Raw genomic sequence first — 56,892 nt, forward strand, 5'->3', positions numbered from 1 at the left:
GCGAGCCGTCCGGCTCCAGGATCGCGCGCACCTCCGGCGACGCGGCGATCTCGGCAAGCTCGCGATTGAGCCGCTGCACCAGCGCCGCGGGCGCGCCCGCCGGCGCCAGCACGCCAACCCAGATCTCGATGCCATAGCCCGGCACCGACGCGGCCAGTGGCGGCAAGTCCGGAAACGCGGGATTCGGCGCCGCGGAGGTCACCGCCAGCGGCCTGACCTTGCCGGACTTGATCTGCGTGGCGATCGAGCTGTAGTTCGACATCATCACGTCGATCTGCCCGGCGGCCAGGTCGATCAGCGCGTTGGCCGCGCCCTTGTACGGCACGTGCATCATCTGGACCTTGGAGGTGTCGCACAGCAGTTCGGTGGCGAGCTGGCCGAGCGACCCCACTCCGGCCGAGCCATAGCTGATGGCCCCGGGCCTGGCGCGCGCCGCGGCGACGAGATCGGCCGGCGTGCGGATCGACCGGGATGCCGCGCTGGTGGACGACACCGCCAGCAGCAGCGGACCGTCGGCCACCAGCGCAACGGGTGCGAACGCGGCCAGCGGGTCATACGGCGAACGCGCCTGCGTGGCGGCAGCGGTCAGGAAGGTCGACGACGTCAGCAGCAGCACGGAGCCGTCGCGCGGCCCCTTGGCCACGTAGTCCGCGCCCAGCACGCCCGCCACACCGGGCCGGTTCTCCACGATCACGGTGTTGCCCAGGCGTTTCGCCAGCGCCGGCGCGATGGCACGCGCGATCACGTCGTTGCTGGCGCCCGCCGAGAACGGCACCACGATGCGCATCAGCGGCGGGACCGTGGCTGCATGATCGGGCGGCGCAGCGGTGGCAGGCAGCGGGGAGGCGGCCATCGCCGCCGCGGCCGCCGCTGCGGGCAGGCGGCACGCCAGCCGGTGCCAGATGCGCTTGAAACAGGTCTTGTCCATACGTCGTTCCGGAAATCGTCGTGTTGCAGCAAGCCAGCGCGGCCACGCTGCGGAAGCGGCCGGCGCGCGGCCCGGACCACCCGGGACCACGGCACGCCGCGCGAAAGGATCAGGCCGGGATCTCCAGCGTCAGCAGCGGCGCATATTGCTGCGCGCCGAAGATATCGCCATCGCCCGCGCTGCCGCTGGGCTGCGCGCGGTACATGGTGAACTTGATGGCGAAGGCCGGTTCGTACTCGACGAAATCCGAAATGCGCGAGACCGGCACGCGAAACAGCGCGGCCATGCTTTCGCGGGTCAGCGCCCGCGATCGCTTGACCCGTTCATATTCGGCTTGCTCGCGGAAAATGATGTCGAAGGTGATCTTGTTGACCCCGGCGTTCTTGCTGCGGATGGTCTTGGCGAGCGCGTGCAGCGGCTGCGCCGGTGCCGCGGTGGGCGCGGCGGCCGGGGAGGGCGAGGGGTGGCTGGCAATGGTCATGGTGGCTTCCTTGGCAACGGGGCGCGTCAAACGCCGGCTTCGACGACATGGGTGGGGAAGAGCGCGAGCGGGTCGCGCACTGCCATCGTATGGTTCAGCGTCCAGCGATAGGCGGGGCTGGCGTGCAGCACCTCGTCCAGCGGGAACGACACCGAGCCGGCGGTGCCCTTCACATCCGGCAGCCGCGCGTAGAACATCTGGCGCAGGCCGATCATCGCGACTTCCTCCGCCATCTCGCGCGTGGGCGCGACGCCCTGCACCATCACGCAAAGCTCGTGGCCGGGGCGGTCGCGCAGCGGTTCCAGTTCGCCCATCACCCCGTCGCGTCCATATACGTTGTAGTGCAGCGAATAGCCGGTGTCGCCGAAGCGCGCGCGCACCTGTTCGCGCGCCCAGGCAATGACGCGGTCGACGTTGGCGATGGTGTACGGGTCGCGGATGCCGCACAGGCCCACGTAGCGCTCGCCCACCTTGCCCGAGCCCTCCAGCTTGACGCGCACCTGCGGCGCGGGTTCGAAGCGGGCGCCGGTGATGCGGGTGGTGCGCGGATCGAGCTGCTCGTAGCGGCACTGGCTCATGTCGAGCCTGCCGCCGGCGACGAATTCCTCGAACGGATTGGAGCGCTCGTACATGGCATGTCCGGCCACCGAGGCAATGGTGCAGCGCTGCTCGGGATGCATGGCCGTGACGCGGACGTCGTCGCGGGTGATTTCGCCCAGCACGGTTTCCTTGCCGCCGTACGGCTCCGCGCAGAACGAGGCGCACTCCAGCACCTTGCCCAGGTAGTAGGCATGGTCGGCGGCAAAGCCGTGATGCAGCGCCGGCGCCGCGAACACCGCGGCATCGGAGCTGCGCCCGCCGATGATCACGTCGACGCCCTGGCGCAGCAGTTCCAGGTACGGGTGGACGCCAGCCATGGCGACGATGCGGTCGGTGGCGTCCAGTTCGGACAAGGTCAGGTCGGCAAAGCCGTCGAGACCGCGGATGGTTTCCCCCGCGCCCATTTGCTCCCGCACCAGCGACTTCGGCACTTCGGAATAGAAATACCCGATGCGCAAGCGCGGCAGGCGGTGCCGTTGCGCGAGGTCGCGCAGGATTTGGACATAGCGGTCGACGCGGCTGTTGGTGCCGGTATCGCCGGCCGAACCGATGATCATCGGCACGCCCAGCCGCCGCGCGGCCAGCAGCATGTGCTCGAGATCGTGGCGCTGCCACGCTTCGGGGCTGGTGGAGGTATCGGAGCCCAGCGGCACCGGCCCGACATCATCGCTGCCCGAATCGGCCGCGATGTAGTGCGGTGCGGCGGCCACGCCGATCTCGAAACTGCCCGTGCGCAGCGGGGCAAAGCCGAGATGGCCATTGGGGCAAATGATCTTCAGCGACTGCATTCAACATTCTCCGGTTAGGTGTCGCTTCGTTAAAGCGAGTCACGCGACACCAATACGCAGAAGCTGTGCCAGCCGGGCGATGATGAAATTTCCCTTGAAGATCAAAGGCTTGTGGCGAGGGGGCGGGGTGGCGCGCGATCTTCACGCGCCTGCTTGGCGTGAATTCCACGCCAGCGCGCGAAGTGCGCGCCGCGTCAGCCGGCGGGTAGTCCGAGCTTGCCCATCTGGTGCCGCAACGCATGGCGGCTCAGCCCAAGCCGGCGTGCGGCTTCGGCGAGATTGCCGCCACAGGCCGTCAGGGCCTGTTCGATCAACCTGGCCTGGAACTGTGCCGTGGCGGCGTGGTAATCCAGCGGGCCGGCCGGTGCAGCAGTCATGGGCATCAGGTCGGCCGGAGCCGCCGCGGCGCGGTTCATCTCGCGCAGGATCCGCGCCGGCAGGTGGGCCGGCAGCACGCAGTGGCCCGGTTCGAGCAGGCAGATGCGCTCCAGCAGGTTCTCCAGTTCGCGCACATTGCCGGGCCAGCGGTACGCGCGGAAGATGCGCTCGACTTCCGGATCCAGCCGCTCCATGCGGCTGCCGTACTGGCGGTTGTAGCGCTGCAGCGCGTTGTGCGCGAGCAGCAGGATGTCGTCGCCGCGTTCGCGCAGGGGCGGGATATTGATCGAGATGACCTGCAGCCGGTAGTACAGGTCCTCGCGGAACTTGCCGGCATTGACCTCGCTGAGCAGGATCTTGTTGGTGGCGGCGATAAAGCGTACGTCGACGCTGATCGGCCTGATCGCACCGACGCGGCGGAAGCGCCGGGTATCCAGCAGCGTCAGCAGCTTGGACTGCATCACCAGGTCGAGCTCCCGCACCTCATCCAGGAACACCGTGCCGCCATTGCCGGCCTCGATCAACCCTTCCTTCTTGCCCACCGCGCCGGTGAAGGCACCGCGTTCGTGGCCGAACAGTTCGGACTCCAGCAACTGCCCCGGGATTGCCGCGCAATTGATGTCGATGAACTCGGCGTCCGCGCGGCTCGACTGCTGGTGCAGCAGGCGCGCCACCAGGCTCTTGCCGGTGCCGGTTTCACCATAGAGCAGGACGGTACGCGCCTGGCTTCTTGCCACGCGCGCGACCAGGTCGCGCAGGGCAGCGACCGACGGATGGTTTCCGACGAGTTCCAGGGGAGCATTCATTGCGCATGGGGTGATGACAGGGAAACGCGCCAAATCCGACGGAACGGGCACGTGCGAAGAATTTTAAACGGGCGTGTGGACCACGCCGGCGTGGCCGCCTGGTGCTGGCAAGACATGGATGCTGCCTGAGCATGCAACCCGCAAAGACACTGAATTCTGAGATTAGCGTTTTTCAGATCTTTGCACGACTTACTGAATGTGCCAAATCTTCTATGCTGTAACGGGGTGGTGTTTCGGCCTCTCGCCAATGCCCTCGGTATCGACTCCGCTTGCTCCCTTGCCTTCCTGGCAGCCCGTCATCGTGTCCAGTGAGAACAACGCGCGCAAAGAACAAGAATATGAACACGGAACAGCCCACCCGGTCGATCAGGGTGCTTGTGATGGTGTACGTGCTGGTGGGATTGGCGTACCTGGCCTGGCGCGTCGACACGATCAACCTCGCGGCACCGCTGTTTTCCTTCCCGCTCTATGCGGCGGAAGTCTACGGCTATATCAGCGGCCTGCTGTTCGTGCTGATGACGTACCGGCTGTCGGTGCGGCAAGCGCCGCCGCCCGAGCCGGGCCTCAGTGTCGATGTTTTTGTGCCGACCTATAACGAGTCGGTCGAACTGATCCGCCGCACGCTGCTGGCGGTGATGCGCATGGATTATCCGCATGTCACCTGGCTGCTCGACGACGGCCGCCGCGAATCGATGCGCGCGCTGGCGCAGGAACTGGGTTGCCGCTATCTCGCGCGCGGCGATAACGCCCACGCCAAGGCCGGCAACCTGAACCATGCGCTGCGGCACAGCACTGGCGACTTCATTGCGATCTTCGATGCCGATCACGCGCCGCGCAAGGATTTCCTGGTCAAGACCCTGGGCTATTTCCGCGACGCGCGCGTGGCGTTCGTGCAGACGCCGCAGGATTTCTTCAACATCGATTCGTTCAACCACCGCCTGGGCAAGAGGCGGGTGTGGGATGAGCAGGCGCTGTTCTTCAAGGTGATCCAGCGCGGCAAGGACGCGCTCAATGCCGCGTTCTTCTGCGGCAGCTGTGCCGTGATCCGGCGCACCGCGGTGGCGCGGATCGGCGGCTTCGCGACGGAAACGGTGACCGAGGACGTGCACACCGCGATCCGCTTGCACAAGCTCGGCTACCAGTCCGTATACCACGCCGACTCGCTGGCGTTCGGGCTGGCGCCGCATAGCATCGACACCTACCTGAAGCAGCGCATGCGCTGGGGCATGGGGGCGATGCAGGTGTTCCGGCGCGAGAACATCCTGTTCAGCCGCGGGCTCACCCTCGGGCAGCGCCTGAATTACCTGGCCTCGGCACTGTTCTTCTTCGAAGGCTGGCAGAAGCTGATCTTTTTCCTGACCCCACCCGTGGTGTTCCTGACCGGTGTGCTGCCGATCATCTCGCCGCTGGACAATTTCCTGCTGCTGTTCTGCCTGTATTACCTGCTTTCGATCCTGGTGCACCTGGAACTCGGGCGCGGCTACAACTCGCTGTTCCTGAGCGAGCAGTACGCCATGGCGCGGTTCTTTGCGTTCATGTCGACCAGTGTCGGGCTGTTCCGCAAAAATATCCCGTTTGTCGTGACCGACAAGCAGATGTCTCAGACCGGCAAGATGTGGCTATGGCTGTCGCCGCTGCTGGTGCTCTGTGCCGTGGCCGCCGCGAGCATACCGGTCGGCCTGTACCGCATCTACACGGGCGGGATCCCGCTCGGCGCGGGCCTGGTGACGCTGTTCTGGACGCTGATGTCGCTGGGCTCGGCCATCGCGGTGGGCGCATACGCATACAAGCACTCGCGCAACCGCCGCGCCGAATACCGCTTTCCGCTGCGCGTTCCGGCTACCCTGACCGTCGATGGCAAGACCTGTCTGGGACTGACCGCGGACCTGTCACCGAACGGCGCGCTCTACCTGGGCGAAGCGATGCCCGGCCTGGCGCTGGGCGACGTGGTCGAGGTGGCGGTGCATCTGCCCAACCTCGTCGTCCACGACACCGCCATCGCCACCTTCGTCAAGGCGTCGCGGCCCGGCGCCGCCTACGGCATGTCGGTCGGATTGCGTTTCAACTGGAGCGCGCAAGGCAACACCGGTGCACTGGAAACCTTCCTGTTCGGCAGCAGGCTCCAACTCGAGATGGGAGCCCTGCGCGAGACCGAGACGCCGCCTCTGACACGTCTTGCCGAGATCCTCGGGCGTCACGGGGGCAGCCCGTCCGCGGCGTACAGCTGGGCCGCCGCGCTGTTGATGCAGCCGTTGCGCGTCGGCATGCTGCCGGTGGCCATCGCCACCATCGACGGCGCGGCACCGCTGCTGTTCAGCAGCATCGAGCTGGACCTCAACGCCGGCGCAACCCTGCGCCAGACCATGGCGGCGCAGGCGGGCGCCGTCCAGGAACAGGCGGTCCGGCTCACCCCCACGGGCCGGGTGACCACGCCGACCGGTGATTTCCACCTGTACAACATTGCACCGCATAGCGCGGCTTAACCCGGGAAGATATTGATGATGGCGTACGGAGGCCATGGCGCAGCGTGCCGGCGGCTGGCAGCGATGACACTCTTCGGCGGGCTGGCGCTGCTGGCCTCGCTGCCGGCGGCGGCCGATCCCTTCGTGTTCGGCGGCGCCAGCCTGGCCGGCGGCGGCGAGCGCAGCGAATACGTCGGCATCAGCGGAAAGCTGCTGCCGGTGCCGTTGCTGGTGCAGAAGTTCGTGGTCAGCGACTACCACTACAAGTACGGTACCAACGGCACCACCGTGACGGTGAACGGACAGGCGGCCGAGGCCGCGCTCGGCGTGCAGAAGGGCTGGTCGACGGGCTGGGCCGAGTTCTCGGCAGGCGCCCGCTACCGCTATAACCGCGTGTCGCCGGAAGGGGCGGACAACCGCTCTGACGGCGGCGAGTGGGGCCTTGCGCTGACCGTGCTGGGCCAACAGGAGTTTGCCCGGAACTGGGCGGTCAACGGCATCGCCAGCTACAACTTCGGACCCAAGGCCTACTGGGCGCGCGGGCGCCTGCTCTACAAGGTCTTCGGCGACGCCTGGGCGGGCGTGGAATTCATCAAGCACGGCGACCCGTTCTACCATGCCACGCAAGGTGGCCTGGTCGTGACCGGCATTGCCATCGGCAAGGGCGTGAACCTGGGATTCTTCGGCGGCGCCAGGAAGACCGCGGGCGAGCCGCGTTCCTTCTATGGCGGACTGGAACTGAGCAAGGCGTTCTGAGCGTGGCCGGAACGACACTGCCGTTCAGGAACTCACCTTCATCATGACGAGCCCGCTGACGATCAGTGCGGCGGCCAGGATCCTGACTGCGCTGGCGGGTTCGCCCAGCACGAACAGCCCCACCAGGAACGCGCCCACGGCGCCAATGCCGGTCCAGATGGTGTATGCCGTGCCGAGCGGCAGGCTTTTCATGGACAGGGAAAGCAGGGCGAAGCTGGCAATCATGGCCACGATGGTGATGGCCGAGTAGCCGGGGCGCGAAAAGCCCTCGGACAGCTTCATGGAGTACGCCCAAAGAACCTCGAGCACTCCGGCGATGACGAGATATATCCAGGCCATGATGGCTCCTTGAATCAAGAGCCGGGCCGTCCCGGACATTCATACCCGGTGCGGGCGAGGTCGTCCTCGAAAGTGGAGCATTGTACCGGATCGCTGGGGCAGGCGTGCGCCGGGGCGATGGGCCGCATGGTATCGTCGGCATGTCATGGTCATGCCCTGGGACGTCCAAGATCGGGGGGGGGAAATAATGAGAACGAGGCCGGTGCTGTGGTTCGTCGCGATGGTGTTGCTCTTGCCGCGGTTGGCCCTGTCCAGCGAATTCGGCAGCAAGGGCGGGCCGGAGCCTGCCAACCTTCAACAGATCGCGTCACGCCTGCGCGAGGACCCGTATGACCTGGAACTGCTGATCAGCTTCGGCACCTCCAAGGGCGGATCCGCCGGCCATATCGCGCTGGCGCTGCGTGACGACGCGGCGGGCGAAGAGCGGGTCTACTCGGCCAACTTCTACGCCGATCGCGACCCCGCGCACGCGAGCGGACGCTACACCACCGATCTGATGGTCGCCATCCCCAAGCAGGAATACCTGTTCAAGACCGTATCCACGGTCGCCGAGACCGCATCGTTCGGGCTCGACTTCGGCGAGATCTACAAGCGCTCGGTCATCGGGGTGCGGGTCTATGGCGTGCCGGCGGCGGACAAGGCAGCGCTGGCCGCGTACTTCCGCCGCATCAACGACGACTATCACCAGCAACGCAGCAACACCGAATATCACCACGGGCCGATCCGCTACGACTACCTGCGCCTGAACTGCGCCAAGACCATCGGCGCCGCCTTCAAGTATGGCGCCGGCTACCGCGACCTGGCAGTGACCGGCGCCACGCTGTTTTCAGGGCAGCGCATGATCGCGGCAGCCACCGCCAATATCCCGACCGAGATGGCGATGAAGCTGGTCCGGGAATGGGGCCAGCGCAACTACGGCATGGATGTGGTGCTGTACAAGAAGTACCGCGGCTCGGCCTATGTCGATCCGCAAGAGGAAGAAAAAATCGCCTTCAAGGACCTGCCCGATCGCTTCCCGTCGGTGCTGTCGCTCGACTTCCGCCGCGAGGCCGGGGCTTACCAGGACTATGACAACCTGCTGGCGATGTACCTGCTGTTCAATCTCGGCAAGTACAGCGTGCGGGTCAACGAACAGACCTTGTTGCTGGAAATCGAGAAATCGAAGGACCCGATGCCCTATGCCGAGGCGCTGCAGGCCGCCGAGCGCGACGCCCGGGCCGACAGCGAAAAATTCCAGCGCCATATCGAATTCCGTCCGAGTGGCGAGGGAATCGGCGAGGCGCCGGACAATACGCATCTTTACCACTTTAACGAGGAGGCGGAGAGGAAGGTGGCGCGCTAGGGAGCCGCCCCTTCAGTCCAGTTCGAGCCCACCCTGCGCCAGCAACTGCCGAAACACCGCCAGCCGCGCGTCGCCCGTTTCCGCCAGCCGGTCGCACACATGGAGGTATTCGGACATATCGCTGTGTCCGCGCAACGCATCCTTGCACTCCCGCTCAGAAATCTCCAGATGGACCCCGGTCAGCAGCGCGCGGCCCTTGCCGACCTGTGCGCTGACGATGGCGGGCGGTGTGCCGGCGATGCCTGCATAGACGGCCAGCACCTCGGTGCCGGGGCCGGGGGCGTCGGCGAAGTCGAAGCGGCAGCCGCCGTGGTAATGCGTGTAAAGCGATAGCGGGACTTCGGTCAGCTTGTCCGTGGTCCGCAGTTCCACCGCGGCGGTGGTGCGCGGGGTGCCGTCATAGAGCTTGCCGCCGGTCAGTTCAGGCAGCGAGCCGACTGCCACCGCATCCACCAGCCGCAGTTCGCGCGGGCCGCAGATGGCGCCGCGGGTGCCGGCGTGGAAGGCCAGTTCGCGGCAGGCGTAGTAGGCGCCCGCGCATATCCCGAGGTAGACGCCGCCCCGTTCGACAAACTGCCGGATGCGCGCGTTCGGCGCGCCGTTCAGCAAGGCGCAATAGGGCAGGTCGGCGCCGCCCGGCATGACGAACATCACCGCGTCGTCGAACAGGGTGGCGTCGTGCCGGATCTCGCTGGCCATCACCGCGCGGATTTCATAGGCCCCCGCGGGCAGCTGATGGCCGATGGTGCGCATCAGGCATGCGGTCCAGTCCGACGCGCCGGCGTCGACATAGGTAAGGATCTGTGGCTTGGGCATGGCCGCATCCGGGTCTTGTCGTCTCCGACTCTAGCCGGTTGGTATCGAAAACGCCATGCCGTCCTCGGTGTGAAAGCAAGGCAGAGCCAACCTGCTATGCTGAAACAGCCGAAGCCGGCGCTGTCGGCGCTATCCGCATGCGGTCAATGCAATTTGCGCCGCGGCACTGGCTCCGATCCCGCAGCTACCGGGTAAAGGAAGGAGTCAGCCATGCGTATCTCGCCTGTTCTGTGCGGTTTTGTTGTGGCGGCGGTGCTGGGGCTTGCCGGTTGCGCAACGCCGGATCGTGCCAAGCCGGCCACGACTTCGTCGTTATACGACCGGCTTGGCGGCATGCCGGCGATTACCGCGGTGGTCGACGACTTCGTCGGCAACCTGGCGACCGACCCGCGCATCAAGGCAAAGTTTGCCAATGCCGATATGCCGCGCCTGAAGACGCGGCTGGTCGAGCAGATCTGCGCGGGTTCTGGCGGACCCTGTACCTATTCGGGCCGCGATATGAAAACCGCCCATGCCGGCATGGCCATCAGCAATGACGAGTTCGATGCGCTGGTCGACGACCTGGTGAAATCGCTCAACAAGTTCAAGGTGCCGGCGCGCGAGCAGAAGGAATTGCTGGCGATTCTGGGGCCGATGCGCAAGGATATCGTCTCGCGGTAACCGGTCGCGCCGGGCGGTCAGCACTCTCGGTCTCAGCCGCGCGCGGCCGCCCGCCATGCCCCCGGCGGCAGCCCGAAGCGCCGCGTGAAGCTGCGCGTGAAGGTGGTCTGGTCCGGATAGCCTGACATCAGCGCGATCTCGGCCAGCGGCAGCCGGGAGTCCGACAGCCACTGCAGCGCGCGGTCCAGCCGCAGCCTGGTCTGGTAGCGGTGCGGGGTATCGCCGAAGGCCTCGGCGAACAGCGTCTGGAAGCGCCGCACGCTCCAGCCGAAATGCGCGGCCAGTTCCGGCACGCGCAGCGGCGCGGCCAGGTTGGCGCGCAGATGGGCATCTATGGCCATCAGCGGAAAGACCTCGCGGTCGGCGGGCATGCCGAGGCTGTCGGCCAGCGTCGCGGCCAGGGTTGCCGCAAGGTGCCAGTCTGCCTGCGGCGCGCGTGCCGCGCACGCCGTGCGCCCGGCCGCCAGCGCCCGCACCCGGTTGCCAAGGGCGCCGTCCAGCGCGAACGCGCGCGGACGCGCCATCAGCCTCGCCGGCAGCGCCACCGATTGCGCGGGGAAGTCCGCCACCAGCTGCAGGTTCCCCTGATAGCCCATGTAGTCATGATGGCTGCCGGCCGGCACGATCAGGCCAGTGCGGTCGTCGACGCGGTAGAGGTGGCCGTCGAGTTCCAGCTCGGAGGCGCCGGCCAGGCCGAACAGCAGCTGGTGGTAGCCGTGCTGGTGGCCCTCCGGCTGCGGCCGGTAGCGCCGGTGCTCGACCAGCGGCGCGGCGCGCGCTTCAGCGGGCTTGCGCATGCCGCATCCTGCCACGGGTCTGGCACAGCCAGACGCCGGCACCCGCCACCGCCATGCCCAGCATCTGCACGGCGCCGAGGCGCTCGCCGAACAGCAGCCACGCCTGCAGCGCCGCCAGCGGCGGCGCCAGGAACATCAGCGCCGCGGCATTGGCGGCCTGGCCGCGCCGCACCAGGCTGACCAGCAGCCAGGTGCCGGCGCCGGACAGGCCGATCGCGGCCCAGGCCAGCCCGGCCCACAGCGCTGGGCCGCCGTGCCAGTGCAGCGGCGCGCCGGCTGCCTGGATCGTCACCATCGCGGCGGCGACCAGCATGGCGCCCAGGTTCTGCCACGCCGAGCTGGCGCGCAGGTCACAGGCGGCGATGGCGGTTTTCTGCAACAGGGTTCCCATGGTGATCGAGACAATGGCCAGCACGCCCAGCAGCATGATCCACGGCGACACCGGGCGGGCCGCGCCGTGCAGGCCGGCCTGCATCGCCGGCGCAACCACCAGCGCGACGCCGAGCGCACCCAGCGCCAGCCCTTGCCAGGTCCGCCTGGAAGGTAGCTCTTTCAGCAGGGGAATGGCAAGCAGCGCGGTCAGCAGCGGCTGCAGCGCGCCCAGCAGCGCCATGATCGCCGGCGGCAGGCCCTGGGCGACGGCGCCGTAGCCGGCGCACAGGTAGATGCCCTGCATCAGCGCGCCGGCCAGCAGGTGGCGCGGCGCTTCGCGCAGCGGCGGCCATGCCGCGCGCGCGGCCAGCGACCACGCCACGAACATCAGCCCGGCCACGGCAAAGCGGCCCAGCAGGAACAGGCTGGTGTCGGCCAGCGGCACGATCGCCTTGCCGACGATAAAGCCGGTGGACCAGATCAGGACGAAGGCCATGGCGGGCAGCCAGGCGACAGTGGACAGGGGGCGCGACATGCGGTCAGGCGTTTCCGCTGCGGGAGCGGAAAAGGCAGAAAAAAGGCAAGGCTAGCCAGGCGTGGCGCCGGTGTCTTGGCAAATCCGGCAATCTCGCACTGAAAGCACTGGTAACACTCGCGTGGCGTCGTCGCGTCAACCGGACCGGGCTTGCCACGTAACATGGTGATGGGGATCGAACCGGACGAGGTGAACCACATGGAACCAGCGCAGCATGCAAGACCACCTGGCCTCGGGCGCGTGACCGCCTGGCGCGCCGCCGCCGTGCTGGCGCTGGCCGCGTGCCTGGCAGGCTGTGCCCAGCTGCAGGCGGGACCGGGCAACGGCGACGACCGTGGCGCCACGGCCGCCGCCGACCTGCGCTGGCTCAATACCGTCACCTACGGCGCCGACCAGGCCTCGCTGGACGCGCTGCACCGGCTGGGCCGCAAGGGCTTCCTCGCGCAGCAGCTGGCGATGCCGCTGGCCGATCCACCCGAGCTGGCGGCCGCCATCGACGCCTTGCCCAACCTGCGCGACGGCGCCGCCGCGCAGGTCCAGGCCGCGCGCGAGGCGCGCCAGCGCATCGATGCCCTGCCCGACGACGCGAGCCGGCAGCAGGCGCGCCAGGCGCTCAACCTGCAGGGCCGCGAGATCGTGGCCGATGTGGCGCGGCGCCACTTGCTGCGCGCGCTGTATTCGCCGGCGCAGCTGCGCGAGCAGATGACATGGTTCTGGATGAACCATTTCAACGTCTATGCGGGCAAGGGCCAGGTCGGGCTGCTGCTGGCCGACTATGAAGAGCGCGCGATCCGGCCGCACGCGCTCGGCCGTTTCCGCGACCTGCTGATGGCCACGGTGACCGCGCCGGCGATGCTGGTCTATCTCGACAATGCCCAAAGCAGCGCCAACCGCGTCAACGAGAACTACGCGCGCGAACTGATGGAGCTGCATACGCTGGGCGTCTCTGGCGGCCCCAGCGGTTCGCGCTATACGCAGCAGGACGTGCAGGAACTGGCGCGCGTGCTGACCGGCGTGGGCGTGAACCTGCGCGGCACGCCGCCGCCAAAGCTGCCGGCGGCGCGCGCAAGCCTGTACCGCAGTGACGGCCTGTTCGAGTTCAACCCCGCGCGCCACGACTTCGGCGCCAAGCTGCTGCTGGGCCAGCGCATCGAGCCATCCGGTTTCGACGAAGTGGCGCGCGCAGTATCGATGCTGGCGCGCGAGCCGGCCACGGCGCGCTTTGTCAGTGCGAGGCTGGCTGCGTACTTCATCGCCGACCAGCCGCCGCCCGCGCTGGTCGAGCGCATGGCGCAGACCTTCACGCGCACCGACGGCGATATCGCCGCGGTGCTGCGCACCATGCTGCTGGCGCCCGAACTGGACCGGCAGGCGGACCCGTCCCCGCGCAAGTTCAAGGACCCGATGGTCTATGTGGTGTCGTCGCTGCGACTGGCCTATGAAGGCCGGCAGGTGGCCAACCTGCGCCCGGTGATGAACTGGCTGAACCAGCTGGGCGAGCCGCTGTACGGCCACGTGGCGCCCGACGGCTACCCGTCGGCGGAAAGCGCGTGGGCCAGTTCGGGGCAGTTGGTGCGGCGTTTCGAGATCGCGCGCGCGATCGGCTCGGGGCCGGCGGGATTGTTCGCGGGCGACGGCACCACGCCGCGCGGCGCGCGCTTCCCGACGATCGGCAACAAGCTCTACTACGATGCCATCGAAGCCACCCTAGGCCCCGCCACGCGCGCCGCGCTGAGCCAGGCCGAGTCGCAGGCGGAATGGAACACCTTGCTGCTGGCTTCGCCCGAATGGATGCAGCGCTGAAGGCAACGGAGAGCACCATGCAACGCCGACAATGGCTCAAGACGATGGGTGGCGCCGCGCTCGGACTGACGCTGCCAGCCATCGCCTCGCGCGTCTACGCGCTGCCCGCGCAGGCCGATGCGCGCTTCCTGCTGGTATTCCTGCGCGGCGGCTATGACGCCGCCAGCGTGCTGGTGCCGGCCGGCAGCGACTTCTATTACGCGGCGCGGCCCAATATCGCCATTCGCCGCCCGCCCGCGCCGGGTGCCGACGCGGATCCCAATGCCGCGGTGGCGCTGGCATCCGCCGTTGGTGCCGACAGCGCCGCGCGCGGCATCGGCGACTGGGCCCTGCACCCGGCGCTGGCACCGACCTTGCTGCCGTTGTGGCAGCAGGGCCAGCTGGCCTTCGTGCCGTTCGCCGGCACGCACGACCTGTCGCGCAGCCACTTCGAGACCCAGGACGGCATCGAGGCCGGCCTGCCCGGCCATGACGAAAGCCGCCAGGCCGCGGCTGCGCTGCGCGGCAGCGGCTTCCTCAACCGGCTGGCCCAGGCCATGGGTGGCCAGGCTGCGCCGGTGGCGTTCACCGACGGGCTGCCGCTGGTGCTGTCCGGCCCGCGCGACGTGCCCAATGTCTCGCTCAAGGGCAGCGGCCGCGCCCCGTTCGATGCGCGCCAGGCGCGGCTGCTGGCGCAGATGTACCGCGGCACGCGTTTCGAGTCACTGATCGACGAGGGCTTCGAGCTGCGCGAGACCGTCGCGCGCCAGGCGCAGGCGGAAGCGCCGAAGGGCGGCATGGCTGGCGCCGGCCCGGCCACCATGGCGTCGCGCCAGCAGGAGATGCAGGCTGCCAGCCGCCGCGCGCTCAGCGCGCGCGGCTTCGAGGTCGAGGCCCGGCGCATGGCAGGGCTGATGCGCGAGCGCTTCAACCTGGGCTTTATCGACGTGGGCGGCTGGGACACCCACGTCAACCAGGGTGCCGCGCAGGGCCAGCTGGCCGGGCTGCTCGACAACCTGGGCCGCGGTTTGTCGGCCTTTGCCGCGGAGATGGGTCCCGCATGGAGCAAGACCACCGTGGTGGTGCTGTCCGAGTTCGGCCGCACCTTCCGAGAGAACGGCACGCGCGGCACCGACCACGGTCACGGCACGGTCTACTGGGTGCTGGGCGGCGCCGTGCGCGGCGGGCGCATCGCCGGCGAGCAGGTTGCGGTGGAAGCGGCCACGCTCAACCAGGATCGCGACTGGCCGGTGCGCAACGAGTACCGGGCGCTGCTGGGCGCAATGTTCCGCAGGTTGTACGGGCTGGATGCGGCGCGGCTGGCGCAAGTGTTTCCGGGGGTGGCGGGGCGGGATATCGGCCTGGTGTGAACCGCGTTCCGGCCGGCCGCACGCCGGGTCCGGCGGCTAGCGTTGGCCGGCCGGGGTGATGATGGTGGGTGCGAGCGGCGTGATCGGTGCTGCGGGCGCAGGCGCAGGCGGCGCCGTTGGCGTGGAGGAGGCAGGGGGCGGGATGGTGGCAGGGGCCGGTTCATTCGCCGGGGGCGGCGCAAGCGGCGCGCTTGCAGCGATGTCCGGTGGCGGCACCGCCATCACCGTCTCTCCCCGATCCAGCGCCAGGCTGGACTCATCATGGTCGCTGTCGGCCGCCGCGGCGGACGCAGCGGCCGGCGGCGCGACCTCGGCTTCCTGTGCCGGCAATGCCGGGCGGCGCGGCGCCGGGCGCGGTGCCGGGTTCTCGCTGGCCTTGTCGCGCGTGAACAGCTGGCTGAACCAGCCGCGCAGCTGCGTGCCCAGCGACGCAAACAAGTGCGTCTCTTCATGCTCGGCAAAGCGCGCGCGGCCGTCGATGATGCGCGCGCGCAGGGCGCGCTGGTAGAAGTCGCCCACCATCGGCAGCGCGCTGTGCGCGCCCTGGCCCCAGTAGTCGCTGCGCAGCGTGATGCGGCTGTCGTTGAAGCCGACCCAGGCGCCCGCCACCAGTTCCGGATGCATCAGGATGAACCAGCCGTCGGCATTGTCCTGGGTGGTGCCGGTCTTGCCGGCGACGTCGGCGCGGATGCCGAAGCGCGAGCGGATGCCGGCGCCGGTGCCGCGGTCGATCACGTCGCGCATCACGTCGAGCAGGGTTTGCGTGGCGGCGGCGGGCAGCGCGTGCTCGGCGCGTGCGGGGCGGAACACCTGCAGCACATTGCCCTGGCGGTCTTCGATGCGCGTCACCATGGTCGGCGCGATGTAGTCGCCGGCATTGGCGATGGTGCCGTAGGCAGCCACCATTTCCTTCAGCGTCACCGGGCTGGTGCCCAGCGCCAGCGACGGCACCACGTCGAGCTCGCTGTCGCGCACGCCCATGTTGCGCGCCAGCCGTGCCACGCGCGCGGGGCCCACTTCCTGCATCAGCTGCGCGGTGATGGTGTTGCGCGAATAGACCAGGCCGTCGCGCAGCGTCATGGCGCGGCCGGTGGGCCGGCCTTCGTCGCTGGGGCGCCAGATCTCGCCGCCGGACAGCGCGATTTCCACCGGCTGGTCCACCAGCGTGTCGTCGGGCGTCTTGCCCTCGTCGAAGGCCGCGCCGTAGACGAAGGGCTTGAAGGTCGAGCCCGGCTGGCGGCGCGCCTGCTGCACGTGGTCGAACGCGTCCTGGGTGTAGTCGCGGCTGCCGACCCAGGCGCGGATCTCGCCGTTGCGCGGATCGATGGCCAGGAAGCCGGCCTGGATCCGCGTCTTGCTCTGGTGCAGCGCGCGCAGGAAGGCGCTGTCGGCCATCAGGTGGCGCAGCGCCTCGTCCGGTGCGGTGCCGGCGGCGACGGCGGCGCGGTACTCCGGGGTCTCGCGCACCAAGGCCTGCACCAGCGGCTTGTTGGCGGCCCAGCCCGCGCGCGGCGCCCAGGCGGCGTTGGCAACCGCCTGCAGCCGGTTGCCCTGCTGCACCACGGCCTGCGTGGCCATGGCCTGCAGGCGCGCGTCGATGGTGGTGTGGACCACCAGGCCGTCGGCGTAGATGTCGTAGCCGTTGCGGTCGGCCCAGCCGATCAGCCATTTGCGCAGCTGCTGCGCAAAATGGGGCGCGGGCCCGGGCGGCTCGGTCTGCCGCTCGAAGTCGATGCGCAGCGGGCGCTTCTTCAGCTGCTCGTAGCGCGCCGCGTCGAGCTTGCCGCGCTTGACCATCTGCCCCAGCACGGTATTGCGCCGGTCCAGCGCGCGCTCGGGGTTGAGCACCGGGTTGTAGTAGCTGTTGCCCTTGAGCATGCCGATCAGCGTGGCGCTCTGCAGCACGTCGAGCGAGCGGGCCGGGCGGTCGAAGTAGGTGCGCGCCGCCATCTCGATGCCGAACGCGTTGTACAGGAACGGCACCGTGTTGAGATAGGTCTCGAGGATCTCGTCCTTGGTGTAGAGCGCCTCGATCTTCAGTGCGGTGATGGCTTCCTTGAGCTTGCGCGTCAGCGTGGGGGCACGGCCGATCTCGTCGGGATAGAGGTTGCGCGCCAGCTGCTGGGTGATGGTGGACCCGCCCTGGCGGTCGCCGGAAAAGGTATGCAACGCGGCCGAGGCGATGCGGCGCCAGTCCAGGCCGTGGTGCTGGTAGAAGCGGTGGTCCTCGGTGGCGATCAGCGCCGCCACCACGTTGGGCGAGATCTGCTTGAGCGGCACCCAGTCACGGTTGGCCCACTTGAACACCGCCAGCTCCTTGCCGTCGGCGGACAGCACCTGGGCCGGCTGCTCGGACTTGGCCTTGCGGATATCGCTGATGCCCGGCGTGAACGGGATCAGCACCAGCACATAGAGCAGCAGCGCCGCCGGCAGCGCGGCCAGGCCGGCCAGCAGGCCGCGCCGGGTAGGGCGCAGCGTGCCGGGCCGGGTCAGGCCGGCGCGCGCGGTGCGCGCCGCCAGTCGGGACAGCCCTCGCCGGAGCGGGGCAGGCAGTGAAGCCGGGAACGAGGCAAGCAGCGGGGCAAGCCGGGTCTTGATCTCAGCCAGCTTCATGAGGCGAAGCGGTCAAGGCACGGGCGCGGGGCGGCACGGGACACTGGCATTACCGTCGTCGGAAAAGCCTGCATCCTACCAAAACGTTCCCGCCGGTTACAGGGAAAACCCCCATCCGCGCGCGATGTGCCACTTCCTGCTGCGAAGCATAGGTCACAAAGCTTTCATATTGCGCCGCCACAATGCCGGGGCCGCCACTCGTGCGGACGATGCGCCGTTGCCGGGTTGCCCGGCTGGGTCGCAGCGCCATGGCTCTCCATGGCGATTCACGGCCCTGGGTCCGGTGCGGTGTCGTGCCTCAAACAGAACACAGAGAAACTACAGTGAAGAAAGCTCTCCTTGCAATGACGGCAGCAGCGGCCGCGTCGGCCGCATCCGGGGTGGCGTCGGCCCAATCCGCGTCCAACGTGACGCTCTACGGCATCGTCGATGCCGGCGTCGAAGTGATCAGCAACGTGCCGGGCAGCGGCGGCGCCGAAGGCACGGCCGTGCGCCTGAACTCTGGCAACCTGTCGGGCTCGCGCTGGGGCCTGCGCGGCACCGAAGACCTGGGCGGCGGCCTGAAGGGCATCTTCGTGCTGGAAAGCGGCTTCGACGTCGACACCGGCACCTCGGGTCAGGGCAACCGCCTGTTCGGCCGCCAAGCCTACGTCGGCCTGCAGGGCGGCTGGGGCGCGGTCACGCTGGGCCGCCAGCAGAACGCGCTGTACGACCTGTTCGGCGCCTTCGACCCGATGGGCGTGGGCCCGCGCTACTCGCTCAACAGCGTCGACTCGGCCTTCAACGGCCGCGCCGACAACGCCGTCAAGTACACCGGCAAGTTCGGCGGCCTGACCGCCACCGGCTTCTACAGCTTCGGCCGCGACAACAACGAAATCCCGGGCGAGACCAAGGTCGGGCGCAACTTCGGCGGCGGCCTGACGTATGCGGCGGGCGGCCTCTCGGTCGGCGCGGCCTACGACCAGTTCCACGGCGGCACGGTGGCGCTGCAGGACCGCGCCGCCAAGCGCGCGGCGGTGGGCGCGGCCTACGCCTTCGGCGGGGCCAAGGTGTTCGCGGGCTACCGCTGGCTGCGCGACGACGGCGTCTCCAGCGCCACCGCGGCCGAGACCCGCAGCAACGTCTACTGGGCCGGCGCGCAGTACCGCTTCACGCCGGCGTTCCTGCTGACCGGCGCGGCGTACTACAACGACACCCGCAACAGCGACGCGGATCCGTGGATGTTCGTGCTGTCGGCGGACTACTCGCTGTCCAAGCGCACCGACGTGTACCTGAACGTCGGCTACTCGAAGAACAAGTCGGGCTCGGCGCTGGGCCTGAACGGCGTGGGCACCGTGGTTGCCGGCGAGAACCAGACCGGCGCGACCATCGGCCTGCGTCATCGCTTCTGAGCGTCACTGCCTGATGCCTGCCCGGCCGGCTGCCATGCCAGCACGGGCGGGTGCTTACCTCTCATATCGACACCTGCGGCTGGTCTTGCGGGGTTCGTTGGGCCGGTTGCCTTGACCGGCCCCTTTTTCCGCTTGCGCCGCTGCTCTGCTGCGCCGCCAACGCCATCGCCAGCTGCGCTCCCGCACCCGGTCCCTATCTATACCGCGCGGCCCCGATAAACTGCCCGAAGCGCTCGCACCAGATCACTACCGCGGCATACTGCGCCGGGTCCACGCCGGGCGGCAACGGCACCGTGAAATTGCCAAAGGTCTTGAGTTCGCCGACCTGCAGCGACTGGTCCTTGATCCGCAGGAAGGCCTCCTTGTTGTCGACGAACGCCGGCGCCAGGTAGATCCGGTAGTCCGGTCCCGGTGCCACGCTGCCTTCGAACGCGAGCGCATTGGCCGAGACATGGAGCCGCCCGCTGGCCCAGTGCAGCGCGTCGCTGCCGGCCAGGTCCTTGCGGAAGGTGCCGGCATAGCGCGCCTGTTGCGATACCGCCTGCACCTGCCCGGCACTGGCGCCCGGCTGTGCCGTCAGGATCGGCAGCACATAAATGCCCGCGGCAAAGCCGGCCGCCAGCATGGCGAGGTGGGTCAGCACGAGGATGGCGGGCCTGGCGGTCATGGCGGGCTCCGGAAGGGATGGGGATGCCGGTATGTCGGCGCCGGCGCCGGAACCTGACAGCGCCGTGGCAGGTTGACGGCCTTGGCACATTCGCAACGGTTTCACCAATCCAACACATGGAAGTGGTTATGATCTGGTAGTTGCCCTGTCGAGAAGCTGCCTATGACCCTCCACGTCACGATCCGCACTATCCGTACCGGCACCATGCAAACCGCCCGCTATCAGGCGCGTGTCTACCTGACCACCGATGCCGAGGCTTTGCCGTTGCTGGCAACGGATTGGAGCGAGCGCGAGGCCGAAGCCTTCCGTACCGCACAGTTCTGGGCGCAGCGCCACGCTTATGTGGTGTCTAATCCACGCGCAGGAACCTTCTACGGCGTATCGGGCCGGCGCTGAAGCCGGCCAGCGCGTCCCCGCATGCCCTATCTGACCTGCGTTCCGGACGCTGCCGGTGGCCGGGCAGGCCTGGCGGAGCCCGGCGCGGTGCCGGCCGGGCCCATGGCGTCGAGCGTCTTGGCCGCCGCCAGATGCTGCGGAATCATCAGGCCCTGGCGCGCCGTGGCCACCGAAATCTGTCCGCCCTGGGCGCTGCCGCGCGCGACCAGGTCGCGCCCGTTGCGGTAGACCAGCCGGGTCAGGTCGGCCACTTCGTTGTCGGACAGGTCCGGGCCGGTCACCAGCACGGCCGCGGTGGCGATGGTGCGCACCGGCGCGCTCAGGCCGGGGTAGGTGCCGGGCGCGATCGATGCGCGGAAATAGCCAGCCTTGCGGCCAACCAGCGCGACGATGGCCTTTTCGTCGAGCGGCAGCAGCCGCAGCGGCATTTCGGCGAGCGCATCGCGGATGCTGTCGGCGGGTACGCCGATCACCTGGATCACGGCGTCGACCTGGTTCTGGCGCAGCGCTACCAGGCCGGTACCCAGCCCCACTTCCTCGGCCTTGAAGTCCTTGTCCGTCAGGCCATGCGCGCCCAGCACGCGCAGCGCGGTATGGCGCGAGGCCGAGCCGCGCTCGCCCACCGCGATGCGCTTGCCACGCAGGTCCGACACCGAGCGCGCCGGATCGCCATCGCGCACCAGCACATGCACCGGTTCCGGATAGAGGCTGCCGATGGCGCGCAGCGAGGCCTGCGGGCCGTCATCGGCGAAGGCGTCCTTGCCCTCGTAAGCGTCCAGCGCGGCATCCCCCTGCGCCAGCGCCACCGAGACCTTGCCCGCGCGCAGCAGGCGCAGGTTCTCTTCGCCGCCGTGCGTGACCAGCGGGATGGCGCGCACGCGCGTGCCGGCAACCAGCGCCTGCGCAAAGCGCAAGTACTGGCCGTGCTCGGCGCCGGCGGCAATGGCATAGCCTTCATTGACCCGCGCCAGCCGCGCGCGGATATTGGCGTGCGCGGTGGTCAGCTCCTGCTCGATCACCGCGCGCTGCGCCGGCGACGCGTCCTTCTGCACCGAGTCGATCACCTTGCGCATCGCGTCCAGGATCGCCGCCGGGCCGCTCGGCGCATTGGTGGCGACGGCCGGGGCCTCGGCAGGGCGGTAGCCGGCCGGCAGCACGCCGACCCAGCGCTCGCCGTCGCGCCGGTACAGCGCGGTGCCGTGGGCGCGGATGATGTCGCCGGCCTTGTTGCCCCCACTGGTGATGCCGGTGATGCCGCGCGGGCCCGCACCCAGCGCCGACACCAGGCCCGCCACGCCGGGCGAATCCCAGGCGCCGAAGTCATAGTCGCGCAGCAGCTTCAGCTGGGCGTCGAAATAGACGATGCGGCGGGTCTCGCCCGCCGGGGCCTTGGTATCGGCTTGCGAGCCGCGGCGCTCAAGGCCCACCACCTGCACCGTGCCCGGCGGCAGCGCCAGTGCCAGCCGCTCTTCGACGCCGGCGCGGATGCCGTCGGCGGCCGGGCCGGCGCCGCATCCCGCCAGCCAGGCGCTGGCCAGCAGGGCAAACAGCAGGGTCAGCAGGGCGCGGCGCCGCATCTCAGCCCCCATCTCAGCCCCCGATCAGCGGCAGCGCCAGCATCATGGTCAGCACGAACGCGTTCATCAGGTCGACGAAGAACGCCCCGGCCAGCGGCGTGATCAGGAAGCTGGTCGGGGCCGGCCCGTAGCGCGCGGTGATGGCGCGCATATTGGCCATGGCGGTGGCGGTCGAGCCCATGTTGAAGCCGATGAACGCGGCCGAGGTGACGGCGGCCTCGTAGTCGCGCCCCATGAAGCGGAAGCACACCAGCACCACGTAGAGGATGATGAACACCACCTGCATGGCGATGATCAGCAGGAACGGGCCGGCGGACATCGCCACGTCGGCCAGGTCCAGCGCCATCATCGTCATCACCAGGAACAGCGACAGGCAGACATTGGTGATCAGGTCGGTGGCGCGGTCGTCAAAGCGCATGCCGGCGAAGGGCAGCAGGTTGCGGATGGCGATGCCGAGCATCATGCACCAGAGGAAGCCCGGGATGGTGATGGCGCCGGTCGGCATCTGCGCGGCGATCCAGCGCCCGCCGATTACCGCGGCCAGGATGCCGGCCAGCGACGCCAGCGCGCCCACGGTGGTGATGGGCGAGACCGCCGCCGCTTCCTCCTCGGTGTCGCCGGCCTCGCGCGAGGTCGAGCGCAGCCGGTAGCGCGAGATCAGGTATTGCGCCACCGGTCCGCCGATGATGCCGCCGACGATCAGCCCGACCGTGGCCACCGTCATCGACAGGTCCATCACCGCCTGCAGGTTGTTGACCTCGGCAAAGCGCTCGGCATAGGCGGCGCCGGTGCCGTGCCCGCCCACCAGCGTGATGGAGCCGCTCACCAGGCCGAAGATCGGGTGCAGGTCCAGCACCCGGGCCATGGCCACGCCGACCACGTTCTGCACCACGATATACGGCAGCAGGATGATGATGAAGATGACCAGCGCCTTGCCGCCGCGCCGGAGCATGCGCAGGTCGGCGCAGAGGCCGACGCCGCCGAAGAACATCAGCAGCAGCACCGGCTTCATGCCGGGATCGATCACCACGCGGAAGTTCACCGCCGCCAGCGCCGTCGACGCGACGATCGCGAACAGCAGGCCGCCGGTGACGGGATCGGGAATGTTGTAGCGCGACAGCACGCCGACGCTGCGGTTGACCAGCGTACCGATCAACAGCACCACCACGGCGGTCAGCAATGAGGCCAGCAGGTCAAGGTTCATCGGGGGCGTCCTGACGCGTAGCATGCATCACTACGGGTTGTAGTCGGACACGGGGGAGAAGGCAAGGAAAGGATGGGCCGCGCCAGGGCGATGGTGTTCTCCCTCTCCCCTCATGGGGAGAGGGCCGGGGTGAGGGGTGGCCTGGCTCGGAGCCACATCGAGCGGGGGCAGTGGTTTTTCAGGACATAACTGTCGTGGAGGCGCCGGCCCTCACCCCCGCCCCTCTCCCGCAAGCGGGAGAGGGGAGCAAACCAGCAGCAGCGCGCATAGGTCAACGCGCCCGCAACGCCTCCACGATATTCATCCGCGCCGCCCGCACCGCCGGCAGGAATCCCCCCACCAGCCCCATCGCCATCGCGAACGCCAGCGTCTGCAGCGCAATCGCCGGGGTCAGGATAAAGCGGAACGACAGGTCGGCGAAGGTCTGGAAGTTGGTGGTCGAAAACGAGGCGAACTGCATCAGCGCCGCGCACGCCAGGCCCGCGGCGCCGCCGACCAGGCCCAGCAACGCGGCTTCGGCCAGGAACGCGGCCAGCACGCTGGCGCGCTGGAAGCCCAGCGCGCGCAGCGTGCCGATCTCCGCCACGCGGTTGGCCACCGAGGCGTACATGGTGATCATGGCGCCGATCATTGCCGCGATCGAGAAGATGGTGGACAGCGTAAAGCCCAGGATATTGATAAAGCCCGACAGGGCCTTGGACTGGTCGCTGTAGAAGGCCTGCTCGCGCTTGGCCTCGTCGGCCAGGCGCGGATCGACGTCGAGATCGGCGCGCAAGCGCTCGAACAGCGCGGAATCGGCCAGCCGGACCACCATCGACGAATACGAATTGCGCCGGAACGATTGCATCAACTGGTCCACGTCGCCCCAGATCTCGGAGTCGAAGCCGCTGCCGCCGGCGTCGAAGCGGCCCACCACCGTCCAGTCGCGCTGCGCAAAGCGCAAGTGCCCGCCGATCTGCACGCCGGCAAAGCCGCCGGCGATGCTGCTGCCGACGATGATCTCGGACGAGCCCGGCCGGAACATGCGCCCGGCCACCAGCCGCACCTGCGGGCGCAGGTCCATGCCCGCCGGCGAGATGCCGCGGATCACCACGTTGGACGGCTGGCCGGTGCTGGCCTTGGTCAGCGAGATCAGCACCACGGCCTCGCGCGACGCCAGCGGCCGGCCGTCGCGGCCCATGGCCACGGCCGGGTGCATCTCGATGATGCTGGCCTGGTCGCGGTTGACAGCGCTCTGGATCTCGGTCTCCGCGCCCTTGCGGATCACCACCACGTTGTCGTGCTCGCCGGTGGTGACCAGGGTCTTCTTCAGCCCGGCGTCGAGCATCAGCATGGTGGCGAAGACAAAGACCACCAGCGCCAGGCCGGCCGCGGTCAGCGCGGTGGTCAGGCGCCGGGCCCACAGGTTGCGCGCGATATAGGTCAGCGGGATCGCCACGGCAGTCTCCCTGGCGCTAGCCGATGGCCCGCAGGCCCTCGACGATGCGCACGCGCGCTGCCTGCAGCGCCGGCACGATGCCGGCAAAGATACCCACCGCCAGCGCGCACGCCGCCTGCAACTGCATGGTCAGCGGCGATACGGTGAACACCGGGAACACGCCGCCCACCGCCTGCTTGAAGGCAGTGGCCACCGGCGGCGTGGCCAGCATGCCGAGCGCGCCGCCGGCCACGCACAGCGCCAGCGATTCGCCGAACACCAGCAGCGCCAGGAAGCCCGGGCCGAAGCCCAGCGCCTTGAGCGTCGCGTATTCCACGGTGCGCTCGCGCGCGCTCATGGCCATGGCGTTGGCCATCACCGCCATGATGATAACGATCACCACGTACGACACCACGCGGATCGCCGCGATGATCTGGTTCGACATCGCGACAAAGCCCAGCTGGAAGGCCTGCTCGGTCTCGGTCAGGGTTTCGGCCAGCGAGTTGCGGAACACGCCGTCGACCTGGCGCGAGATCGCCGCGGTGTTGTCGGGGTTGCCGACGCCCAATATATAGACGCCGACCTGGTCGGCCTGGCGCGGGGTGCGCTTGCGCACGGTCTCGTTCAGGTATTCCCAGTGGAACACCATCTGCCGCGTGATGGTGCTCTCGTCGCGCCCGTCCATGATGCCGCGCACCACGAACTCCCAGGTGCCGGGATAGATGGTGCCCTTGATGGGGATCACGTCGCCCACCTTGAAGCCGAACTGGTCGGCCAGCTGGCGCCCCACCAGCGCGCCCTTGCGGTCGCGCTGGTAGTCGGCGCGCTGCGCGTCCGGGACGATGAATTCGGGGTAGAGGTCCAGGTAGTTGTCGGAGACCGCGAACTGCGCGAAGAAGTTCTTGGGATCGCGATAAACCCCGCCAAACCAGTTGGAGCGCGCCACCATGGTCACGCCGTCGATGCCCTTGATGCGGCTTTCGTAGCTGAGCGGCAGCGGAAACACCAGCGAGATCGCATTGCGCGTGACCAGCCGCGCGCTGGAGGCGGCCGAGGCACCGGCATACCAGGCATCGATCACGGTTTGCAGCAGCCCGAACGCCAGCACCGCGATCACCAGCCCGAACACCGTCAGCGTGGTGCGCAGCTTGTGCCGCAGCGCATTGCGGGCGATCAGCTTGAGCGCGTACATGGAGAATCGAGGCTAGGCCGGCTCGCCACGGATCAGTTCCCCCTTTTCCAGGTGGACCAGCGAGCCGGCCGCGGCGGCGGCGTGCGCATCGTGCGTGACCATGATGATGGTCTTGCCGGCATCGGCGTTGAGTCGCTGCATCATCGCCAGGATCTCGGCCGCCGAGGTGCGGTCGAGATCGCCGGTGGGCTCGTCGGCAACGATCAGCGCGGGGTCGGTGATCAGCGCGCGCGCGATCGCCACGCGCTGCTGCTGGCCGCCCGACAGCTCCGACGGATAATGGCTCATGCGGTCGGCGAGGTTGACCATGTCGAGCACCAGTTCCACGCGCGCGCGCCGCTCCGCGCGCGGCAGGCGCGTCAGCATCAGCGGCAGCTCGACGTTCTCGAACGCGGTCAGCACCGGCATCAGGTTGTAGAACTGGAAGATAAAGCCGACATTGGCGGCGCGCCAGTCGGCCAGCGCCGCTTCGGGCAACTGGGTGATGTCCAGCCCCGCGACGCGCAGCGTGCCGCGGTCGGGCCGGTCGATGCCGGCAATCAGGTTCAGCAGGGTGCTCTTGCCCGAGCCGGACGGCCCCATCAGCGCGACGAAATCGCCTTCGCCGATCTCCAGCGAGATATCGGTCAGCACCGGCACCGTCTGCATGCCGCGCCGGTAGGACTTGGCGACGTGGTCGATCTGCACCAGCGGCGCGGCGCTCATGCTGGCCTCCTCATGGCCTGGCGGTGGCGACGCGGCTGCCGTCGCCGATCTGGTCGCCGGGAGACAGCACCACCACGTCGCCGGGCTTGACGCCCTGCACGGCCACCAGTTCGCCCAGCTTGGCGCCGGTCTTGACCGTCATCTCGTGCGCCTTGCCGTCCCGGACCACGTAGGCCACCTGGCGGCCGTCGCGCGTGGCGATTGCCGCCGGCTGCACCGCGACCACCGGCTGGCGGTCCTGCGCGGTGGCCGCGCGCGACAGGAAGGCAATCTTGGCGCTCATGTCGGGCAGCACGCGCGCATCGCGGTCGACAAAGCGCACCTTGACCAGCACCGTGGCCTTGGAGCGGTCCACCGTCGGCACGATGCGCGAAACCTGCCCGGCCAGGCGCAGGCCGGGCAGGGCGTCGAGCAGCAGCTCGCAGGGCTGGTCGACGCGGATCCGGGCGATATTCGATTCGGCGACATCGGCTTCGACTTCCAGCGTTTCCATGTCGGCGATGGTGACGATCGCGCCCTTGGTGTCGGCCGCGGCGGAGAAGGGCGTGATGTTGTCGCCCACGTTGGCATGCTTGACCAGCACCACGCCGTCGAACGGCGCGCGCACCACGGTCTGCTCGACCGCCACCTCGGCCGCGCGCGCATTGGCCTGCGCCGACACCACCGACGCGCGCGAGCTGTTCACCGAGGCCCGCGCCTTGTCGAAGCGCGCCACGTCGGCATCGTACTGCGTGCGCGAGATCGCGTTCGGCACGATCAGGATCCTGGAACGGCGCAGGTTCACCTCCGCGTCCTTCAGCTCGGCCTGCTGCAGCGCCAGGTTGGCCTGCGCCACCTGGACCTGCGCCTGGGCCTGCGCGAACGACGCGGCCACGTCCTTGCTTTCCAGCCGCGCGATCACCTCGTCCTTCTTCACGCGCGAGCCTTCCAGCACGCCCAGCCATTCCAGCCGGCCCTGCGCCTTCGACGCAACCGCCGCCTTGCGCTGCGGCACGACATAGCCGGTCGCGTTCAGCAGCGTGAAGTTCTGCGTGGGGTAGGCCGAGGTGACGGTGGCGGTCTGCACCGGCCGCGGGCTGGCCAGCCGCATGGCAATGCCGGCCAGCGCCAGCAGCACCAGCGCGATGGCCGCGTAGCGCAGCCATCGGCGCCGCGGGCGCAGATGCACGCCGGCCGCGGCGGCTTGCCGGTCGATCTTGAGCCTGGACAGGTCGTGGTCAGCCACTGCGCGCTTCCTTTTGCCGGAATGGGCGGGGCTGTCAGTATAGCGGTGATAAGGCGGGACTTCGTCGCGTGCGAGGCAGACAGCGACCGCTTGTTTGCGCCCGCTCCGGCGTGCGGGAGAGGGGAGCAAACCGGCAGCAGAATTGAGGTAGCCAGCTAATGCTCGCCCTCCACCGCCACCTTCAGCTTGCCCAGCGCAAACTCCCATTGCCGCCCGATCGCTTCCAGCGACCGGCGCGCGGCATCGAGCTGGCCGGGCTCGAACTGCCACAGGCGCTCCCGTCCGGCGCGGCTGTCGTGCACCAGCCCGGCCTGCGCCAGCACCTGCAGGTGCTTGGTCACCGCCTGCCGCGTCATGGCGCTGCCCGCGGTCAGCTGCGCGATCGACATCGCGCCGCCGGCGCATAGCGCCGCCACCAGCCGCAGCCGGGTTTCGTCCCCGAGCGCCGCAAAGACCGCGGCGGATTGCCGCAGTTCAGGCGCTTCAGGCAGCGCCGGCGACATGCTTGCGGATATTGTCGACCTGCGCATCCCAGCCGCCGCTGTTGATACGGAAGGCTTCCTGGCGACGTTCCGGCGGGATCCGGTCAAAGCCGGACTCGACCACAGTCAGCATGGTGCCGCCCTCCACCTCGCGCAGCGTGAATTCCACCAGCGTGGCCGGCTCGTCCGAATAATCGCGCCCGCGCTCCAGCGGCGCCGGATGCCAGCGCCACGACAGCAGCCGTTCCGGCTCCATGCGTTCGACGTGGACGTCGAATTTCAGGTACTCGTAACCCGGATAGGTGATGCTGCCCACCACGCGCTGGCCGGGCGCGAAGGTGGCGCCGTCGAAGCGGACGCCGAACCAGCTGCCGAAGGTATCGGCATCGGTCAGCGCGTGCCAGACGCGCGCGACCGGGGCTTCGATCAGGATGCTGCGTTCGATGCGGTCGGTGTCGGAAGGCATGGGCGGTCTCCTTGGAGGGATCGATATGCAACTAAGTGGTTGCATATTAGGCGACGGGATCGGTTACCGCAAGGAAGCATGAAAACTGGCCCGTGTATGGAAGGCAACGCCCGCGGCCGGGCGACCAGCACGGCTCATGCTCAACGCGCCGTGCCGGATCGCAATTTGCCGCTAGGAGAAGGACCTGTCACTGAGGTTCCGACCCCAATGGGGCAATGGGTACCGCTGCGGCATCTCTGACCGCCAAGGCCCACAACTGGACGACGAAATTTTCGAGGGTGGGGTTCCTGATATCGGTGTGTCCGCCACTGACATCCGCGGTGGTGCGAATGTTCATGATCGGCAACCGGAAGGGCACATAGCCCTCGGCAGCCGCGCCCCGGACAATATAGTGATTGCCCGCCACCAGCGAACACGCGCCGGGCGTGTCGCAGCGTTGCAAGAGCAAGCGTGCCGCGTCAGGAAATTCCTTTAGCGCCGGCACACACAACGTCGGCTTGTTCTGGTCTATCAGGGAGCCGAGGTTGCGCACGCCTGCCAGTGCAGCGAGGCCCGCTGAAGCGGACAGGGATTTCGGGATGCCGCCCGGACTCGTTGCATCACTGCATGCAGTGTCCTGCGGCTTCGCGAGTTGATGCGTCACGTACGGAATGTGATGGCCCAGGGCCGTTGTGTTCTCCGCGCTGGACTGTGGATCGGCATAACTTTCGAACAGGGTGCCAATGGCGCGGCCGACAGGGAACGTGACGCTGGTAGCCAGGTCGGCCTCCGTGGTGATGACAACCAACCGGGGCGGCAGGTCCGGCCTGTATTCTTGGTGGCGTGCCAAGTCGAACTGCGGGCGCAGCTTCATTGCCTCGAACGCCGGATTGACGATCAACACGAGATCCGCCAGGGCTGACGCCGGCGACGTCGACGTGCTTGCATCCATCCGGATCTGGTCCATCAGCGTCTGGGAGACGGTGGAATAGACCACGGCGCCGCCAAAGCTATGGCCATGAATCAACAGCTTGGAATTGCCGTACTTGCGACGCAGTTCGGACAGTCGGGAAAACAGGTCATACACGCCGCCGCTGTTACCGATCTCATGCGCGGCACTCTTACGGTCCCAGAACGTGAAGAGGTAGCTGAATGGTTTGGTCAAACCGTCGCTGGCGATCGAGTCACCGCGCCAGCCCACGTAGACGCCCAGAATATTGCCACGCCCTTCATGGCCGGGCCGGTAGGTCTGATCGACCTCGGAGGCGCGCTGGACCAGTTCCTTGAACCGCTCGACGTCGCGTGTGCCATTGGCCGCGTCGTTATGCCAGCCATGCACATAGACAAGAACCGTGCCGTGCGCGCGTGCGGTCTCTTCCGCCGCTGCTACCGCCCCGAGCATTTGTGCACGGTTCATCAGATTGCCGTAGTCGTCATACTCGACAAAAACCACGCATGCCGAGGGACTCGAACAGACTTTCTTGACTTCGACGGGCTTTGCCGGCGGCAGGCGCCCGCCGTCCGAGGGCCTGGGCCCGAGTTCCGTCTGATATGGCCGTGAGCCAACACAGCCCATGAGAATTGCGCACGTCGCGATGCATGCACAGAGTGCAGAGATTGACCAGACCCGCATGTCCCTTCCCTTCGTTCTTATTGATATAGCCCGCAATCCAATGCGAACCGGCCCGACACTTTAACGTCGAGCCGACGCCGAGCTATACCCTACGTTTTAGGGGAGTCAGGGTGCCGATGATGCGCGCCCGCTACACCCCGCGCCACACCGGCTTGCGCTTCTCCACGAAGGCCTTCAGTCCCTCCTTGCGATCTTCTGATTCGATCGCCACGGCGGCGATGGGCATCTGCTTCTCCCAGGCTTCTTCATCCGTCCAGTTGGCGGACTGGAAGATGATTTCCTTGGCCGCCGCAAGACCCGTCGGGCCGTTGGCCATCAGCTTTTGTGCCAAGGCCAGTGCTTCGTCCAGCGCCTGCCCGGGCTCGACCACGCGGTTCACCAGCCCCAGCGGTGCGAAGAAAGATGGATCCTTCAGCTCGCCCGTCAGTGCGAGCTCCATGGCGATGTGGTAGGGGATGCGCCGCGGCAGCCGGAACAGCCCGCCGCCAATCGCTGCGAGGTTGTGGCGCACTTCCGGCAGGCCCATGCGCGCGTTCTTCGCGGCGACGATCAGGTCGCACGACAGGCACAGTTCCAGCCCACCGCCAACCGCTACGCCTTCGACCGCCGCGATCAATGGCTTGCGCGCGGGCCGTTTGAACACGCCGAAGCCGCCGCGCGGCGGGCGCTCGCGCAGTTCGCCGCGCGCCGCTGCTTTCAGGTCGGCACCGGCGGAGAAGTCGCCGCCGGCGCCGGTGACGATGCCGAGGAACAGGCTGGGATCGTTGTCCAGCTGGTCCATGGCCGCGTTCATCTGCAGCGCGGTCTGGCCGTCGCAGGCGTTCTTCACCTCCGGCCGGTTGATGGTGATGACCAGCACATGGCCGTGGCGCTCGGTCAGGACGCGCGGCGTCTGGGTGTCCGTACGGATATCTGACATGGCGTCTCCTTACAGGGCGAACGAGAAACCGCCGTTGACCGGATAGGTCTGGCCGGTGATCCAGCTGCTGGCATCCGAGGCGAGGAAGGTCACCATGTTGGCGACGTCGTTGGGCCGGCCCGGACGGCGGATCACGTATCTCTCCATGATCTTCTTGGTGCGCTCGGGGTCGGCCTTCAGCCGTGCTTCGATGGCCGGGGTCACCGTGGCCGAGATCGCGACGCAGTTCGCCGTGACGTGGTGGCGCCCCATGGCGCGCGCCACGCCGCGCATGAAGCCGGCCGCGCCGGCCTTGGCGCCGGAATACACCTCCAGGTTCGCTTCGCCCATGCGGCCCGCGTCGGAGATGATGGTGATGATGCGGCCCGACTGGCGCGCGATCATGTCCGGGATCGCGGCGGCGGTGCAGTGGATCACGCCGTAGAAGTTGACGCCGATAAAGCTGTTCCATGCATCGGGGCCGGTCTCCCAGAACGGCTTGCGCGCATCGGCGCTGGGCGTGGCGCCGGCATTGCCGGCGTTGTTGACCAGCACGTCGACACGGCCATAGGCCTCGCGTGCCGTGGCGAACATCGCCTGCACGCTTTCATGGCTGGTCACGTCCGCCTGCACGGCGATGGCGCGGCCGCCGGCGGCGCGCACCTCTTCGGCCACCGCTTCGGCGCGGTCGAGGAAGTAGTCGTTGACCACCACGCCTTCGGCATCGTGGGCGGCGGCATGCAGCGCGATCTGGCGGCCCACGCCTTGCCCGGCGCCGGTCACCAGCATCACGCGTTCGCTGAGGCTGAGCAGGTTGTTCATACGTTTTTCTCCTTGTCTTTCCAGAAGGGCGCGCGCAGGTCGCGCTTGAGCAGCTTGCCGACGGTATTGCGCGGCAGTTCGTCGACGATGCGGATATTGCGTGGGCGCTTGTACGAGGCGAGCTGGCCGACGCAGTGTTCGAGCAGCGCAGGTTCGTCCACGCTCAGCCCGGGCTTGATCTCGCAGAACGCCATCACGCTCTCGCCGAACTCTTCGTCCGGGATGCCGATGACCGCGGCGTCGGCGACGGCAGGGTGGGTTTGCAGCGCCGCCTCGATTTCGGCCGGATAGATGTTCACGCCGCCGGAAATGATCATGTCCTTGGCGCGGTCGCTGATGTAGAGGAAGCCTTCGTCGTCGAGCCGCCCCACGTCGCCGGTGCGGAAGAAGCCGCGCTCGTCGCGCGTGTCGGTGCCGAGCGCGGGGGCGTTCAGGTAGTTGCGGATCGCCACCGGCGTCCAGGCCCAGATCTCGCCGGACTGGCCCGCCGGCAGCACCTGGCCGTCGGCATCGCGGATCTCGATGCGCACGTGGCGGTAGGGGCGGCCGCTCGAGCCGGGCTTGCGCCGCTGGTCGCCGGCCATCATGCGGCTGACCATGCCGGTCTCGGTCGAGCCGTAGCCTTCGTAGAGGCAGTCGCCGAGATGCGTGATGATCCATTGCTTGAGCGCATCCGACACCGGCGCGGCGCCCACCGTGATCGACTGCAGTGACGTGAGGTCGTGCTGTGCCACCGTGCCGGGCGGCAGCGCCGCCAGCCGCTTGAACATGGTCGGCACGCCGGTCCAGTGGCTCACACGGTAGCGCTGGATCGCGTCGAGCACGGCGAGCGGGTCGTAGCGCCGGATCATGACGGTGAGCGCGCCGGCCTTCTGCGCCGCCCATATCTGCGAGGGGCCCGAGCCATGGTGCACGGGCATGGTCAGCAGGAAGCAGGCCTCGGCCGAGGTGGTGCGGTGGGCGCCGACATCCGCCAGATATTCGGTGACGATCGGGTCCGACATATCCGCGCTGCCGCGCATCAGCACCCCCTTGGGCAAGCCGGTGGTGCCGGAGGTGTAGATGATCAGGCCAGGCTGGCCCGCGGAGTATCGCGCGGGGGCGGGGGCGGCGACCAGATCGGCGTAATGGTCGAAGCCCGCCGCGGCGACGTCCAGCGACACCGCGGCCTTCAGCGGCTGGCCGTCGAACGCCGGCAGCAGCGCGGCCGGGTCGGCGTCGTCGCAGACGATGGCGTTGGCGCGGCTGTTGTTGAGGACGTAGCGCACCTCGGCGGGCGTGAGCCGCCAGTTCATGCCCAGCAGCGAGCAGCCGAGCTTGCCGCATGCCGCGGCGATGGCCATCCACTCGAGCCGGATCTGGGTGCGGACCACGACGATGTCGCCGCGGCCCAGCCCGCGCGCCGACAGGGCATGCGCGAGCCGGTTGGCATGGTCGTCGAGCGCGGCCCAGCTCAGCGCGCGCTCGCCCTCGATGGCGGCGAGCGCATCGGGCCGCGCGCGCGCCCAGTGCTCGACGGTGCCGGGCTGCGGCGCCTGCGCGGTCTCTACGGAAGCTTGCATGTTGTCTCCTTGGGTCCTGGCGGGTCAGGACAGCAGGTGGCGGGCCAGCACGCGGTACTTGTGCAGTTCGGTCGGCCCTTCGTAGATGCGCGCCAGGCGCTGGTGGTTGTACCAATGCGCCAGCGGGTTATCGAGCGCGCAGCCGGCGGCGCCGTAGAGCTGGATGGCACGGTCGATGACGCGATCGACCATCTCGGTGCAGGTCATCTTGACCATGCCGGCTTCGACGCGGGTGTCCTCGCCGGCGTCGTGCCGCTCGGCGCTGCGGTAGACCAGCAGCCGGTTCTGCTGGATTTCCACCCACGAATCGACGATGGCCGACTGCGTCGCCTGCAGCGCGGCCAGCGGCTCGCCGAAGACCTTCCGCTCCTTGCTGTAGGCAATCATCATTTCGAGACAGCGCTGCGCGATGCCGAGCGCGCGCGCGGCCACATCGAAGCGCGCCGCCGACAACGCCTGCTGCGCCTGGCGGAAGCCGCCGCCCTCGCTGCTCACCAGCGCATGCGCCGGCACCCGGCAGTCGTCGAAGATCAGCTCATGCGTGACGAAGCCGCCGAGCATGGGAATCTCGCGTCGGACCATGCCGGGGTTGCCGGTCTCCACTGCGAACATCGAGATGCCGCCGGCGCGCTTTGCCTTGTCGGTGCGCGCCACCACGAAGACCACGTCGGCGTCGGCGACATTGCTGATGAACACCTTGGTGCCGTTGAGCACCCAGCCGCCGCCATCCCCGTCCTGGTCTCCGTCCCCCTGGCGGCGGGCAAAGGTCTGGATGGCGCCGGCCGGGTCGGCGCCGCCGCCGGGCTCGGTCTGGGCAAAGGCCAGCACCTTGGTGTCGTTGAGAAAGGGCTCCAGGTAGCGTTCGCGCTGTTCGCCCTGCAGGCCGTAGAGGTTGGGCAGGGCCCGGCCGCCGAAGCGCAGCGGCGTCAGGCAGCGGAAATTCTCTTCGGTGATGGCCAGCAGCGTAACCAGCGGCAAGCCGGCGCCACCCAGGTCTTGCGGCACGCCAAGCCGCCACAGTCCGGCCTCCCGGGCCGCGCGCCGCCCCGGCGCGTAATCGGCGCGCGTGAGTTTTTCGCCCCGGAGGACGCGCGCCTCCAGTGGCATCTGGAAATCGTCGACCAGCCGCCGGACCAGCTCCCGGATGGCGCGCGTCTCCTCGCTGAATGCATACATCGTGGTTCGCTCCTTGTTGGACGGCGTGCTGATATCCCAGCGCGCTAACTTATTAGATAGTGGACTAAGAAATTATGTAAACCTTGGGATAAACCCTAGCCTAGTGCCGTTGAAAGCGGTCGGGATAGGTGAATACCCGTGAATTCACGCGTTTCCTTGATTGGATACTTGCAACGAATCTAATAAGTTACGAGACTTAAAAAACGCCATCACTCTCCATCACGGATGACCGTTCCATGACCGCCCTGCTGAAACCCCAGCTCTACGCCCTGTCGCCTGACGGCGAGCCCGTGCTGCACGGCGCCCGCTGCCGTTGCGGCCATGTGTTCTTTCCCATGCAGGCCTACGGCTGCGAGGCCTGTGGCGCGACCGGGGATGCGCTGACGCCGACCCTGCTGGCGGGCCGAGGCCGGCTGGTGGCCTCGGCGCGGGTCATGCTGCATGCGCGCAAGGACCGCGAGCCGCCGTTCACGGTGGTCACCGTCAGGCTCGACGACGGCCCGGTGCTGCGCACGCTGCTCGACGGCAACCCCGATGTGCCACTGCGCGCGGACCAGCCGCTCTACGCCACGCTTGCCGAGGTCGCCGGTGCCGGTGGCGCCGCGCTCGACCTGCGCTTCACCACGCAGCGCTGATTTCCGCCTCACTGCACGATTCCGATATCCCGAGTTCCCGAACGCCATGCAACGCACCCTCAACGACATGCGCCCGGTCTACGTGATCGGCGCCGGCTGGCACCGTTACCAGCCGCTCAGTGAAGACAGCTACGCCACGCTCGGACTTGCCGCCGTGCGCGGCGCGCTGGCCGACGCCGGCATCGAATGGGCGGCGGTGGAGTCCGCCTACTTCGCCAAGGCGCTGCTGCCGATGGCGCCCGGCCGGCCGATGCTGCGCCACCTCGGCGCCACCGGCATTCCGGTCATGCACGTCGAAAACGCGTCGGCCTCGGGCTCGGCGGCGTTTCGCCAGGCGTGCATGGAAGTGGCCAGCGGCATGTGCGAGGTCGCGCTCGCCGTTGGGGTCGACAAGCCCGCGCCGGTGACGCGCGGCGAAGCGGCCATGGGCATTCCGCAACTGGCCGAGGACGCCATCGTTCCTTTTACGCACTTCGCGCTGCTGGCCGACCAGTACGCCCAGCGCCACGGCGTGGACCAGCAGGATTTCGCCCGTGTCGCCGTGAAGAACCATGGCAACGGCGCGCGCAATCCCAACGCGCATCGGCAGCAGCCCCGTACGCTGGAAGAGGTACTGGGCGGCCGCCCGGTATCCGGCAGCCTGACCACGCTGCAGTGCTGCCCGGTGGGCGAGGGCGCGGCGGCGGTGATCGTCGCCTCCGAAGCGGCCATCCGCCGTCTCGGCGTGGACGGCGGCAAGCCGGTGCGGGTGACGGCATCCGCGGCGCGCAGCCAGCGGCTGTATGAGGACGCCACCCGCTTCGACGCGAACCTGACCGAGGAGACCACGCGTCTCGCCCTGCAGCAGGCCGGTCTGCGTCCGGAGCAGATCGATGTGCTCGAACTGCACGACGCCTTCACCGTGGAGGAAGTCGAATATGTCGAGGCCATGGGCTTGTGCGGCCCCGGCCGCGCCGTGCCGATGCTCAGGGAAGGCGCGTGGGACATCGGCGGCCGCTGCGCGGTGAATCCGTCGGGCGGCCTGATTGCCATGGGCCATCCCATCGGCCCGACCGGCATCGGCCAGGTCGGCGAGATCGCGCTGCAGCTGCGCGGCGAGGCCGGCGCACGCCAGCATCCCGGCGCGCGCGTGGGCCTGGCGCACATGGTGGGCGTGGGCGCGGTGTGCTACGTGCACACGCTCCAGCGCGACTGAACAGGCGTTGCAGCGGACAGCGACGTAACAGGACGGATCGAGGGACGGCAAGCCGCGCGCCGACGCGGCACCGGGCAACGGCAGGCACAGACCCGCCGGCTTACAACAGAGGAGACGACATGCGTTGGACAAGATGCGCGCGCCGGGTACAGGTGCGTGCCGGTATCGCGCTGTTGGCGGCGCTCACCGGGTTTGGCGGACTGGCGACAGCGCTGGCCGCGGAAAGCTCCGCCCCGCGCCGCGGCGGCACGCTGACCGTCGGGCTGGCACAGGACCCGGCCGTGGTCGACCCGATCCGTACCGGCACCTTCACCGAGCGGCAGTTGTCGACGCCGGTCTATGAATCGCTGTTCGATATCGACACCCAGGGCCGGGCCGTGCCGTGGCTGGCAGAGAGCTATACCGTGTCGGCCGACGGCCTGCGCTACCGCATCCACCTGCGCCAGGGCATCCGTTTCCACGACGGCACGCCATTCGACGCCGAGGCGGTGGTGGCGAACCTGCGGCGCACGCGCAATCCGGCCAACCGTTGCCGTTGCCTGAGCAGCATGCGCGAGATCCGCGAGGTGCGCGCGCTCGACCCCTCGACCGTGGAATTCGTGCTGAGCGAGCCCAATGCCGCACTGCCGACGGTGCTGGCCGATGCCCCGGGCATCATGGTCTCGCCCAAGGCCTTCAAGGCCGACCCGGCCGGCATCGGCACGCGCCCGGTTGGCACCGGCCCGTTCCGCTTTGTCGAATGGGTGCGCAACAGCCGCTTCGTGGTGGCGCGCAATCCGGACTACTGGCGCCCGGGCGAGCCTTATCTCGATCGTGTCGTGTTCCGCGGCATGCAGAATCCGGAGACGCGGGAATCGGCGTTCCTGTCGGGACAGACCGACATGATCCTGCAGCCCACCACGCGCTTCATCTACACCATCCGCGCCGACAAGCGCGTGGCGCTGTACTACCCCGACGGCTTCGGCACCGAGGGCATCTACTTCAACTTCAACCAGCCGCCGCTGGACGACCTGCGCGTGCGCAAGGCGGTGGCCCACGCCATCGATCGCCCGTTGCTGGCGCGCACGCTCGGCTTCGGCGTGCCCAGCCTGGCCTACAGCCCCTTCGGCAAGGGCGTGGCCGGCATCACCCAGCCGACCGAGGTCTACCCGAAGTACGACCTGGCGCGGGCCCGGGCGCTGCTGGCCGACTACGGCAAGCCGGTGTCGTTCACGCTGCAGTTCAACAACAGCCCGGACACTCGCAACCTCGCCCAGGCGCTGCAGCAGATGTGGGAGGAGGCCGGCATCAAGGTGGAGCTGGTGCCGTTCGACCAGAACCGGCTGGTGCAGAACATGACCTCGCATCAGTTCGAGGCGAGCATCTTCCGCTTCACCGGCCGGGCCGACCCGCATTCCAATGCCTTTATCTTCTTCCACTCGCGCTTCGCGCCGGTCAAGCCGAGCAGCAACTACGGCGGCTACCGCAACGCACGCGTCGACCGCCTGCTGGAGGACGGCATGCGCACCAGCGACCCGGCGCGCCGCGCCGCGATCTACAGCGACTTCGCCCGCGTGCTGGCCACCGAGGTCATGCCCTACGCCTTTCTCTACAACGTGAGCGACACCATCGCCGCGCGCAAGACCGTGCACGGCATCACCGTGGTGCCGGACGGGCTGGTGCGCTTCGGCGGCATCTGGCGCGAAACGGGAGGCCATGCACGATGAAACTCAAACGCTTGCTGACCGGCGCACTGACGGTGGCGGCCACCCTGGTTGCCGTGTCCATGGTGAGCTTCCTCCTGGTGGCGCTGCTGCCGGGCGATATCGCCCTGATCATCCTGGGCGACGCCGCCACGCCCGAGCGCGTCGCCGCACTGCGGCTGGAGCTGGGGCTGGACCGGCCGCTGCCGCTGCGCTACCTGAGCTGGCTGTGGGACGTGCTGCACGGCGACCTCGGCCACGCCATCCATTCCGGCGAGGCGACACTCGACGTGATCCTGTCGCGCCTGCCGGTAACGATCGAGCTGGTGCTGCTGACGCAGGTGGTCGCGCTCGGGCTGGCGGTGCCGCTGGGCATCCTCAGCGCCTACCGCCGCGGCAGCAAGCTGGACCATGGCGTGCTGGCAGGCTGCCTGGCGCTGTTGTCGACGCCGGCCTTCGTGCTGGCGCTGGGGCTGGTCTACGTGCTGGCGCTGCGGCTGCAATGGCTGCCGGCCACCGGCTACGTCAGCCTGTCGGAAAGCATCACCGGCAACCTCGAGAGCATGGTGATGCCGGTGCTGTCGCTGGCCCTGATCGAAGTGCCGGTGTACCTGCGCCTGCTGCGCAGCGAGATGGTCGGCACGCTGCAGCAGAACTACATCGCGCTGGCGCGCGGCATGGGCCTGCCCACCTGGCGCATCCTGTTCGAGAACGCGCTGCGGCCGTCGTCGCTCAACCTGATCACCGTGGTCGGCGTGAACATGGGCCGGCTGATGGGCGGTGCCATCGTCATCGAGACGCTGTTCGCGCTGCCCGGGGTAGGACAGTTGCTGGTGGAGTCGATCTACCAGCAGGAGTACCTGATGACGCAGGGCATCGTGCTCTTCGTCGCGATCCTGTTCATTCTCGTCAACCTGCTGACGGACCTGGCCTACGCCCTGGTCGATCCCCGTCTGCTTCGCGATGCCGAAGGCTGACCATGCGACTATCCCCGAAGCTCTACCTGTTCTCGGTGGCCTGGCTGGTGCTGGTGGCCGGCGCCACGCTGCTGGCCGACTGGCTGCCGCTGCGCGACCCGATGCGCCTGCACCTGGCCGACATGCTGGCCCCGCCCGACGCCACCCGCTGGTTCGGCGCCGACTCGCTCGGCCGCGACGTGCTGGCGCGCACGCTGTACGGCTTCCGCATCACCGCGGTGGTCAGCCTGGGCTCGGTGACGCTGGCGCTGCTGGTCGGCGGCACGCTGGGCGTCTGCGCGGGCTATTTCCGCGGCTGGGTCGAGCGCGCCATCCTGATGCTGTCGAACGTGATGCTGGCGTTTCCGCCGCTGGTGCTGGTGATTGCCATGGTGGCCTATCCCGGGCCGCCGCTGGTGAAGGTGGTGGTGGCGCTCGGCATCGTGTTCGTGCCGGCGGTGATCCGCATCGCGCGCGCCAACACGCTGCGGCTTGGCGAGCAGCAGTTCGTCACCGCCGCGCGCGCGGCCGGCATGGGACATGCCCGGCTGATCGTGCGCGAGCTGCTGCCCAACCTGGTGCCGGCGCTGCTGGCCTACAGCCTGCTGCTGGTTGCGATCGGCGCGCTGGCCGAGGCCGCGCTCAGCTTTCTCGGGCTGGGCGTGCCGCCGCCGGCACCGTCGCTGGGCTCGATGATGGCGAGCGAGCAGTCGCGCGTGGTGGAAGGGCCGCATGCGGTGTTTTTCCCGGCCGGCATGCTGTTCCTGACGATTTTCGCCCTGAACCAGGTGGGCGAAGAACTCCAGCGCCGTCTCGACGGCAGGGCGAGGGCCGCATGATGACATCCGCCGCATCTCACACTACGTCCGCCGGCCAGCCGCTGCTCGCGGTCACCGACCTCAGGACGGAATTCGTGCTGCCGCAAGGCCTGCTGCGCGCCGTCGACGGGGTCTCGTTCACGCTCGAGGCCGGCAAGACCCTCGGCGTGGTCGGCGAATCGGGCTCGGGCAAGTCGGTGCTGGCGCGCAGCCTGATCGGCCTGCTGCCCGCGGGCGTGGCCCGCACCCCCGCCGGGCGCATCGATTTCAACGGGCGCGACCTGCGCCAGCTCGGCGAGCGCGACATGCGCGGCGTGCGCGGCAAGGAGATCGCCATGATCTTCCAGGACCCGCTCACCTCGCTCAACCCGGTGCTGACCATCGGCCGCCAGCTCGAGCAGGTGCTGCGCCAGCACACCGACCTGTCGGCGCGCGCCGCGCGCGAGCGGGCGGTGGAGCTGCTGGCGGACGTCGGCATTGCCGATCCGCGCCAGCGTGCCGGCGAGTACGCGCACCGCCTGTCGGGCGGCATGCGCCAGCGCGTGGTGATCGCGATCGCGCTGGCCTGCACCCCGCGCCTGCTGATCGCCGACGAGCCCACCACCGCGCTCGATGTCACCGTGCAGGCGCAGATCCTGGACCTGCTGCGCCGCCTGCAGGAGCGCCACGCCATGGCGATGCTGCTGATCACGCACAACCTTGGCGTGGTCGCCGAAATGTGCGACGACGTCGCCGTGATGTACGCCGGCCGCATGGTGGAGCAGGGCAGCGTCGCCGACGTGCTGCAGCGCCCGCGCATGCGCTATACGCACGCGCTGCTGCAGTCGGTGCCGCGCGCCGACGCCGAACCGCATGCGCGCCTGCCGGCCATCCCGGGCCAGCCGCCTGACCTGAGCGCGCCGCCGGCCGGCTGCCGCTTTGCGCCGCGCTGCGCTGCCCGCGCCGGGCAATGCGACAGCGCCGTCCCGGCCGCCATGCCCGCCGGCGGTGGCCATTTCTATGCCTGTTGGCATCCTGTGCAGGAGAACCTGACGTGACCGCCCGACTTCCTACCCCGGTGCAGGACACCGCCACGCTGCTGCGCGCCCGCAACCTGGTGCAGACCTACCATGCCAGGGGCGGCCGCCGCGTGCAGGCGCTCTCCGACGTCTCCTTCGACCTGCGCCGCGGCGAAACGCTCGGCGTGGTGGGCGAGTCCGGCTCTGGCAAATCGACGCTGGCGCGCGCGCTGATGGCACTGCCGGCGCCGCAGTCCGGCTCGGTCGATTTCGACGGCGTGCCGCTGGCCCAGGCACGCGGCGCCGCCTTGCGCGCGCTGCGGCGGCGCATGCAGATGGTGTTCCAGGACCCGATGTCCTCGCTCAACCCCGGCCAACGCATCCTCGACATCGTGCAGATGCCGCTGGTGGTGGCGGGCGAGGGCAGCGCCGCCGAGCGCCGCGCCCGCGCCGCGCAGGCGCTCGCGGACGTGGGGCTGGACGCCAACGTGGTCGGCAAGCGCCGGCCGTGGGAGCTGTCCGGCGGCCAGTGCCAGCGCGTCAGCATCGCGCGCGCGCTGGTGCTGCGCCCGCAGCTGCTGGTATGCGATGAACCGGTCTCGGCGCTCGATGTCTCGGTCCAGGCGCAGGTGCTGAACCTGCTGGAAGACGCCAAGGCGGCCCATGGCCTGACCCTGCTGTTTATCTCGCATGACCTGGGCGTGGTGCGCAGCGTCAGCGACCGGGTCATGGTGATGTATCTTGGCAAGGTGTGCGAACTGGCGCCGGCGGGCTCGCTTTACCGCGCGCCGCGCCATCCGTACACTGCCACGCTGCTGGCCTCGGTGCCGTCGCCGGACCCTGCCCGCCGCCTGCTGCGGCCGGCGCTGGCCCACGGCGAGACGCCGTCGCCGCTGGACGTGCCGTCCGGCTGCCGCTTCCGCACGCGCTGCGCCCGCGCCAGCGAGCGCTGCGCGCGCGAGGCCCCCGCGCTGCAGGCCTGCGCGGACGCGCCCGGGCACGCCGTTGCCTGTCATCACCCGCTGCCGTTGTCATGACCCCGGGCAGCGCCGCAAGTCATTCAGAGAGTCGCCATGAGTTTGCAGTCCGAGTCCGCCGCACCCGCCGCCGATGCCGAAAGCAAGACCAACGCCGAGCTGCGCGAGGCCGCCATCAGCCGGATGATCAACGTCGCGATCCAGCTGATCGCCAGGAACGGCGCGTCGCGGCTGTCGCTGGTGGACGTGGGACGCGAGGCCGGCTACAGCCACTCGCTGCCCAATTACTACTTCAAGAGCAAGACGCGGCTGCTGCTGCAGGTCTACCAGTTCATCGTCGACCGGTTCCGGCGCCGCTTCGCGCAGTGGTCGCGCGAGCACAGTCCGGTCCGCGTGCGGCCGGGGCTGACCAACCTCGAGGCCACCGTGCGCGCCTATGTCGGCATGGCCGGCGCGGACCCGGTGCCGTCGCGGGCGCTGCACATCCTGTGGGGGGAATCGTTCTCGTCGATGCCCGAGCTGCAGCAGATGGCGCGGCCCATCAATGCCGAGAGTGTCGCGGCGTTCGCCGCTCAGGTGCGCATCGGCATCGCGCGCGGCGAGATCGCCAGCGACGTCGATCCGGAGATGTTCGGCCTGATCCTGCTGGGCACGCTGCGCGGCGTGACGGCGCAGTCGCTGATCGATCCCGAACACGTGGACCTGCCCGCGCTGGGCGAAATGCTGATCCGCATCTTCCGGCAGGGCATCGCCGCGCCGGCGGCGCCTGCCGGCGCCGCTGCCCCGGATGCCCCGGATGCCCCGGATGCCCCGGATGCTGCCGCACCGGCACCGATGCCACCCGACTGAATCTCCTGGAATCCCTTGCCATGACCTTGCCCGCCTCACTCGCCAGCCGCTTGCGGCTGCCCCTGATCGCCGCGCCCATGCTGCGCGTTTCCGGTCCCGACCTGGTCTCGGCCGCCTGCCGCAGCGGCGTGATCGGATCCTTCCCCACCGTCAACGCGCGCTCGGCCGAGGAACTGGATGCATGGCTGACGCGGGTCGCCGCGGACTGCGCCGCAGTCCATGGCCCGACCGCGCCGGCCTGCCCGAACCTGATCATGCGCCGCAAGCCGGAGATGCTGGCCGAGGACGTGGCGGTACTGGTCCGGCACAAGGTCGAGATGGTGATCGCCAGCGTCGGCTCGCCGGCCGCGGTGGTCAAGCCGCTGCACGACGTCGGCTGCATGGTGCTGGCCGACGTGGCCACGCTGCGCCATGCCGAGAAGGCGCTGCAGGCGGGCGCCGACGGGCTGGTGCTGCTCACCGCCGGTGCCGGCGGCCAGACCGGCTGGCTCAATACCTTTGCCTTCGTGCGCGCGGTGCGCCAGATGTTCGACGGCCCGCTGGTGCTGTCCGGCGGCATTTCCGACGGCGCCGCGCTGTGGGCGGCGCGCGTGCTGGGCTGCGACCTCGGCTGCATGGGCACGCGCTTTATCGCCACGCCCGAGAGCATGGCCAGCGACGCGTATCGCCAGATGCTGGTCGACAGTTCGCTCGACGACGTCATGCTGACGCAGGCCTTCACCGGCCTGGACACCAATATGCTGCGCCCGTCAGTCGTTGCCGCCGGCCTCGATCCCAAGGCGCTGGCCGGCCCCATCACGCCGCAGCGGGCCGCGGAGCTGTATAGCGAGCACCACAACGGCGGGCGCGCGCCGCGCCGCTGGGTCGATGTCTGGAGCGCGGGCCATTCGGTGTCGGGAGTCGACGCGGTGCGGGACGTGGCCGGGCTGGTGGACGAGTTGTCGGCACAGTACAAGGCCGCGCAGCACGACACCACTGACCTGCTGGCCGCGGCCTGACGCCATGGACACCCGCGCAATCGGCTCGGCGCCGGACCCCGTGCTCCAGACCCGGCTGACCACACTGCTGGGCATCCGCTATCCCATCCTGCTCGGCGGCATGCACCACCTCGGCACCTCCGGTGTGGTGGCCGCGGTGGTCAATGCCGGCGCCATGGGCTTCATCACGGCGCGCTCGTTCGAATCGCTGGACGACTACCGCGCCGACCTGCGCCGCTGCCGCGCGCTGACCGGCGGGCGCCCGTTCGGCGTCAACCTGACGATTTCCCGGCGCGAGGGCTTCAACCGGCTGGTGCCGGACTGGATCCGCATCGCCTTCGAAGAGGGCGTGCGCCTGTTCGAGAGCGCCGGCAGTTCGCCCGAGGCGCTGGTCGGCCCCATCCATGACTGCGGCGGCATCCTGGTCCACAAGTGCCCGAGCGTGCGCCATGCGGTGACGGCGCAGCGGCTGGGCGTCGACGCGGTGGCGCTGGTCGGGCTGGAGGAGGGCGGCCATCCGGGCGCCAACCAGCTGTCGGCCTTCGTCAATGGCGCCTTTGCGCTGGAGCGGCTGGAGCTGCCGCTGGTGATCGGCGGCGGCATCGGCAGCGGCCGGCAGATCGCCGCCGCGCTGACATTGGGAGCCGATGGCGTGGTGATGGGCAGCCGCTTCATGGTCGCCAGCGAAATCGCCGCGCACGATGCGCTGAAGCAACGCATCATCGCGTCGGACGAGCATTGCTCGACCACCATCCTCGGCAGTCTTGGCGATACCTGGCGCGTGCTCGCCAACGACAGCGCCCGCGCGGTGCAGCGCCTCGAGGCGCAAGGGGCGCGCAATCACGCGGCCTTCGGCGACCTGATCCTGTCGTCGCGCACACGGCAGCGTGTCTATCTGGACGGCGAGGTCGATGCGGGAATTGTGTCGCTCGGCCCGGCGGGGGGCTTCGCGGATGCGATCGAACCCGCCGGCCGGATCGTGGCGAGGCTGGTGGCCGATGCGCGCGCCGCCTGCGACGCGCTGGCCCACCGCAGGACTGCGTTGCCGGCGTAAGCCTGCGGCTGGGTCACAGATCCAGCACCAGCCGCTGTCCCCTGCAGCGCGACACGCACAGCATCATCGTCTTCTGCGCCGCCTTCTCCGCATCGGACAAGTACTGGTCACGATGGTCCGCTTCGCCCTCCAGGATGGCGGTCTCGCAGGAGCCGCAGATGCCCTCGCGGCACATGCAGTCCACCTTGATCCCGGCCTTCTCGATCGCGCGCAGCAGCGATTCGTCGGCGCCCACCTGCAGCGTCAGCCCGCTCTTGTTCAGCACGGCCTCGAAGGCGCCGCCGGTGGCGTCCACTTCATTGCGGAACTGCTCGAAGTGAATGCGGCCGGCGTCCCAGCCGGCGGCGCGCGCGGCGTTGACCACGGCGTCGTTGAGCGGGGCCGGGCCGCACACGTAGACGTGGGTGTCGTCCGGCTGTGCGGCGATCAGCGCGGCGATGTCGAGCAGGGTGCCGCTGTCGCTTTCATACAGGTGCAGCTGGCCCGGCTGCAAGGTGGCGGGCAGGACGTCGAGGAAGGCGGCGGACTGGGCATTGCGGAAGCAGTAGTGCAGGTCGAAGTCGGCACCGCGCGCGGCCAGCGCCTGGATATGCGTCATGAATGGCGTGATGCCGATGCCGCCGGCGATCAGCAGGTGGCGGCCGGCGCCGTGGTCCAGGCTGAACAGGTTGCCGGGCGCGCCGATGCGCAGTTCGTCGCCTTCGCGCACCTGCTCGTGCATGAAGCGCGAGCCGCCGCGCGAGGCTTCTTCCAGCCGCACGGCGATCTGGTAGTGGGCGGGCTCGCCGAGCGTGCTGGTGAGCGAATAGGCGTTGCGCAGCCGGCCGCCGTCCATGTGGACGACGACGTGGCTGCCGCTGTCGAAGGCGGGCAGCGCGCCGCCGTCGCAGGGTTGCAGGGTGAAGCGCTTGATGCCGGCGGCCAGCGGCTCGACGCGGCCGACGCGTACGCGGAGCGTGTCAGTCATGGCGGTACCTCGGAATTCAGGGATTGCGGGAGAACGCGGGAAATGCGGGAGGGAAGGCGGACCGGCATGGCGCCGGCCCGCCCGGGGCGATCAGGTAATGACCGTCAGCCTGGCGGCAATCCACACCACCAGTCCGCCGACGACCAGCGCCACATAGGGCAGCACGCCGGCGCGCGCGTTGGGCAGTTCCATGTCGCGGCGCATCGATTCGGGGAAGCGGCCCTTGTCCTGGATGTAATGGCGGTAGATAAAGACCGGCACGATCAGCAGCGCGGCGATCAGGCCGTTGCGCAGCGTGTGTTCGCCCTGGAAGTTGGCGCCGGCGCCGACGAAGGCCAGGTCGAAGAAGCCCAGGAACGCGCCCAGCGCCAGCAGCCAGTTCTTGCACTTGTACGGGCGCGGCCAGTCGGGGCGGTCCATGCGGTGGATCCAGCCCGACTGCAGGTTCAGGAACACGAAGATCATGTAGCAGACGTTGGAGATCGACAGCACTGCCATGTAGTTCGACATCAGCAGCAGGAACAGGTTGAACAGCAGGTCGGTCCACATCGCGCGCGTGGGCGAGCCGTGCTCGTTCACGTGCGAGAGGTAGCGCGGCAGCCAGCCGTCGACCGAGGCCTGGTACAGCGTGCGCGACGAGCCCATCATCGAGGTCATCACGATCAGCAGGATCGCCAGCACCAGCATCACCACGATCACGTTGAACACCACCGCGCCGCCGCCGACGAACCTGGCCATTGCCGCGCCCACGCCGGAGCCGTCGATGATGTCGGGCGCCAGCATGCCCTGCAGCCCGAGCGAGCCCTGGAAGGCGATCGGCACCGCGATGAACATGAACAGGCACAGCACGCCGGACCAGAAGATCGCCTTGAAGGTGTCCTTCTGCGGGTCCTTGAACTCGCGCGTATAGCACACCGCGGTCTCGAAGCCGAAGGTCGACCAGCACGCCAGGAACATCGCGCCCATCGCCGTGCTGATGCCGGCGGCGTTCCAGCCGCCCAGCACCGCGGCGCCGGAAGCGTCATGCGTCAGCGGCAGCAAGGGGAAGAAGCTGGTCGAAGGCATATCGCCGGTGAACAGCGGCACCAGCGCGATCACCACCAACGGCGTCAGCGAGGCGATTCCCAGGATGCGCTGCGTGGTCGCGGCCGCGGAAGCGCCGCTGTGCTGCAGCTTGAAGGTGATCAGCAGGAACGCGGTGGCGAGCAGGAAGGTGGAATTCACCCGCAGCGTCAGGCCCTTGCTGACGAAGCCCAGGTCCACCAGCGTCAGCTGCCAGGTGTTGATGACGGAATCGGCCGGGAACAGCGCGCTCAGCATATAGCCGGCCGCCAGGCTGGTGCCTAGCGCGAGCATCGGCGACCACGCCACCCAATTGCACCAGACCGAGACCGGGGCGACGAACTTGCTGTAGCGGACCCAGCCCATCGCGCCGTACACCGACGCGCCGCCCGACTTGTGCGGATACAGGCCCGAGATCTCGGCGTAGACGAAGCACTGGGCAAAGCCGACCAGGATGGCGAGGATCCAGATCACCCAGGCCGGGTTGCCAATGGTGGCGGACACGCCGCCGATGGTGAAGAGCACGCCCGCCGGCACGCCGCTGGTGACCCAGAAGGCGTCCTTCCAGGTCAGGCTGCGCTGCAGTTCGTGCGATGCGGTGGGTTGCTGGGTTTGCTGCTGGGGTTGCTGCGCGGGGGCGAGCGGCGCCTGCGCGCCGAGCGACAGCACGTCTTTCTGTGAATACACGATGTCTCCTTGCTTCCCGGGTCGCCGTGTTGCGGGAGCTAGGCTCCGTCACGGTCTGCCGTCTGCGGTCTGGGTGGGTACGTTGCGGTACTGCCTGCCGGGATTACGACGGTCGGGAATGTCTGGCGGGGATTCTGGGGGCGTTTCTCATGGTTGTCTCCTGTTGTCATCCCGGGTTGCCAGTTGCCCGATTCGCAGGGCGCCTGGCATCCCGGTCTGTTGATTTACCAAAAGTAAATTAGATTACCTATGGTGTTTTGATGAGTATAGGAAGGGCACGGCAGCAAGGCAACGGAAGTTTTGTATCGCGTTGCAGAGTGCCCGGCCGTCCCTTTTGCTACTGCTGCACCGGCTGTCCGGGGCGCGGAGCGCCCAGCGTTTCCACCATCGCGCGTCCGGCGCGTCCGGCCCGGCGATGGCGCCACCAGCCCAGCAATGTCAGGACCAGCCAGAAGCACTGGGTCAGGAACGACGCCAGGTTGAAGGCGCCGGCCAGCGAGATCAGGATGCAGCTCGGCCCGATCACGTTGAGGACGACGGCCAGCCGGCCGGTCGGGGATTTGTGCAGGACCTGCACGGCGAAGTGCGCGGTAACGTAGGCGGCAACGCCGACAAGACCGGTCGCGTCGGTAAGACCCAGGGAGGCCATGGTGGTGTGCTTCGTAAGGCAGTGGTACAGCGGTGGATAAGCGCCGTCAGAACGTCTTGGTCACCGAGACCAGGAACGTGCTTTTCAGCGGATTGGAAACGGACGGGTTGCCGGAGGAATCCAGCGCGCCGGTGGTGTATTTGTCGTAGACGTCGGTGCGGCCCCAGCCGCGGGTATAGGCGCCGGTCACGGTCCAGCCACCCTCGAAGGCCTTGGACAGCGCCACGCGCACGTCGCGGAAGTTGTAGGCGGCAAAGTTGCGCACGCGCTCCTGGCCGTAGTGCAGCAGCAGCGTGACACCGTGGCCCAGGTCGAAGGTGCCGTTGATGTCCAGGTAGCCGGAGCCGCGGCTGTGCAGGTTGTTGCCGGACAGCAGCGAGGCGCTGTTGTAGCCGAAGTAGTCGGGGGTATACGTCAGCCAGTACTTGACGTTGAACCACTTGTACGTCAGCGACGCGACCGCCTCGCCGTAGTTGTACTTGGTCTGCGCGTATTGCAGCTTCGCGCCCGGGTAGAGGTAGTAGTAGACCTGTCCGGCGTAGACAAAGTCGCCGACGCTGCCGGTATAGCCGGCATACAGGTCCCATTCGACCGTGCCGCCCTCGATGAACTTGTCGCTGACGCTCGACATCCAGGTGCCGGCGGAAAAGCCGCTGGGGTGGGCGTAGTCGATGCCGCCCTGCACGGCAGGTTTTCCCCAGGTCTGGCGAAAGCCCCGCGAGACGTACTGCGAGGCCAGCGTCATGTTGGCGCTCCATGGCGACGTCGCCGTGGCGGCTTCAGCCGGCGGCATGGTAGCGGTGACTTGCGGCACCGGCGCGACCGCCAGCGTGGTGTCGCCATCGGCCTGCGCCAGCGCGGGCAGCGCCTGGCACAGCAACAGGGGCAGGGCACCTTGCAGGGCCCGTCTTGCGGGAAAGCATTTGCGCAGCATGGAAGTTGTCTCCTCCTTGCAGCCGGTCTGGATTTGTTTATGGGTCGCCGGCTTTGGTGATGGGGAGGCGCGACGCGTCCGACCGGGCGCACGCTGCCCGCCGGGACGCTGGTCCCGGCAGCACAGGTGCCGCGGTCAGGTTTCGGGCGCAAGGCCCGCGCGCCGCGCCGCTGGGATCAGGCGGGCATTGGCAGGGGCATGCGCGTGGCAGGCGGCTGCGCGCGCTCCGCCACCGTCTGCATGCGCGCGGGCGCGGCCTTGTAGTAAGGCGCCGTCGAGCGCTGCAGTGGCGCGCGGCCGCGGATCACGTCGGCCAGCTTCTCGGCCATCATGATGGTGGGCGCGTTCAGGTTGCCGGTGACGATCTTCGGCATGATCGACGCATCGACCACGCGCAGGCCAGACAAGCCATGTACGCGGCCCTGGTGGTCGACCACCGCCATCGGGTCGGAGGCGTGGCCCATCTTGCAGGTACAGGACGGGTGCAGCGCGGTCTCGGCATGGTCGCGCACGAAGGCGTCGATCTCGGCATCGCTCTGCACCATCATGCCGGGCTTGATCTCGCGGCCGCGGAACTGGTCCATCGCCTGCTGGCCGATGATCTCGCGCGTCAGCCGCACCGCGGCGCGAAACTCGCGCCAGTCCACCTCGTGCGCCATGTAGTTGAACAGCAGCCGCGGCTTGACGCGCGGGTCGCGGCTGGCCAGCTTGACGAAGCCGGTGCTGGGCGAGCGCATCGAGCCCACGTGGCACTGGAAGCCGTGCGACTTCACCGGGTTGCTGCCGTCGTAGTTCATTGCCAGCGGGATGAAGTGGTACTGCAGGTTGGGCCAGGCGAACTCGTCGCTGCTGCGGATAAAGCCGCCGGCCTCGAAGTGGTTGGAGGCCGCCGTGCCGGTGCCGCGCAGGTACCACTCGATGCCGATCGCCGGCTTGTTCCACCACTGCAGCGCCGGATACAGCGAGACCGGCCTGGTGCATTCGTACTGCAGGTACATCTCCAGGTGGTCTTGCAGGTTCTCGCCCACGCCCCTCAGGTCGGCTACCGTGTCGATGCCGAACGCGCGCAGTTCGTCGGCATTGCCAACGCCGGAGCGCAACAGCAGCTGCGGCGATGCGATCGCGCCGTTGCTGACGATCACCTCGCGGCGCGCGCGGGCTTCGCGCACGTGGTCGCCCTGCAGGTACGACACGCCGATGGCGCGCGGTCCGGCGAACAGGATGCGGTCGGCCAGCGCACGCGTATGCACGGTCAGGTTGGGACGTTCGCGGGCCTGGTCGAGGTAGGCCAGCGAGGTGCTGCAGCGGCGCCCGCCCGCGGTGGTGGTGCGGTCCATCGGGCCGAAGCCTTCCTGCCGGAAGCCGTTGAGGTCATCGGTGCGGCCGTAGCCTGCCTGCTCGCCGGCCTTGATAAAGGCGTCGAACAGCGGGCTGATGCCGGCCTTGGGCGTGGTCACGTGCAGCGGGCCGTTGCCGCCGTGGTAGTCGTTGGCACCCTTGTCGTAGGTCTCGGCCTTGCGGAAGTAGGGCAGGCAGTCGGCGTAGCTCCAGTCTTGCAGCGACGGGTTCTGCGCCCAGCCGTCGTAGTCCATCGCATTGCCGCGGATATAGCACATGCCATTGATCAGCGACGAGCCGCCCAGGCCCTTGCCGCGGCCCTGCGTCATGCGCCGGTTGTTCATATGCGGCTCGGGCTCGGTGACATAGGCCCAGTTGTAGGTGGTGCCCTGCAGCGGATACGCCAGCGCCGCCGGCATCTGCGTGCGCCAGTCCAGGCGCCAGTCGGGGCCGCCTGCCTCCAGCAGCAGCACCGAGACATCGGCATCCTCGGTCAGCCGCGCCGCCAGCACGCAGCCGGCCGAGCCCGCGCCGACGATGATGTAGTCGTATTCATGGATTGCCTGCATGGTGCAATCTCCTTGTTTGCGTGACGCCGTGCGTGGCAGCCCCGGGGGCGGTGCCACCGCGCACGCGATTGCGAAGTCAGCTGCGCTCAGGCGCCGAACCAGCCCATCGCCTTCGGGGCGAGGTTGATATAGCTGTGCTTGAGCTCGGTGTACTCGTCCAGGCCGATGCGGGCCAGCTCGCGGCCGATGCCGCTCGCCTTGTAGCCGCCCCACGGCGCTTCCGGGAAGTACGGGTGGTAGTCGTTGACCCACACCGTGCCGAAGCGCAGCGCGCGCGACATGCGGTTGGCCTTGTCCAGGTCGCGGGTCCAGACCGCGGCGGCCAGGCCATACGGCGTGTCGTTGGCGGCACGCAGCGCTTCTTCCTCTGAGCGGAAGCGCTCGGCGGTGATCACCGGCCCGAAAATCTCCTCCTTCGCAATCTTCATCTCTGCCGTCACGTCGGCCAGCAGCGTCGGTTCCAGCCAGTAGCCCTTCTTGAACACGTCGCCCGCCGGCCGCTTGCCGCCGTGGACCAGGCGCGCGCCCTCGGCGATGCCGGCCTGCACCATGCCGAGGATCTTCTCGTGTTGTTGCGCCGACTGCACCGGGCCCATCTGGGTTTCGCCATGGAAGCCGTTGCCGATCACGATGCGCGGCAGGCGTTCGGCCAGCCGGCCGATGAATGCATCATAGATGCTGTCCTCGACCATCAGGCGCGAGCCCGCGGAGCAGACCTGTCCGGCGTGGAAGAACGCGGCGTTGAGCGCGTAGTCGACCGCGGCATCCAGGTCGGCGTCGGCAAAGACGATGTTCGGGTTCTTGCCGCCCAGCTCCAGGCCGATGCGCTTGAAGTTGCCGGTGGCGGCCTTCATGATGCTCTCGCCGGCAAACGCGCCGCCGGTGAAGGACACCAGGTCCACGTCCACGCTTTCGGCCAGTTCCGCGCCCACCTCCGCGCCACCGGTCACCAGGTTGAACACGCCCGGCGGCAGGTCCAGCTCGGCCACCAGCTGCGTGAAGTGGTGCGTGGTCAGCGGCGTCAGGTTGCTCGGCTTGATCACCACGGTGTTGCCCGCGCCCAGCGCCGGCGCGATCTTCCACGCGGCCTGCAGCAGCGGGTAGTTCCACGGCGTGATCAGGCCGCACACGCCGACCGGCTCACGCAGCGTGCGGCTGATCACGTGGTGCGGCGCTTCGTTGACGGCGCCCGATTCCGATGCCACCAGCCCGGCAAAGTAGCGGAAGGTGGCCGCGATATCGCCCATGTCGGTGCGGCTTTCGGTCAGGGTCTTGCCGGTGTTGAGCGATTCGAGGTGGGCGAGCTTTTCGGCATCGCGGTCGATCAGTTCGGCAATCTTGTTCAGCAGCCTGGCGCGGTCGCGGATCGTGGTCTGGCGCCACGGGCCGTCAAAGGCGCGGCGCGCGGCCGCGATGGCCAGGCGCGCGTCGGCGCGGGTGGCTTCGGCGGCCTGGGCGATCACCGCTTCGTCGGCCGGGCTGACGATGGCGCGCGTGCCTTGGTCGATGGGCGACTGCCACTGGCCGTCGATATAGAGCTGGGTCTGGATCATTGCTGCGGTTCCGGTTGATCTGGTGGTTTCAGGCGGCCAGGGCGTCGAGCACCATCTGCTGGAAGTGCTGCACGCCGTGCTCGCCAATGGCCGAGGTCTTGTCGTCGGTGACCAGCAGCGGGCCCTGCCCGTTGCGGTAGCCGCGCGACTTCAGGCCGCGCTGCACCGATTCGACGATGCTCAGGTCTTCGGGCTTGAGCACGTTCTTGTAGTACTCGATCAGCTGTTCCTGCTCGGCCGTGGGCGTGCTGTCGCGGAAGTAGAACTCGAAGTGCTGGATGGTGGTGTCGGCATCCACCGGGAACATGTAGAAGACGCCGTAGTTGCCATCGCCCGGCAGCACGTTCAGCGTCACGTTGGGCCACAGCCAGTACGCGGCGAAGTCGGTGTTGGGGGCGTCGCTGTCATAGGTGAAGGCGTCGCTGCCCGAGCGGGTCTGCCCGACCTGGCTGGTGTAGAGGCCGCGCACTTCATGCTTGTAGGTCTCCATCCTGATCGACTCCACCAGCGCCGGGTGCGCGGTCTGGCAGTGCAGGCATTCCAGGTAGTTGTCGACTACAACCTTCCAGTTGGCCTTCATCTCGTAGGTGAGCTTGTGCGCCGGCACCAGCTTGTCGACATCCGGGCAGCGCGCGCGGATCTCGTCGTTGAGGCTGCCTGCCAGTTCGGCCAGCGGCTTCGCGTCCATGTCCAGGTTGACGAACACCAGGCCGCAGAACTCTTCCACGCGCACCGGCGTCAGCCCGGCGTTGTCCTTGCAGAAGCCCGGCACGTTTTCGGCGTTGCGCACGTGGATCAGCTTGCCGTCCAGGCCGAACGACCAGGCGTGATACGGGCAGGTGATCACGTTCTTCGCCTTGCCGGCGCCGTCGGCGAACAGTTCATGCGCACGGTGCGGGCAGACGTTGTAGAAGGCGCGCAGCACGCCGTCGCGGCCGCGCACCACGAAGATGTTCTCGCCCGCTACCTGGGCGGTGGCGTACTGGTTGTTCTCGGCCACCTGGCTCTTGTGCATCACGCACACCCAGCTGCGCGCGAAGATGGTCTTCTTTTCCTGCTCGAAGACCTCCTGCGACGTGTAGTAGTGGGCCGGCAGCGTGTAGGCGAGCGGCGGCGTGGTGCTGCAGACGGGGGCGGCGGTCTCTTGCATGGGGTGTCTCCTCGTTGGTCTCCGTGCCTTGTCGATTCACTATAAGTAAATTAAATCACCAATAGTAATGTGAGATGGAGTCTAGTGAGGTCAGGCCGGTTGTTGCAATTGAAAAAAGCGATGGTTTCGCTGATATAAATTGATGATGGCTATGAGTTCGCGCAAATAACGGGGATGGTGTAAGGTTCGAGTTACTCAATTCACCATCGGTTGAAAAAAAGCGGAGGAGCGCCCATGACCGAAGACACTTTTGCCACGCGCCTGAAGGGGGTGCTGGAAGGCAAAAGGATCATGCTCAAGCAGGTGGCGGAGGCGTTGTCGGTATCGCCGTCGGCCGTGCACAAGTGGACGCGCGGCGGCGAGATCGAATACGAGCGCCTGCTCGCGCTGGCCCGCTACCTGGGCGTCAACTGGCTGTGGCTGCGCTACGGCGAGCAGGCCATTGCCGACCTCGAGGCCAGCACCGCGTCCGACCCGCACATCAAGGAACTGCGCCAGAAGCACCTCGCCGAGATCATGGAAAGCGAGGCGCGGATGAAGTTTGCGCAGGAGGTCTCGGGCATCGTCACCTGGGAATGGAACGTGCTGACCGATGGCCTGACCTATTCGTCCAACGATGTCTCGCTGTTCGGCCGCCATATCCGCAACATGGATGACTTCTGGGCCTGCGTGCATCCCGGCGACGTGGCGCGGCTGAAGGAAGTGCTGACCCGCACGCTGGGTGCGCAGGAGATGCACGAGTGGGAATTCCGCGTGGTGCATGAGGACAACACGCGCTGGATTTCGTCGCGGGCCACGCTGGTGCGCGATTTCGACCAGCGCCCGGTCAAGATGATCGGCGTCAGCCTTGACATTACCGAGCGTCGCCGCGCCGAGGCCGCGCTGCGCCAGAGCGAGGCGCTGCTGGCCAAGGCGCAGCAGATTGCGCACCTGGGCGGCTGGTACTGGAACATCCAGACCGACGACTGCGCCTGGACCGACGAGGCCTACCGCATCTTCGGCTGGGCCCCGCAGGCGTTCAAGGTGACCATGGAGCGCTACCTGGCATCGATCGTCGAGGCCGACCGCCCGCGCGTGCAGGCCGCGATCCGCGCCGCCATCGTCGACAAGGCGCCGTATCGGGTCGACTACCGGATCCAGCTGCCGGACGGCAGCCTGCGCGACATCCATGAAGAAGGCGAGGTCACGCTGGACGAGCACGGCAACGCGCTGACCATGGTGGGGGCGTCGCAGGACGTTACGCCCGGATAGGGCTTGTAGCAGGCTGGCCGGGCAGCGGCCGGGTCATTGAAGGGCGGCATTGCCGCCCTTTTTGTTTGGGCGGGAGGTTTCCGTCACCTGGTTCCGCGAATATCGTTTGTTTCAGTGTAAACCATGCTGGAACGTTTGTTTCATGACCGGCTATGATGGCAGCTCCTGGCGCCGGCCCCCGCGCGCCTGTCCACGGAGGAGAAAACCATCATGTCCCTGGCCAAGCCAGCCATGCCCCAGGCGCCCGCCCACGCCGGCGCGCTGCCGGACGCCGCCGACACGGCGTTCGCCAAGGTCACGCGCCGCATCGTGCCGTTTATCGTGCTGTGCTACTTCTTCAGCTACCTCGACCGGGTCAACGTCGGTTTTGCCAAGCTGCAGATGCAGCAGGCGCTGGGGCTCAGCGACGTGGTCTACGGCCTTGGCGCCGGCATCTTTTTCTGGGGCTACATGCTGTGCCAGGTGCCGTGCAGCCTGCTGATCTACCGCTTCGGCATGCGCCGTTGCATGGCGGCCATCATGATCCTGTGGGGGCTGGTATCGGCCGCCACCATGTTCGTGACCACGCCAGTGGAGTTCTACGCGGCGCGCTTCCTGCTGGGCGTGACCGAGGCCGGCTTCTTCCCGGCGGCGGTGATGTACCTGAACAAGTGGTACCCGGCCGACCGCCAGTCGCGCATCATGTCGATCCTGTTCCTGGCAATGCCGCTGGGCATGGTGCTGGGCGGGCCGATATCGGGCGCGCTGATGTCGGCCACGCATGACCTGCACGGGCTCGACGGCTGGCAATGGATGTTCCTGATCGAGGCGCTGCCAGCCATCCTGCTGGGCCTGCTGCTGTTGCGCATGCTGCCGGAAGCGCCGGAGGCCGCGCCCTGGCTCACGCCGGCCGAAGCCGCCACCATCACCCGCACCCTCAGCACCGAGAACGCGAAGAAGAACACCCGCTTCAGCGCCGCGCTGAAGTCGCCGATCCTGTGGATGCTGATGGCGATCTGCCTGCTCTTCAATATCGGCAACTACGGACTGGTGTTCTGGCTGCCGACCATCATCCAGTCGACGGGGATGTCGTCGCCGCTGGAGATTGCCATGCTGACCGCGATCCCATATGCCGTGGCCTGCGTGGTAATGAACGTCAACGCGGCGCACGCCGAGCGCACCGGCGAGCGCCGCCTGCACGCCGCGCTGCCGCTGCTGGTGGCGGCGGCGGGCATGTGGGCCAGCACGCTGTTCCCGCACAACACGGTGGTGGCGATGGTGTTCCTGACCATCGGCATTTCCGGGCTGATGGCGACCCTGTCGATGTTCTGGGGCCTGCCGGGCCGCGTGCTGGCCGGCACCGCCGCGGCCGGAGGAATCGCCATGATCAACAGCGCCGCCAGCCTGGCGGGCCTGATCGGCCCGGTGCTGATGGGCGGGATCAAGCAGAGCACGGGCAGCATCTCGCTGGGCGTGCTGGCGCTGGCCGGGCTGATGCTGGCCGCGGCGGTGCTGATCCTGGCGATCCCGCGCCAGCTGATGCAATCGCGGAGCTGAACCATGATGCAAGCATGTGGCGATGATCCCGCCCGCCTGGTAGCGCAAGCCACGGCACCTCTGCAATTACCGGTTGCGCCGCAGGATTGCGAGCAGGCCGCCGCGCTGCTGGCCGGCATGGCAACGATGGTGGCACGCCTGCGCGAGGCGCTGGCGCAAGAGGGAGGGGCAGCATGACCGCTGACTCCCTGGCCGCTGCCGCCATGGCGGCGCAAGTGCGCAGCGGCGCGCGCCCTGCCGTCGAGCTGGTGCGCGACGCCTTGCAGCGCGCCGCAGCCGCGGCGCCGCTCAATGCCTGCTCGGCGCTGCTGGCGCACGGGGCGCTGGCGCAGGCGGCGGCGCTGGACCGCCGGCGCGCCCACGGCCTGCCGGTGCCAGCGCTTGCCGGCGTACCCTTCGTGGTGAAGAACCTGCTCGACGTGCGCGGCCACGCCACGC

52 protein-coding genes (2 of these 52 cut by a window edge) are annotated in these 56,892 nt (G+C 68.4%); 22 read left to right on the forward strand and 30 right to left on the reverse strand.

The window, feature by feature from the left end:
* The 4 genes from U9J39_RS03010 to U9J39_RS03025 form a co-directional block, all read right to left on the reverse strand.
* A protein-coding gene (locus U9J39_RS03010; RefSeq protein WP_116314055.1) for a tripartite tricarboxylate transporter substrate-binding protein crosses the window boundary here: on the reverse strand, positions 1-928 show its 5' portion. Its footprint begins 101 nt before the window's first position; only the first 928 of its 1,029 coding nucleotides appear in the window; the start codon lies at positions 926-928; its stop codon lies off the left edge, out of view.
* A gap of 109 nt (positions 929-1,037) precedes the next feature.
* The gene (locus tag U9J39_RS03015; RefSeq protein ID WP_326346536.1) at positions 1,038-1,409 is read right to left on the reverse strand and encodes a DUF4387 domain-containing protein; all 372 of its coding nucleotides are present in this window, start codon (positions 1,407-1,409) and stop codon (positions 1,038-1,040) included.
* Positions 1,410-1,435: 26 nt separating this feature from the next.
* Complete coding sequence (locus U9J39_RS03020; protein WP_326346493.1) at positions 1,436-2,797, reverse strand: acyclic terpene utilization AtuA family protein; 1,362 nt, start codon at positions 2,795-2,797, stop codon at positions 1,436-1,438.
* Between the two features lie 194 nt (positions 2,798-2,991).
* Entirely contained in the window at positions 2,992-3,981 is a 990-nt protein-coding gene (locus U9J39_RS03025) for a sigma-54 interaction domain-containing protein (RefSeq protein ID WP_326346494.1), read from the reverse strand.
* A gap of 338 nt (positions 3,982-4,319) precedes the next feature.
* Between U9J39_RS03025 and U9J39_RS03030 the strand changes: the two genes are divergently transcribed.
* Together U9J39_RS03030 and bcsS are read left to right on the forward strand one after the other, a co-directional pair.
* Positions 4,320-6,464 (forward strand): glycosyltransferase, encoded by a 2,145-nt coding sequence (locus tag U9J39_RS03030; protein WP_326346495.1) that lies wholly within the window; start codon positions 4,320-4,322, stop codon positions 6,462-6,464.
* Between the two features lie 63 nt (positions 6,465-6,527).
* On the forward strand, positions 6,528-7,199 hold the full coding sequence (gene bcsS / locus U9J39_RS03035; RefSeq protein ID WP_115683532.1) for a cellulose biosynthesis protein BcsS: 672 nt from the start codon (positions 6,528-6,530) through the stop codon (positions 7,197-7,199).
* A 24-nt stretch (positions 7,200-7,223) separates the two neighbouring features.
* On the opposite strand, the gene U9J39_RS03040 is transcribed toward bcsS, so the two are convergent.
* Positions 7,224-7,538 (reverse strand): DMT family transporter, encoded by a 315-nt coding sequence (locus U9J39_RS03040; RefSeq protein WP_115683531.1) that lies wholly within the window; start codon positions 7,536-7,538, stop codon positions 7,224-7,226.
* Between the two features lie 187 nt (positions 7,539-7,725).
* On the opposite strand from U9J39_RS03040, the gene U9J39_RS03045 reads away from it, so the two are divergent.
* Positions 7,726-8,880: a hypothetical protein gene (locus U9J39_RS03045; RefSeq protein ID WP_326346496.1), complete on the forward strand. Its 1,155-nt coding sequence runs from the start codon at positions 7,726-7,728 to the stop codon at positions 8,878-8,880.
* Positions 8,881-8,892: 12 nt separating this feature from the next.
* Here U9J39_RS03045 and U9J39_RS03050 read toward each other — a convergent pair whose 3' ends face one another.
* On the reverse strand, positions 8,893-9,696 hold the full coding sequence (locus U9J39_RS03050) for a BPL-N domain-containing protein (RefSeq protein WP_115683530.1): 804 nt from the start codon (positions 9,694-9,696) through the stop codon (positions 8,893-8,895).
* 210 nt (positions 9,697-9,906) lie between these two features.
* On the opposite strand from U9J39_RS03050, the gene U9J39_RS03055 reads away from it, so the two are divergent.
* Positions 9,907-10,356 carry a group I truncated hemoglobin gene (locus U9J39_RS03055; RefSeq protein WP_116314061.1) on the forward strand — a complete coding sequence of 150 codons (450 nt, stop codon included), beginning with the start codon at positions 9,907-9,909 and terminating at the stop codon, positions 10,354-10,356.
* 32 nt (positions 10,357-10,388) lie between these two features.
* On the opposite strand, the gene U9J39_RS03060 is transcribed toward U9J39_RS03055, so the two are convergent.
* Complete coding sequence (locus U9J39_RS03060; RefSeq protein ID WP_116314062.1) at positions 10,389-11,153, reverse strand: helix-turn-helix transcriptional regulator; 765 nt, start codon at positions 11,151-11,153, stop codon at positions 10,389-10,391.
* A complete protein-coding gene (locus U9J39_RS03065; RefSeq protein WP_116314063.1) occupies positions 11,137-12,060 on the reverse strand; it encodes a DMT family transporter in 924 nt (307 codons plus the stop codon). The genes U9J39_RS03060 and U9J39_RS03065 overlap by 17 nt, the downstream gene beginning before the upstream one ends.
* Positions 12,061-12,258: 198 nt before the next feature.
* Between U9J39_RS03065 and U9J39_RS03070 the strand changes: the two genes are divergently transcribed.
* Positions 12,259-13,863, forward strand: coding sequence for a DUF1800 domain-containing protein (locus U9J39_RS03070; protein ID WP_326346497.1), 1,605 nt, complete (start codon positions 12,259-12,261; stop codon positions 13,861-13,863).
* Between the two features lie 17 nt (positions 13,864-13,880).
* A complete protein-coding gene (locus tag U9J39_RS03075; RefSeq protein WP_326346498.1) occupies positions 13,881-15,212 on the forward strand; it encodes a DUF1501 domain-containing protein in 1,332 nt (443 codons plus the stop codon).
* Between the two features lie 36 nt (positions 15,213-15,248).
* Here U9J39_RS03075 and U9J39_RS03080 read toward each other — a convergent pair whose 3' ends face one another.
* The gene (locus tag U9J39_RS03080) at positions 15,249-17,825 is read right to left on the reverse strand and encodes a penicillin-binding protein 1A (protein ID WP_116314064.1); all 2,577 of its coding nucleotides are present in this window, start codon (positions 17,823-17,825) and stop codon (positions 15,249-15,251) included.
* 323 nt (positions 17,826-18,148) lie between these two features.
* On the opposite strand from U9J39_RS03080, the gene U9J39_RS03085 reads away from it, so the two are divergent.
* Positions 18,149-19,216 carry a porin gene (locus U9J39_RS03085; RefSeq protein WP_116314065.1) on the forward strand — a complete coding sequence of 356 codons (1,068 nt, stop codon included), beginning with the start codon at positions 18,149-18,151 and terminating at the stop codon, positions 19,214-19,216.
* A 193-nt stretch (positions 19,217-19,409) separates the two neighbouring features.
* Here the strand turns inward: U9J39_RS03085 and U9J39_RS03090 are convergent, their stop codons facing one another.
* A complete protein-coding gene (locus U9J39_RS03090) occupies positions 19,410-19,883 on the reverse strand; it encodes a DM13 domain-containing protein (protein ID WP_326346499.1) in 474 nt (157 codons plus the stop codon).
* 162 nt (positions 19,884-20,045) lie between these two features.
* Here U9J39_RS03090 and U9J39_RS03095 point away from each other — a divergent pair, with 162 nt between their 5' ends.
* Positions 20,046-20,279 (forward strand): CDP-diacylglycerol pyrophosphatase, encoded by a 234-nt coding sequence (locus U9J39_RS03095; RefSeq protein ID WP_115683523.1) that lies wholly within the window; start codon positions 20,046-20,048, stop codon positions 20,277-20,279.
* A gap of 26 nt (positions 20,280-20,305) precedes the next feature.
* Here the strand turns inward: U9J39_RS03095 and U9J39_RS03100 are convergent, their stop codons facing one another.
* From U9J39_RS03100 to U9J39_RS03160, 13 genes are all read right to left on the reverse strand, one after another.
* Entirely contained in the window at positions 20,306-21,856 is a 1,551-nt protein-coding gene (locus U9J39_RS03100; protein WP_326346500.1) for a TAXI family TRAP transporter solute-binding subunit, read from the reverse strand.
* Positions 21,857-21,869: 13 nt separating this feature from the next.
* Positions 21,870-23,060: a sodium/glutamate symporter gene (gene gltS, locus U9J39_RS03105; RefSeq protein WP_115713787.1), complete on the reverse strand. Its 1,191-nt coding sequence runs from the start codon at positions 23,058-23,060 to the stop codon at positions 21,870-21,872.
* Between the two features lie 271 nt (positions 23,061-23,331).
* A complete protein-coding gene (locus U9J39_RS03110; RefSeq protein WP_326346501.1) occupies positions 23,332-24,498 on the reverse strand; it encodes an ABC transporter permease in 1,167 nt (388 codons plus the stop codon).
* A gap of 16 nt (positions 24,499-24,514) precedes the next feature.
* Complete coding sequence (locus U9J39_RS03115; protein WP_116314069.1) at positions 24,515-25,669, reverse strand: ABC transporter permease; 1,155 nt, start codon at positions 25,667-25,669, stop codon at positions 24,515-24,517.
* A 12-nt stretch (positions 25,670-25,681) separates the two neighbouring features.
* Entirely contained in the window at positions 25,682-26,374 is a 693-nt protein-coding gene (locus U9J39_RS03120) for an ABC transporter ATP-binding protein (protein ID WP_115713785.1), read from the reverse strand.
* Between the two features lie 10 nt (positions 26,375-26,384).
* The gene (locus U9J39_RS03125; protein ID WP_326346502.1) at positions 26,385-27,599 is read right to left on the reverse strand and encodes an efflux RND transporter periplasmic adaptor subunit; all 1,215 of its coding nucleotides are present in this window, start codon (positions 27,597-27,599) and stop codon (positions 26,385-26,387) included.
* Positions 27,600-27,754: 155 nt separating this feature from the next.
* Positions 27,755-28,102, reverse strand: a complete 348-nt coding sequence (locus U9J39_RS03130; protein WP_115713783.1) for an ArsR/SmtB family transcription factor — start codon at positions 28,100-28,102, stop codon at positions 27,755-27,757.
* The gene (locus U9J39_RS03135) at positions 28,083-28,547 is read right to left on the reverse strand and encodes an SRPBCC family protein (RefSeq protein WP_115683515.1); all 465 of its coding nucleotides are present in this window, start codon (positions 28,545-28,547) and stop codon (positions 28,083-28,085) included. Before U9J39_RS03135 ends, U9J39_RS03130 begins: the two co-directional genes overlap by 20 nt.
* Before the next feature lie 187 nt (positions 28,548-28,734).
* Positions 28,735-29,979 (reverse strand): hypothetical protein, encoded by a 1,245-nt coding sequence (locus tag U9J39_RS03140; protein WP_326346503.1) that lies wholly within the window; start codon positions 29,977-29,979, stop codon positions 28,735-28,737.
* Between the two features lie 310 nt (positions 29,980-30,289).
* A complete protein-coding gene (locus tag U9J39_RS03145; protein ID WP_115713781.1) occupies positions 30,290-31,078 on the reverse strand; it encodes a crotonase/enoyl-CoA hydratase family protein in 789 nt (262 codons plus the stop codon).
* 9 nt (positions 31,079-31,087) lie between these two features.
* Positions 31,088-31,879, reverse strand: a complete 792-nt coding sequence (locus tag U9J39_RS03150; protein ID WP_115683513.1) for an SDR family NAD(P)-dependent oxidoreductase — start codon at positions 31,877-31,879, stop codon at positions 31,088-31,090.
* Positions 31,876-33,441: a class I adenylate-forming enzyme family protein gene (locus U9J39_RS03155; protein ID WP_115713780.1), complete on the reverse strand. Its 1,566-nt coding sequence runs from the start codon at positions 33,439-33,441 to the stop codon at positions 31,876-31,878. The genes U9J39_RS03150 and U9J39_RS03155 overlap by 4 nt, the downstream gene beginning before the upstream one ends.
* A gap of 24 nt (positions 33,442-33,465) precedes the next feature.
* A complete protein-coding gene (locus U9J39_RS03160; RefSeq protein ID WP_115683511.1) occupies positions 33,466-34,617 on the reverse strand; it encodes an acyl-CoA dehydrogenase family protein in 1,152 nt (383 codons plus the stop codon).
* 236 nt (positions 34,618-34,853) lie between these two features.
* On the opposite strand from U9J39_RS03160, the gene U9J39_RS03165 reads away from it, so the two are divergent.
* The 10 genes from U9J39_RS03165 (at position 34,854) to U9J39_RS03210 (ending at position 44,758) form a co-directional block, all read left to right on the forward strand.
* Positions 34,854-35,252: a Zn-ribbon domain-containing OB-fold protein gene (locus U9J39_RS03165; RefSeq protein WP_115713779.1), complete on the forward strand. Its 399-nt coding sequence runs from the start codon at positions 34,854-34,856 to the stop codon at positions 35,250-35,252.
* Between the two features lie 46 nt (positions 35,253-35,298).
* The gene (locus U9J39_RS03170) at positions 35,299-36,447 is read left to right on the forward strand and encodes a thiolase family protein (protein WP_115713778.1); all 1,149 of its coding nucleotides are present in this window, start codon (positions 35,299-35,301) and stop codon (positions 36,445-36,447) included.
* A 119-nt stretch (positions 36,448-36,566) separates the two neighbouring features.
* A complete protein-coding gene (locus tag U9J39_RS03175; RefSeq protein WP_326346504.1) occupies positions 36,567-38,153 on the forward strand; it encodes an ABC transporter substrate-binding protein in 1,587 nt (528 codons plus the stop codon).
* Entirely contained in the window at positions 38,150-39,106 is a 957-nt protein-coding gene (locus tag U9J39_RS03180) for an ABC transporter permease (RefSeq protein ID WP_115683507.1), read from the forward strand. The genes U9J39_RS03175 and U9J39_RS03180 overlap by 4 nt, the downstream gene beginning before the upstream one ends.
* A 2-nt stretch (positions 39,107-39,108) precedes the next feature.
* Entirely contained in the window at positions 39,109-39,924 is an 816-nt protein-coding gene (locus tag U9J39_RS03185) for an ABC transporter permease (RefSeq protein WP_115683506.1), read from the forward strand.
* Positions 39,921-40,940, forward strand: coding sequence for an ABC transporter ATP-binding protein (locus tag U9J39_RS03190; protein WP_326346505.1), 1,020 nt, complete (start codon positions 39,921-39,923; stop codon positions 40,938-40,940). The genes U9J39_RS03185 and U9J39_RS03190 overlap by 4 nt, the downstream gene beginning before the upstream one ends.
* On the forward strand, positions 40,937-41,938 hold the full coding sequence (locus U9J39_RS03195) for an ABC transporter ATP-binding protein (RefSeq protein WP_240987789.1): 1,002 nt from the start codon (positions 40,937-40,939) through the stop codon (positions 41,936-41,938). The genes U9J39_RS03190 and U9J39_RS03195 overlap by 4 nt, the downstream gene beginning before the upstream one ends.
* Positions 41,939-41,974: 36 nt before the next feature.
* Complete coding sequence (locus U9J39_RS03200) at positions 41,975-42,727, forward strand: TetR/AcrR family transcriptional regulator (RefSeq protein ID WP_326346506.1); 753 nt, start codon at positions 41,975-41,977, stop codon at positions 42,725-42,727.
* A 20-nt stretch (positions 42,728-42,747) separates the two neighbouring features.
* Positions 42,748-43,725 carry an NAD(P)H-dependent flavin oxidoreductase gene (locus U9J39_RS03205; RefSeq protein WP_198036034.1) on the forward strand — a complete coding sequence of 326 codons (978 nt, stop codon included), beginning with the start codon at positions 42,748-42,750 and terminating at the stop codon, positions 43,723-43,725.
* Between the two features lie 4 nt (positions 43,726-43,729).
* Positions 43,730-44,758, forward strand: coding sequence for an NAD(P)H-dependent flavin oxidoreductase (locus U9J39_RS03210; RefSeq protein WP_326346507.1), 1,029 nt, complete (start codon positions 43,730-43,732; stop codon positions 44,756-44,758).
* A gap of 13 nt (positions 44,759-44,771) precedes the next feature.
* Here U9J39_RS03210 and U9J39_RS03215 read toward each other — a convergent pair whose 3' ends face one another.
* From U9J39_RS03215 to U9J39_RS03245, 7 genes are all read right to left on the reverse strand, one after another.
* A complete protein-coding gene (locus tag U9J39_RS03215) occupies positions 44,772-45,725 on the reverse strand; it encodes a PDR/VanB family oxidoreductase (protein WP_116314075.1) in 954 nt (317 codons plus the stop codon).
* Positions 45,726-45,815: 90 nt separating this feature from the next.
* On the reverse strand, positions 45,816-47,474 hold the full coding sequence (locus tag U9J39_RS03220) for an APC family permease (RefSeq protein ID WP_115701881.1): 1,659 nt from the start codon (positions 47,472-47,474) through the stop codon (positions 45,816-45,818).
* A gap of 337 nt (positions 47,475-47,811) precedes the next feature.
* Complete coding sequence (locus U9J39_RS03225) at positions 47,812-48,123, reverse strand: CBU_0592 family membrane protein (RefSeq protein WP_326346508.1); 312 nt, start codon at positions 48,121-48,123, stop codon at positions 47,812-47,814.
* A 46-nt stretch (positions 48,124-48,169) separates the two neighbouring features.
* Entirely contained in the window at positions 48,170-49,057 is an 888-nt protein-coding gene (locus U9J39_RS03230; RefSeq protein WP_326346509.1) for a TorF family putative porin, read from the reverse strand.
* A gap of 176 nt (positions 49,058-49,233) precedes the next feature.
* Positions 49,234-50,964, reverse strand: a complete 1,731-nt coding sequence (betA, locus tag U9J39_RS03235) for a choline dehydrogenase (RefSeq protein WP_326346510.1) — start codon at positions 50,962-50,964, stop codon at positions 49,234-49,236.
* An 86-nt stretch (positions 50,965-51,050) separates the two neighbouring features.
* Positions 51,051-52,517 carry an aldehyde dehydrogenase family protein gene (locus U9J39_RS03240; protein ID WP_326346511.1) on the reverse strand — a complete coding sequence of 489 codons (1,467 nt, stop codon included), beginning with the start codon at positions 52,515-52,517 and terminating at the stop codon, positions 51,051-51,053.
* A 28-nt stretch (positions 52,518-52,545) separates the two neighbouring features.
* A complete protein-coding gene (locus U9J39_RS03245) occupies positions 52,546-53,667 on the reverse strand; it encodes an aromatic ring-hydroxylating oxygenase subunit alpha (protein ID WP_326346512.1) in 1,122 nt (373 codons plus the stop codon).
* Between the two features lie 234 nt (positions 53,668-53,901).
* On the opposite strand from U9J39_RS03245, the gene U9J39_RS03250 reads away from it, so the two are divergent.
* The 4 genes from U9J39_RS03250 to U9J39_RS03265 form a co-directional block, all read left to right on the forward strand.
* Positions 53,902-54,918: a PAS domain-containing protein gene (locus U9J39_RS03250; protein ID WP_326346513.1), complete on the forward strand. Its 1,017-nt coding sequence runs from the start codon at positions 53,902-53,904 to the stop codon at positions 54,916-54,918.
* A gap of 210 nt (positions 54,919-55,128) precedes the next feature.
* Positions 55,129-56,454 carry an MFS transporter gene (locus tag U9J39_RS03255; protein WP_115713767.1) on the forward strand — a complete coding sequence of 442 codons (1,326 nt, stop codon included), beginning with the start codon at positions 55,129-55,131 and terminating at the stop codon, positions 56,452-56,454.
* Between the two features lie 3 nt (positions 56,455-56,457).
* A complete protein-coding gene (locus U9J39_RS03260) occupies positions 56,458-56,631 on the forward strand; it encodes a hypothetical protein (RefSeq protein ID WP_172581849.1) in 174 nt (57 codons plus the stop codon).
* Positions 56,628-56,892 carry the start of an AtzE family amidohydrolase gene (locus tag U9J39_RS03265; RefSeq protein WP_326346514.1) on the forward strand. The gene runs 1,091 nt beyond the window's last position, so only the first 265 of its 1,356 coding nucleotides appear in the window; the start codon lies at positions 56,628-56,630; its stop codon lies off the right edge, out of view. Before U9J39_RS03260 ends, U9J39_RS03265 begins: the two co-directional genes overlap by 4 nt.

It is taken from the genome of Cupriavidus sp. SS-3 (assembly GCF_035818815.1).
Classification (GTDB): Bacteria; Pseudomonadota; Gammaproteobacteria; order Burkholderiales; family Burkholderiaceae; genus Cupriavidus; species Cupriavidus taiwanensis_C.

Coding starts and splice junctions, on each gene's coding strand:
- U9J39_RS03015 (WP_326346536.1), bottom strand. CDS start 1,409: ATGACCATTGCCAGCCACCCCTCGCCCTCCCCGGCCGCCGCGCCCACC.
- U9J39_RS03020 (WP_326346493.1), bottom strand. CDS start 2,797: ATGCAGTCGCTGAAGATCATTTGCCCCAATGGCCATCTCGGCTTTGCC.
- U9J39_RS03025 (WP_326346494.1), bottom strand. CDS start 3,981: ATGAATGCTCCCCTGGAACTCGTCGGAAACCATCCGTCGGTCGCTGCC.
- U9J39_RS03030 (WP_326346495.1), top strand. CDS start 4,320: ATGAACACGGAACAGCCCACCCGGTCGATCAGGGTGCTTGTGATGGTG.
- bcsS (WP_115683532.1), top strand. CDS start 6,528: ATGACACTCTTCGGCGGGCTGGCGCTGCTGGCCTCGCTGCCGGCGGCG.
- U9J39_RS03040 (WP_115683531.1), bottom strand. CDS start 7,538: ATGGCCTGGATATATCTCGTCATCGCCGGAGTGCTCGAGGTTCTTTGG.
- U9J39_RS03045 (WP_326346496.1), top strand. CDS start 7,726: ATGAGAACGAGGCCGGTGCTGTGGTTCGTCGCGATGGTGTTGCTCTTG.
- U9J39_RS03050 (WP_115683530.1), bottom strand. CDS start 9,696: ATGCCCAAGCCACAGATCCTTACCTATGTCGACGCCGGCGCGTCGGAC.
- U9J39_RS03055 (WP_116314061.1), top strand. CDS start 9,907: ATGCGTATCTCGCCTGTTCTGTGCGGTTTTGTTGTGGCGGCGGTGCTG.
- U9J39_RS03060 (WP_116314062.1), bottom strand. CDS start 11,153: ATGCGCAAGCCCGCTGAAGCGCGCGCCGCGCCGCTGGTCGAGCACCGG.
- U9J39_RS03065 (WP_116314063.1), bottom strand. CDS start 12,060: ATGTCGCGCCCCCTGTCCACTGTCGCCTGGCTGCCCGCCATGGCCTTC.
- U9J39_RS03070 (WP_326346497.1), top strand. CDS start 12,259: ATGGAACCAGCGCAGCATGCAAGACCACCTGGCCTCGGGCGCGTGACC.
- U9J39_RS03075 (WP_326346498.1), top strand. CDS start 13,881: ATGCAACGCCGACAATGGCTCAAGACGATGGGTGGCGCCGCGCTCGGA.
- U9J39_RS03080 (WP_116314064.1), bottom strand. CDS start 17,825: ATGAAGCTGGCTGAGATCAAGACCCGGCTTGCCCCGCTGCTTGCCTCG.
- U9J39_RS03090 (WP_326346499.1), bottom strand. CDS start 19,883: ATGACCGCCAGGCCCGCCATCCTCGTGCTGACCCACCTCGCCATGCTG.
- U9J39_RS03095 (WP_115683523.1), top strand. CDS start 20,046: ATGACCCTCCACGTCACGATCCGCACTATCCGTACCGGCACCATGCAA.
- U9J39_RS03100 (WP_326346500.1), bottom strand. CDS start 21,856: ATGCGGCGCCGCGCCCTGCTGACCCTGCTGTTTGCCCTGCTGGCCAGC.
- gltS (WP_115713787.1), bottom strand. CDS start 23,060: ATGAACCTTGACCTGCTGGCCTCATTGCTGACCGCCGTGGTGGTGCTG.
- U9J39_RS03115 (WP_116314069.1), bottom strand. CDS start 25,669: ATGTACGCGCTCAAGCTGATCGCCCGCAATGCGCTGCGGCACAAGCTG.
- U9J39_RS03120 (WP_115713785.1), bottom strand. CDS start 26,374: ATGAGCGCCGCGCCGCTGGTGCAGATCGACCACGTCGCCAAGTCCTAC.
- U9J39_RS03130 (WP_115713783.1), bottom strand. CDS start 28,102: ATGTCGCCGGCGCTGCCTGAAGCGCCTGAACTGCGGCAATCCGCCGCG.
- U9J39_RS03135 (WP_115683515.1), bottom strand. CDS start 28,547: ATGCCTTCCGACACCGACCGCATCGAACGCAGCATCCTGATCGAAGCC.
- U9J39_RS03145 (WP_115713781.1), bottom strand. CDS start 31,078: ATGTCAGATATCCGTACGGACACCCAGACGCCGCGCGTCCTGACCGAG.
- U9J39_RS03150 (WP_115683513.1), bottom strand. CDS start 31,879: ATGAACAACCTGCTCAGCCTCAGCGAACGCGTGATGCTGGTGACCGGC.
- U9J39_RS03155 (WP_115713780.1), bottom strand. CDS start 33,441: ATGCAAGCTTCCGTAGAGACCGCGCAGGCGCCGCAGCCCGGCACCGTC.
- U9J39_RS03160 (WP_115683511.1), bottom strand. CDS start 34,617: ATGTATGCATTCAGCGAGGAGACGCGCGCCATCCGGGAGCTGGTCCGG.
- U9J39_RS03165 (WP_115713779.1), top strand. CDS start 34,854: ATGACCGCCCTGCTGAAACCCCAGCTCTACGCCCTGTCGCCTGACGGC.
- U9J39_RS03170 (WP_115713778.1), top strand. CDS start 35,299: ATGCAACGCACCCTCAACGACATGCGCCCGGTCTACGTGATCGGCGCC.
- U9J39_RS03175 (WP_326346504.1), top strand. CDS start 36,567: ATGCGTTGGACAAGATGCGCGCGCCGGGTACAGGTGCGTGCCGGTATC.
- U9J39_RS03180 (WP_115683507.1), top strand. CDS start 38,150: ATGAAACTCAAACGCTTGCTGACCGGCGCACTGACGGTGGCGGCCACC.
- U9J39_RS03185 (WP_115683506.1), top strand. CDS start 39,109: ATGCGACTATCCCCGAAGCTCTACCTGTTCTCGGTGGCCTGGCTGGTG.
- U9J39_RS03190 (WP_326346505.1), top strand. CDS start 39,921: ATGATGACATCCGCCGCATCTCACACTACGTCCGCCGGCCAGCCGCTG.
- U9J39_RS03200 (WP_326346506.1), top strand. CDS start 41,975: ATGAGTTTGCAGTCCGAGTCCGCCGCACCCGCCGCCGATGCCGAAAGC.
- U9J39_RS03205 (WP_198036034.1), top strand. CDS start 42,748: ATGACCTTGCCCGCCTCACTCGCCAGCCGCTTGCGGCTGCCCCTGATC.
- U9J39_RS03210 (WP_326346507.1), top strand. CDS start 43,730: ATGGACACCCGCGCAATCGGCTCGGCGCCGGACCCCGTGCTCCAGACC.
- U9J39_RS03215 (WP_116314075.1), bottom strand. CDS start 45,725: ATGACTGACACGCTCCGCGTACGCGTCGGCCGCGTCGAGCCGCTGGCC.
- U9J39_RS03225 (WP_326346508.1), bottom strand. CDS start 48,123: ATGGCCTCCCTGGGTCTTACCGACGCGACCGGTCTTGTCGGCGTTGCC.
- U9J39_RS03230 (WP_326346509.1), bottom strand. CDS start 49,057: ATGCTGCGCAAATGCTTTCCCGCAAGACGGGCCCTGCAAGGTGCCCTG.
- betA (WP_326346510.1), bottom strand. CDS start 50,964: ATGCAGGCAATCCATGAATACGACTACATCATCGTCGGCGCGGGCTCG.
- U9J39_RS03240 (WP_326346511.1), bottom strand. CDS start 52,517: ATGATCCAGACCCAGCTCTATATCGACGGCCAGTGGCAGTCGCCCATC.
- U9J39_RS03245 (WP_326346512.1), bottom strand. CDS start 53,667: ATGCAAGAGACCGCCGCCCCCGTCTGCAGCACCACGCCGCCGCTCGCC.
- U9J39_RS03250 (WP_326346513.1), top strand. CDS start 53,902: ATGACCGAAGACACTTTTGCCACGCGCCTGAAGGGGGTGCTGGAAGGC.
- U9J39_RS03255 (WP_115713767.1), top strand. CDS start 55,129: ATGTCCCTGGCCAAGCCAGCCATGCCCCAGGCGCCCGCCCACGCCGGC.
- U9J39_RS03260 (WP_172581849.1), top strand. CDS start 56,458: ATGATGCAAGCATGTGGCGATGATCCCGCCCGCCTGGTAGCGCAAGCC.